Raw genomic sequence first — 56,184 nt, 5'->3', positions numbered from 1 at the left:
ACAGCAACGGGCGGAACAGTCGCCCAGCGATGACGTCAAGTGGGGGATATGGGCAACAAGTTGATGACCGTGAGCGAGGTTGCCGAATACCTGAACAAGCCTCGGTCATGGGTCTACAGCAACTGGCAGCGGGAGAAGATTCCGTTTCGCAAGGTAGGTCAAGCTCTCCGCTGCCGACCGAGTGACCTTGAAAAGTGGTTGGACGAACAGACAGCAGACTGAATCCTTGCATGACTGACATTCCATAGTTTCTTTGTTTGTGAAGCTCCTGAGGTGACTCGGGGGCTTTTCTTTTTCTAGAGGGGATGAATTGGCCTCTATAGCTGCGAAGCCCGTGGAGCTGATCTGCGGATCATGTCGCGAAACGTGGACTTACTTTCGCCCGATAGGGAGGGGTGGACGCAACCCCGCGACCAATCCTGACCATCCTCAATGTGCCCTTAAACGGCAGAACCGTAACCGGGCCATGTCCCGAGAGCGGAAGCGGGAGGGAGTTGTAAGGCAAGTGCGGGAAGATGCTCTCGACGTCGCATGGCGCGCCGGGGCCTATCTAGAGGATGTGCTCAACTTTGTGGCGCCTCCAGAGAACCCTCCGTTCCGGGATGCCGCCAAGAATGTGCATGCCGACATTGCGTATTCGACACCGGAGGACCGGAGGGCCGTGGCCTTGTGGTTCTCCGACACCAGGGAGCCAAGAGGAGGACCGGAAACCGGCCGGACCTCGGGCCGCTCCATGGCAGTGATCGGCTCGGCTCGGCCCTGGTGGACCTCCGAGCCAGCATGTACGCGCGGTCGCATGCGGCCCATGACCTCCTTCGCCATGGGCGCGTAGACGCATGTCACAGGGCCGCGTCCGTTTTTCCTTACTAGTGAGGGAGCTCTTCCCTTGGAGTCATGCTCACTGGGCGGTGAGCCTCTGACGCGGACGTGAGTCCGGGCCGATACCAAGTCCAGGCAGGTTGCGAATCTGCCGAATGGGTCTGTGCGGACACCTCCCTGTGAGCAGCAGGAGGCAATGTGCAGGTCGGCCCCTGCCTCCGAAAGTTAATTGTTCGGGGGTGGGGGCCGATCTGCTGTTACGTTGTCCTCTTGTGAGGTAAAGGGCCGCCTCTAAGCGGCCCCTATAGCTGATTAGTTCGTTTAGTAGATTCTTAGGAGGTGTCGCGATGAGCGACGAACAGATTCTCAATGAGGAACCGACATTGGAATCCCAGGTGGTTTCTGGTGCAGTGCAGGATGGCTCGGCCCAGGAAGGCCCGATTGGCATCGAAGCCATCCGGGCCGAGATTCAGCAGGAATTCAGCGAACGACTCGTGACAGCCGAGCTGCGTGCCAGAGCAGCGGAAGATGGCATCAAGCTTCCGGAAGGAATAACGGACTTCCTGGACTTCTCCAAGATGATGGGAGAGGACGGTCAGCCTCGGGCGGACATCATTGAGAAGATACTTACACCCTTCGCAGGCGAGAAGGAACCGAAGTTTCCGCAGCTTGAGGGTCTGGGCTACCACCGGTCCAGTTACACATCTTCCCCTGTATCTCTTGACGCACGCAAGCGATAAGACCAAGGAGTACGCCTATGGCCTTTGCCTATCAGAACCAGTCTTCTCACACCTTTGTCCCGGAGAGGTGGGACGCTGACCTACTGGTTCAGTTTGATCCGCTGCTTGTCTGGGCTGCCACGCTTGTTTCCAACCGGAAGTACGAGGGCGAAATCAGGCAGAAGGGCGATGTTGTCCACATCAACTCGCTCCTGCGCCCCTCGATTGGCGACTATAAGTTGCCCGAGGGCATGACGGCCCAGCGGCCGGAAACTGTTGATCAGAAGCTTCCGATCACCGAGGCGAAATATCTACAGGTCTTGGTCGAAGACGCGGAGCGCACCCAGCTTGCAGGGGGCCTTGACTCCCCGATCAATCAGCAGATGATCCGCGCTCTCGCCCGAGAGGCCGACACCTTCATGGGTGACATCATCGCGAAGGGCGCCACGGCCCTCCCAGCCATCAAGGTGACAGCGCAGAACGCTGCACAGGCGTTCTACAGTGCGATCCTGGACATGATGCTTGCCCTGGACGACAACGACATCCCTGGCGGCCGGTACGTCGTCGTCTCACCCAAGGTGAAGCGCTACCTCGTGGAACATCCCGCCATCGCCAACGCGGGCGCCTACGGCGAAGGTGGCGTCACAGCCAACGGCGTCGTGGCCCGCCTGGCGGGCTTCACGGTCGCCAGCACCACGGCCATGCCGACCGGCGTGGACATCGTCGCCGGGCACTCCGAGTTCGCCACCTACGCAAGCCAGTTCACTGGCTTCCGCGAAGGCCAGTCGGAGAAGTACCGGGCCGACTACATCGACACCCTCCACCTGTACGGCGGGAAGATTGTGCGGTACCCGGAGCTGGACACCCAGAAGGCGGATTCGACGTTCGATGAGTCCAAGCCGACGAAGGGAATCGTCAAGGCCGCTGTGGAATGGCCTGCTGCCTGACGCACCGCCGATGACTGGGCCCCTGCCGACCGGCAGGGGCCCTTTCTTCGTTCCTGAGAGCCCTTGGCCCAGGTGCGGTAACTCTCACGCTCTGTCGATGCTGGCTCAGGCCGCGGCCATGGGCACTGCGTAGCGGAAACTGTGGTGCTGAGACTCCTATACGTGTCCCATTCGAGTTTCTGGGACACCGAGCCCCCAAAGAGTGACGTACTTAACGGATTTCGCCCCGGAAGGACACACAAACTGCCACTCTCGGCCTCCGAGGGCATCAACGATGGCCTCCATGGCGCCAACAATCGCGATTCCCTGAGAATTAGAAACCCGTACATGATGGAAGGAACCCGCCCCCGGCGGTCCTCATTCAATTCAATGAAGGTATTACCCCCGCTGTCCACACAGGCTCCTGACCTGCACAGATGACTCCATCCATTACTCTTCGTAAACACATTGAGTGCATCGTGAGGGATTCAAAGTAATCGAAACGTTATCTGTTTGGGGTTGATGGTCTTTGCCTTTGCGGCAGGATTAGAGGAGTTTCAGAAGACGCCACCGAGGCGGGATGTATAGCTCCGTGAGAGCTCTCCTCCGGTTGGCTTCCTGCTCACTCCACTAATCCACCGAGGGGGAACCCGTGCTCAAGACGGTTCAGGTCATCACGTTCGAAGAGCGCACCGTATGCGACGCGTGCCACGCGAAGGATGGCGGAGAAACCGAGGCGTGCGACGTGCTGAGCCTCGGTGACCGTTCTTGGGATTTGTGCGCTGCTCATGCTGAGCGTTTCGGGGAGTGGCTGGCTGACGCCATGGACGCCAGCGAGGCGGATGCTGAGAGCGTTCCTGAGCCTGTTGAGCCGGTGGAGGTGGAGGCTGAGTCTCAGTCGTCTGTGCTCATCTCCGGGGAGATCGACGGCTATGACTGGGACGACGCACGAGAGGCAGTGCGGAACCTGGGCTATGGGGTGGTTGGCCGTGCCGATGAGCGCACTGTGTTGATCATCTGTGGCAAGGGTGCGGAGCGGAACAACAGCAAGCTTCGGGACGCGCGGGAACGCGGCCTGCCCTGCATGGACGCCACCGTGCCCGGAGCGTTCAAGGCCGCTGTGCGGGCAGGGGTGTTGAAGGGTGGCGACCCGCTGCCGGAGCCTGCCCGCCAGGACGCTCCGGCCGTCCTCAGCGAGCGGGAGCAGAACCAGTTGATCAGGGCGTGGGCGCGGGCCAACGGCTACACCGTGCCGGACAGGGGCCGCATCCCCATGCAGATCCGCCACGCCTACGAGCTGACCCATCGGGACGCACCGGAAGGGGAAGCGGAAGCGGCCTGAGTGCCGCACCCACGTTGCCGGGCGCACTGGGCGCCCGGCGCCCCCATCCCAGCACCACCCACTCCTTCTTGAGACAGAGGCAGCATGAGCACCCCCATGTTCTACGGTCCGATCGGTCGCGCAGTCCGCAAGGTCGCGCCCTTCGTCGAGACTGACCCCCTCGGCATCTACGTGGCAGCGCTCACCATGTGGTCGGCCGCCATCGGCGGCACGGTCAAGGTGTCGTCCCGAGGCAACGCCCGTCCGGTACTCCTGTGGTCGGCTTTAGTGGCTGGTACGGGGCGAGGGAAGGGCACCGCGCTCCGGGCAGCGCTTCACGTCCTGGACAAGTCCTTGGGTCGCTTCCTGGCCACACACACCACCTCCGGGATCACCTCCGGTGCCAGCATGGTCAATCACCTGTGGGAGCAGCAGGAAGCGACCGCAGAGACAGAGCAGGGGCGGGATGTCCGAGCGCTTGTGTGTGAGGAGGAGTGGAGCGAGGTGCTTCGCAGGGTGAAGCGGGATGCGTCGTTCACAGCCAAGCTCCGGATGGCATTCGATGGGGCCCCGCTACGCAACACAACCAAGGAAGCAGCGCAGGAAGTACGCGACCCTGCCATGGTCTTCCACGCGCACATCACGCCGTCCGATTGGGCCCGGTACGTAGGCCAGTCGGAAGCGGCAGGAGGCTCGTACAACCGCATCTTGCCGTTCCTGCTCGGTGCCGTGCCGATGCTGGACGACGACCGGGTGACTCTGCCGAAGGTGGACAGTGGGGAACTGTCCGACGCCTACGCTTGGGCCACCGCCCGACCCCGCGTGATCACGCTCGGGGAAGACGCCCGGCCGCTGTGGCGGATCATCCGCCGGTACGCCCGCATCCTGGGTGAGACGCTGCCGGAGACTCAGGCCGTCTTCATCGAACGGACCGCAGAGCAGACACTCAGGGTCGCGGCCTGCCTCGCTGCCTCGGAGTGCTCCGAGATCATCACGGAAGAGATGTTGTCCGCAGCCTTCACTCTCGTTCGCCGCTCGGTGCAGGACGCCGTACGGATCACCAAGGGGGCCGACGCTCCGAAGGTGAAGCGCCAGCCGCTCACCCTCGCCGACAAGGTGCGGGCCCGGATCGAGATGCACGGCGGTCGGGCGACGTCGTCTCAGGTCCTCCCGTTCGTGGGGGCAACCGCCGCTGAGGTCAAGGCACTTCCCGAAATCGTCGTCACCGTCGAACGGTCGGGTAAGACGGGCCGACCGGCCACCGTGTTCACACTCCGCAGTGACGACTCCCGCCACTCCGAGCCGCAGCCAGCCAGCGCAGAGCGCGTGGAGAACCGCGCCACGGTCGTGGAGCTCGATACCTACCGCCCGGCACCGAAGCAGGCCCCGGAGGCCGGTCCGGTCAAGCGGTCGCCCGCTCCAGACTCCGGCAACCCCTTCCGCGCTCTCCTCTAACAAACTCAGCAACGGGCCCCCGCCGGATCCCCGGCGGGGGCCACATTTGCTTTGGTCAGGCAGTAGGGAAGTCCCCTGCCTTCACCCCGGCCACGAACGCGGACCAGGCCGACGCCTTGAAGACCAGCGCCGGGCCGTCAGGGTCCTTGGAGTCGCGGACAGGGACGACATGGGCAACCCCTTCCCCGACCTCAAGGCAGTTCCCGCCATTGGTGCTGTAGCTACTCTTGCGCCATGCAACGGGCAGCTTGCTTGCGCTGATCATTTGCCTAGCTCCTCCAAGTGCCTGCCGATCAGTTCGGCGGACGCGTCGGGCGACAGTGCCACCGCCCTGAGCAGATCATAGGCTCGGGCGCCTTCGGCCACTTCATCCGTGTCAAGAGCTGTGCGTCCTTGGGAGAAGCCGTCTACAAAGAGCACGTCCGCACCTTCATTGAAACCCAACACGGTGAAGGGCCCGGACAGTCCGGGATGAGCGGCAACGTCCCGTGAAATGACTTGAATCACGGTTCGGGGTTCTTCGGCCGCCTTTAGTAAGCGCTCAAGCTGAGGGCCCATCACTGCCTTGCCGCCAATGTGGCGAAGCAGAACGTACTCATCCACAACGAACCAGCATCGGGGCGGAGCCTCCCGCTCGAAGACCCCTTGTCGGGTCATGCGCGCGGCGATCAGATCATCCAGGTTGTCCGGACGAACGGCAGTCAGCATCGCTCGCGCATAGTCCTCCGTCTGCAAGAGACCAGGGATGATCTGGCTCTCAAAGACGCGCATGGACGAAGCCTCACGCTCTAGCTCAATGAACGGCAGGAACCATGATGGGTAGGCATAGCGGATGACGAGTGGGTACAACCGTGAGAAGTGCCCGCGAGGGTATCCGTCAGTCTTGAACGCGATGTCGAGATCCCGCGCAAGGTCCTCTGACGGTACGCGCTTGGCCGCCTCAACCTTGCTGATCATCGACTGTGTTGTGTGCGCCCTCTCGGCTGCCTCCTCCTGGGACACGCCAGCCTGGAGCCGGACTCGCCGAAGCTCAGAACCGAAGAACGCGAGCAGCGACGACGACGGATCAGGCGTCGTATCTTCCTCTACTGCCATGCGTCAACCTCACTTTCATGACACGCCCCCTGTCATGGCTTTCTGATCATGACTGATGCCCTGTCATAGCCGTGGGGCTGTGAACGGCCTTATGGGCGGCGATGGTTGAAGTACACCACGTAGGTACCCGCCCATCTGGGTCGCACACAAGACGTGTACGGAGACCGGCCATGACAGCAGACCAGACACCCCCCGCTCGAACAAGGATCCGCGAAGCCGAGGCGGCTCGCGATGAGTTGGCGTCAGCCCTCCGGCTGGCGGGGATCCAGCTTCCTTCGATGGACATCCGCACCCCCGTGCGTGCGGGGGTCTCCGGTCACGCGCTTGTGGAGCTGGGTCTGTGCTCGGCTCCGGTGGCTCGTGCGCTGGCGGACGCCATCAAGAAGGGTGCTGGGCGATGACACCCCGAAGCATGAAGGGGGATGGCGCGGTGATCCCCCAGACGACACCTCCGCCGCAGCACGGTGAACAGGTGCCGGACAGTGAGGATCGCCCGACCCTCACCGAGCTGGGTCAGCGGGCAGACGACCTAGCCGCGCAGATCCATGACCACCTGGCGCGAGGTGAGAAGAAGTGACCCGCGAGACCTACCGTTTCCGCGAATACTTGATCACGTCGGACACCGAGCCCGACGCCGAGCCGTACACCTACGCCATGACCTGCGCTGTATGTGAGGAGATGGGGCCTCGCAGTGAGGAAATGGCGGATGCGCACGAGTGGGCAGAACGGCACCTCAAGGCCAACCCCGAACACCTCACCTACCGGGAGCACATCACCAGGCCCTACCTCGCCAAGCCGGGGAAGTGGCTGTGACGGCGCCCGCAATCAGGAAGGGGGCCAAGTGGGTACTGAGGCCCGAGACCGCTGAGGGCGCGCCGGAGGCGATTTACGGCGTGCAGTGCATGACGTGCGCGGAACGGTCCGGCCTGGTGGACGATGACGCACGGCCGGTTGAAGTGTGGGCGATCGGCCACACGGACAGGGAGCCGACGCATTGTCAGTTCTTGGTCACGGTTCAGCAGCACTGGCGGGTGGACCCCAACCCTGTCAGTGAGGGGGCATCCCCGACTCAGAGGGAACTCCTAGTCACCCTTACCGCGCCTCCTGGTCTCCAGCCGCACCGGCCACGGTCCCACGCCCGACGCACCTGCGCGCAGTCCCGTCTCCATGCCGCCAGGCGTCGCGTCACGGCCCGTGTGGGACGGTTCGCGGGCCCGCTGCTGATCCTGGCGCTCGTGGTGTGCGGCGTTCTCCTGGGGGCCCTGCTCGCTGCGGGTGCCGAGTGACACGGCAGACTCCCGCCCCTGCCGAACTAACCGAAGAGATGTACTCCCACGCTCAAGGAATCCCGGCAGGGGCGGGTCAGAAAGGCGACATGGATCTACTCACACCCCGCGCAGTTCCGGCGGACCCCCTGTCATGTCTGGCATGCGCGTCATTGGCGAAGCAGGAAAGGGAGTACAGGCGGAACGAAGACGCCGAGTCACTCCGTGCGATCACCTTCGCAATCAAACTCCACAAGGAACACGGGCATCCGAAGCCCGAGATCGTTGAGAACCAGGGCGTCTGCATTTACATCGAGGACCTGTCAGACCCCAAAGGTAGCCGGTGCACCAGCATCAAGGCGCCCCTGTCGTTCTATTGTCGCGCACATGGGAAGCTCATAGGCATGGAGGGCTAAAAATGGTTGAACGCACCTACTGGATTTGCCATGAACGGGAAGATGCCGAGGACGCGGGCAGTGATCTCGTTGACGCACTACGGCGTCTGGATATCGAATTCGACAACATCGAAATCGTCAGCCCGTGTAGCGGCTGTCAACGCTCTGATCACCGAATCGACCTCGGACAGATTACGGTGCAGGAAGCGCGAGACGCCGGTTTGAAGATCAAGCAGGTGTTGGACGAACTCGCCAAGTACCGCAAACGCCAGGCTTCGACAACCGGCTAGCCCTACAGTCTCCGCCCCTGCCGGATGGCCCCGCCCGATCTTGGTCCCCCAACCAAGAGCCCGGCGGGGGTGGCGTAACCCGTCCCGGCCCGACCGTGCTCACACCAGGCGGCCACGGCTTCCTCTGAAAGCATGTTCCGCCCTGCCAGGAGCGACACAGCAGGAGCACGCCGACAGTCCGCCCCGACACCATGCCCCCGTCTAACTGGTGAGTGACCGCCCTGCCCGTCTGTCTCCCCGGCAGATAGGCGGGGCGCTGCCATCTCAGAGCGGGTTGGGCACGTGACCCACGCGTGACCCACGGCGGTCCGAAACGGCCCGAAACAGGGGGAACGCACGGCCAACGACGTTGGTCAAATCTGTGGCGTGTCGGGTACGTTCCCGCAGGTCACAGAACTAAGAGGCTGGTGCCCGAGGCGAGAGTTCAAGTCCCCCCTCGGACACCACCAAAAACCCCAGCTGAGCTGGGGTTTTTTCGTTTCCGCGCGGCTGGCGGCGACTCCGCCGCACGCGCGGCGTGAAGTTCTGATCCTTTTGGGCGTTCGGGCCCGGCGAGTGAGCCCTGGTCGCAACAATGTGCACATGGCCGATGACTGGAAGCGACAGCTGGATCGGATCCACGCGGGTCTGGTGCGCCGGGACGACCCCGCCGCCTGGGTGACCGAGGCCGATGCCGTGGACAGATCCTGCCGGTACCCGTACGTCGCGCTCCGCGGACCGGTCTTCGGCCTCGCCGCGCGGGATTCCGGAGCCGGTACGGGGTGGCGGCTGGTGGAGTCGGTGACGAGCGGCACGCCTCAAGAGGCCCGGGACCGGCTGAACTCCATGCTGTGGTTCAGGGCCAAGGACGACACCGACGACATCGGTGTGCGGCGCGACCTGCTGGCGGCGGTGGCGGTGCTCGAACGCGAGCCGGTCAACGAACTGGAGGCCCTCGGCGTGCGGTACCGGGTGGTGCGGGGGGACGCGTTCGCGCGCGGCGGGGAGGACGGCCTGGAGCCGCCGAGGCCGACGGACGTGGAGGCGGCCGACCTGCCCTGGGACGGACATCGTCAGACCCCCTCCCCGGACCCTGGCTTCGTCCTCGATCCCGACCGGGAGAGCGGCCTCATGGCGGGCGCCCTGACGCTGGCGCTGCGGGACTTCTCCTACCCGGGCGCGCTGTTCGCCCCCGACGTGGTCGAGGACTCCAGGCGGGCGGTCGCCGACCATCCCGACGTCGTACTCCTCCCCGTCGGCTTCGGCGTCGCCGAGCGCACGGAAGGAGGGTGGCGGCCGCGCGGGTCCCTTGTGCCCACCCCGCACGAGGCGCGGTGCCTGCTCTACGGCTGCTTGGCCGAGACCTGGCCGATGGTCTACGAGTTGAGCGAATCGGAGCAAGCGGAGTACGCGCGGGCCGCGGAGGAGTTCAAAGCCGCGGGCCGCGCCAATGAAGCGCGTGTGGGGCGCAGCCTGTTCCGGATCTGCCGCATCGAGCGGATGGTCCGCTCCGGGCCCGACGGGCCGGAGCCGCCTCGTCCGTCGGACCGGGATGAGCACGAGCCGATGAAGCTGCACCCGACGATGGACGAGGACGCCACCCTGCACTACGACGACTGACCACCGGGGCCCGCCGGCGGTGGCCACGGTCGTCCCCGGCCCCGCCGGCCCGCGTTGTGCCCAGTGGCCTGACCGGCGTCACACGTAGTAGTTGTACGACGACAGGCTCGCGAGCCGCGGCTTGACCCACATCTCGTAAGCGCAACGGTCCTTGACCAGCTTTTGCAGGGGAGACTCGCAGACGAGTCTCACGGCCGGACCTGGTTCCCCATCTCCCGCGGGGGCCGCGTGAGCCGTGCCTGTGAACCCGGCAAGGCTGCCGACCACCAAGCCGAGCGTGGTGAGGGTGAGGGCGGTTTTGCGGGTAATCATTAGCATTTGACTTTTGTACGTCATATCGCCTTGGCGTGGGGGTTGCGACGCGCTGTCTTGGGCAGCCTGGCCGCCAGGAGCGCGCCGCCGGCGGCCACCGCCGCGAGGGCCGTCAGGGTGGGACCCATCGCGGACGTGAAGGCGTCGCCGGTCCAGCGTGGTCCCTCGCCGGGCGGCCCAGTGGTGGCGGGGGCGGGTGCCGAGAGGTTCATCAGCATCGTCGCCGCGGCGACCCCCAGCGCCGGGCCGACGTTCATCGCGGTCTGCTGGAGTCCGCCGGCCACCCCGGCCGCGTCCGCCGGCGCGTGGCGCACGACGACGGCGGTCGCGGTGACCATCACCGTGCCGAAACCGGCACCCAGGAGGAGGAAGCAACCACCGATCCCGACAGCGGTCGACCCCTGGTCGAGACGGGTCAGCAGCAGGACGCCGAGGGTGAGGAGGGCCATTCCCGCCACCGCCGTCCGGCGGGCACCCTGACGGCGCATCAGCACGGCGGCGGCCGGCGCGCACAGCACCATCATCACGGCCAGGGGCAGCACTCGCAGGCCGCTCTGGAGCGGGTCCAGCGCCATGACGTCCTGGAGGAGGTACGTGCCGAGGAACAGGGCCCCGAACAGCGCCGCCGACGCGGCCACCAGCACGCCGAGCGCGGGGGCGACGGCCGCCGATCGGAACACGCTCGGCGGCACCAGCGGACTCGCGGTGCGCCGCTCGTGCCGGACGAAGGCGCCCCCGGTGGCGGTCGCGGCGACCACTCCCAGTCCGGTCGCCGCCGTCCACCCCGATTCCGGTATGCCGACCAGCGTGTGCACCAGGCAGGCGAGAGCCGCCGCGAGGAGACAGGCGCCGGGCAGGTCGAGCCGCGCGGCGGAGGCGGACTGGGGCTCGGGAGCCGCGGTCGGTCCCGGCTTCGGTTCCCGACCCGGCTCGGGCTTCCGACCCGGCGGCTCCGGCTCCGGCATGCGTACGGCCAGAGCCAGCGCACCCGCGGCCAGCGCCGGTGCGACACCGAGGAAGAAGACCGCTCGCCAGCCCCAGTGCGCGGCCAGCGCGCCGCCGACGACCGGGCCCGCCGCGGCCGCCACGCCGATGGCGCTGGTGCGCAGCGCGATGGGCCTGCCGAGCCGGTCGCGCGGGTACGCGGCGCGCAGCATCCCGAGAGTGGCCGGTTGCAGCAGTGCGCCGAAGACCCCCTGGGCGACGCGCAGCCCGATGACCCAGCCGACGCCGGGCGCCAGGCCGATCGCCGCCGACGCGGCGGCGAAGCCCAGCATCCCGATCCCGAAGATCCGCTGATGGCCGTACCGGTCGCCGAGGCGGCCGGCGAAGACGAGCAGGCTCGCCACGGCGATCAGGTATCCGGTGCTGGTCCACTGGACCTGTGCGAACGAGGCGTCCAGATCCCGCTGCATGGCGGGCTGAGCCATGGTCAGTACGGTCCCGTCCAGCGCGACGATCACGGCCCCGGTGACGCTGCCGGCGAGCGTGAGGCGGCGATGGCGGCTCATCAGGTCGCCGGTCCGAGGGGCGCCGGTCCGAGGTGCGCGTCCAGCGCGGCGCGCAGCAGCGGTTCGACGTCGTCGGCCCCCGCCGCGAGCTGGAGGCTGCCCCATCCCCACAACTGGGCGACGCCGTGCAGGTTCGCCCAGAGCGCGCCCGCCACGACCCGCGGCTCTGCGCCGGGCTCCGTCCGCGCCTCGGCGACCAGGTCCACCAGGAGGCCGAACAGCGGCAGGCTGGTCTCCCGCAGGCTCAGGCGGTTGCTCTCCAGCAGGTCGTGTCGGAACATCAGCTCGTACATGCCGCGGTTGCCCAGCGCGAAGTCGAGATAGACCCGCCCCAGTGCCGTGAGCCGGGCGCGCGGGTCCGCCTGAAGGCCGCTCACCGCCTCGTCGGCCTTCGCGGTCAGCTCGGCGAAGCCCTGACGCGCGATGGCGGACAGCAGATCCACATGCGTCGGGAAGTAGCGGCGGGGCGCCCCGTGTGACACCCCGGCCCTGCGGGCGATCTCCCGCAGGGAGAGGGCCTGCATCCCCTCGCTGGCCACCAGGTCGACGCCGACCTCCACCAAACGGGCTCGCAGCCCCGTGTCGCGCTCGTTCATAGACACTGTCTACCAGGCCGAGTAGACACTGTCTACTGGCTGAGTGGACAGTGTCTACTCGGCGTCTGTTCCCCCCGTCTCGGCGTCTGCTCCCGCCCGTCAGCCGTACAGCGACCGCCACGCCCGCTCGTACGCCTCCCGCACCCGCAGCCCCGCGGTGCCGCCGTCCACCGGCGCGGGGATCTCCACCGCGCCGGACGCGGGCCACGCCGGCGGCTGCGGGGCGCCGCTCAGGGCCCAGGCGGCCTGGCGGGCGGCGCCGAGCGCCACGTACTCGTCCGGGTGGGGGACGGTGACCGCCGCACCGAAGATCCCGGCGGCGACCTCGCCCACCACCGGCGCCTTGGCGGCGCCGCCGATGAGCAGCACCCGGTCCACCCCGACGCCCTCCGCGCGCAGCTTGTCCAGGGCGTCGGCCATGCCGCACAGCATGCCCTCGACCGCGGCGCGCGCCAGGTTGTGCGGGTACATGTTGGCCTTGCGCATCCCCAGCAGGCTGCCCGAGGCGTCCGGGAGGTTGGGGGTGCGCTCCCCGCCCAGGTACGGCAGCAGGACGAGGCCTTCCGCGCCCGGCGCGGCCTTGGCCGCGAGGGTGCCGACCTCCGCCAGGTCGGTATCCAGCATCCGGGCCGTGGAGCTGAGTACCCGCGCGGCGTTGAGGGTGCAGACCAGGGGCAGGAACTGCCCGGTGGCGTCGGCGAATCCCGCGACCGCGCCGGAGGCGTCGGCGGTGGGACGCGGCGAGCACGCGAAGGCCGTGCCGCTGGTGCCGAGGGAGATGACGACATCGCCGGGGCCGATGCCCAGGCCGAGCGCGGCCCCCATGTTGTCGCCGGTGCCCGCGGCGACGAGCACCCCGTCCGGCGTCCGCCCCGCCGCCTCGTACGGCTCCAGTACCCGGGGCAGCCCGGGGGCGCGGCCGCGGAAGGCGAGGTGGAGCAGGTCCTCGCGGTAGCGCCCTTCGGCCGGGGACCAGTAGCCGGTGCCGGAGGCCTCGCCGCGGTCGGTGGTCGGCTCCGCCCAGGCCGCGGCGCCGCCGCGCAGCCGCCAGGTGAGCCAGTCGTGCGGCAGCATCACCGCCTCCGTACGATTGGCGAGGCCGGGCTCGTGGTCGGCCATCCAGCGCAGCTTGGCGGCGGTGATGGCGGCGACCGGTACGGTGCCGACCGCCTTCGCCCACCTTCGGGCCCCGCCGAACTCCTCGACGAGATCCGCGGCGGCCGGTGCGGAGCGGGTGTCGTTCCACAGCAGTGCTTCGCGGACCGGCTCCCCGTCCGCGCCGAGCGCGACCAGGCCGTGCTGCTGCCCGGCGACCGCGATCGCGTCCACGTGCTCCAACAGGCCCTTCCCGGCCGTGAGCAGAGCCTGCCACCAGGCCTCGGGGTGCACCTCGGTGCCCTCGGGATGGGTCGCGCGACCCCGCGCCAGCACCTCGCCCGTCCGGGCGTCGCAGACGACGATCTTGCAGGACTGGGTGGAGCTGTCCACCCCCGCGACGGTGGGCACGGTCTCAGGCTCCCGGGCGGATCTGGATCTTGCGGCCGTGGCCGCCGCGGAAGGTCTGGAGCGCGTCCCCGAAGTCCTCCAGCGCGAAGCTGTGCGTGATCATGGTGGCGGCGTCCAGGACGCCCTTGCCCATGAGCTCGACGGCCCGTCCGAAGCTGTGCACCACCGCCATGGACCCGACGATGGTGATCTCGTCGTTGTAGACGCGGAACGGCGAGAACGCCGCCTTCGCCTCGGACGGGGCGACGCCGAACTGCTGGAACGTCCCACCGCGCCGGACGCGGGACAGCCCGTCCTCGATGGCCGGGACGGCGCCGGTGCAGTCGATGACGACCTCCCAGCCCTGCGGCCGGTCGAACGCGTCGGCGCCGGTCGCCGCCGCGTCCGCGCCGAGCTTGCGCGCCACCTCCAGCCGGTCGGTGTTGAGGTCGACCATCGAGACGGAGGCGGCCCCGGCCCCGACGGCCAGCTGGAGCATCATCAGGCCCATGGTGCCCGCGCCGTAGATCAGGTAGTGCGAGCCGAGGTCGCGGGGGAGTACGTCGAAGCCGTGCACCGCGCAGGAGAGCGGTTCGATCAGCGTCCCCTGCACCAGGTTCACGCTCTCCGGCAGCCGGTGGCAGTTGGCGGCGGGGACGGTGACGTACTCGGCCATCGCGCCGTCCACCGTGTCACCGATGGCGCCCCACCGCTCGCACAGGTTGCCGCGGCCGATGGCGCAGAAGTGGCAGGCGCCGCAGAAGAGCGACGGGTCGACGGCGACCCGGTCGCCGGCGCGGACCCCGGTCACCCCGGCCCCGAGTGCGACGACCTCGCCGGTGAACTCGTGTCCGGGGATGATCGGGTACGGGGTGGGGGCGAACTCCCCGTCGACGATGTGGACGTCGGTGCCGCAGATGCCCACGGCGGCGACCGCCACGACGACCTCACCGGGCCCCGGAGTGGGGTCGTCCACCGTCTCCACGGAGTATCTGCCGGGGGTCTGGATCACTACAGCGCGCATGAAGGTGACTGCCTTTCAGGTGGTGACGAGCTCGACGGGGACCCCGAGTGCCTCGATGGCCGTGATCTCGTCCTCGGGCGTGGCCGCATCCGTGACGATCAGGTCGTAGCCGGTGGCGTCGCCGTATCCGTAGGTGGCCGTACGGCCGAACTTGGTGTGGTCGACGGGGAGCACGCGGCGCTCCGCCGCGCCCTGCATGGCCTCCTTGAGGTCGGCCCACTCCTGGTCCGGGTGGTACAGCCGGCCGCCCTGGAGGGCCGTGGCGGAGGAGAACATCACGTTGGCGCGTATCCGGGAGAGCTGGCGCAGCGTGTCCGTGCCGGCGCACGCCTCGAAGTCGTTGCGGAAGGTGCCGCCCAGCAGCACCACCCGCGTGCCGGGGGCGGCGTCGGCGCCGCCGACGATCCCGGCGACCCGGAGGGAGTTGGTGACCACGGTCAGCTCCTCGATCCGCGTCAGCCTGCGGGCCAGTGGGAACAGCGTGCTGCCGCAGTCCATGAGGACGGTCTGGCCCGGCTCGACCTCCCCGGCCAGCACCTCGGCGAACGCCTCCTTCACCTCGACGTCGAGGTACTCGCGGAACCGGGTGGCGGTCTCCAGGGTGACGTTCGGCAGGGCGACGGCCATGCCGCGGCGCTTGTGCAGCAGCTGCCGGGATTCGAGGTTGGCCAGGTCGCGGTGGACGGTCATGGTGCTGACCCGCAGGTTCTCGGCCAGGGCGTCGATACGCACCGCGCCCTCGGCGATGACGTGTTGCAGCAGCCGGCGCCGGCGCTGCTCGACCTCGACCTCGGTCCCGCGACTCTGCTTCATCAGGCCCGTGCCCTCCTCGGCGACCTTCCGCGATCTTCCGCGGCCTTCGGCCCGGCGCGTGCCGAGCTCGTCAAACATCACACACTTTCTGAGATGTTTTGGCAATCCGTTGACAGGAATTGTTTCCTCCGGCTTTCATCGGGCCACATCGACGCGGCGCTCACCGGGCGCCGAACCAGTACGGAGGAGTGCCCGTGGCGCAGAGCCTCACGCCGACCCGGATCCCGAGCCCCGACGGCGGGCCGCCGCCGTCCCCGGAGCACTCGCCCTTCCGGGGGCTCCTCGACCGGATCGGCATCCCCGCCACGCTGGCCTGGGGGTATCTCGGCCTCGTCCTGTTCATGGTCGGAGACGGGATCGAGGCGGGCTACCTCTCGCCGTACCTGGTCGACCTGGGCTTCTCCGAAAGCGGCGTCGGCGTGGTCTTCACCGTCTACGGCGTCGCCGCGGCGATCGGCGCGTTCCTCGCCGGCGCGCTGTCGGACGCCTGGGGGCCGCGTCGGGTGATGGCGGCCGGAGCGGCCTTCTGGGTGGTCTTCCACGTCCTGCTGCTGGCGGTCGCCGTCCCCGCCAAGAGCTATCCGCTGATCCTCGCGAGCTACGGCGTCCGAGGGCTCGGCTACCCGCTGTTCGCCTACGGCTTCATGGTGTGGATCATGGCGTCCGTGCCCCGGCGGCAGGCCGGGACCGCACTCGGCTGGTTCTGGTTCGCCTTCACCCTCGGGCTGCCCACCCTCGGCTCGCTGCTGGCCGCCTCGCTCATACCGGCCATCGGCGCCTACCGCACCCTGTGGCTCGCCCTCGGCCTGGTCCTCGCCGGCAGCGCCGTCGCCCTGACCCTGCTGCGCGACCGGACCGGTTTCCAGGGACTGCTCCCGCCCGGGCAGCGCGACGTACGCAGCACACTCGCCGGAAGCTTCACCATCCTCACCGAGAAGCCCAAGGTCGCCGTCGGCGCGGTGGTCCGGCTCATCAACACCACCTCGCAGTTCGGCGTCTGGGTCTTCATGCCGCTGTTCTTCACCGACCGGATCGGGTTCGAGCTGTCGGAATGGCTGCACCTGCTGACCGTGATGATGGGCACCAACCTGGCCTTCGTGGTGGTCTTCGGCGCCCTCGGCGACCGGTGGAGCTGGCGCCGGACCGTGGCCTGGCTCGGCGGCGTGCTCTCCGCGATCGGCTGCCTGGCCCTGTACTACCTGCCGGTGGCCGCGGGCCATGACTTCCTCGTCGCCGCGGTGGCGGCCGGTGCGCTCGGCGCCGGGATGGCCGGCTATGTACCGCTGCCGCCGCTGCTGACGGCCCAGGCCCCCGAACGCAAGGGGCAGGTGATGTCCGCGTACAGCCTGGGGGCGGGGGCCAGCGTGGCGCTGGGGCCGCTGATCGGGACCCTGTTCATCGGGCCGTTGGGGGTCCAGGGCGTGATGTGGATCTACGCGGGGCTGCATCTGTTCAGCACGGTCCTTGCGCTGACGCTGCCTGAGCGGCGGTAGGGCGGGGGCGGGTGCGGTGTCGCGGCGCCGTTAGGCTGGCGGGGCTATGCGTCCCCACCGTTCCGCCTCCGCCCGCACGGCGGTCGCCCCCGTCGCTGCGCTGGCCGGCCTCGTCCTGGCGGCGGTGGGCCTGGTGGGCTGTGCGGCCGACACCGGGGCGCGGGACGGGGGCGCGGCGCCCCGGCTGGCGCCGCCGACCAGCGCGTCGCCGCTCTGGCCCCGCTACACGCCCCCCGTGGCGCCCACCAAGCCCGAACCCAGTGCCGACGTCGCGTCGTATCCGCCGGTCAAAGGCGTCACCGTGCCCGCCGGGGGTTTGCGGAAGCTGCCGGTGCGGACGCTGCTGGAACACGACTTCAACGTGCCGGAGTGGGTGCGCGGCGCCGCCCGCGGCGACTGCCCCGCGGACTGCTCCCTGCGCGATCCCGTCTACCGCGACCTGACCGGCGACGGCCGGGACGAACTGGTGGTGGCCATCGACGCGCTGGGGTTCCGGCTGACCGTGCTGGAGGTCTACCAGGCCTCCGGCGACACGGTGCGGCCCGTGCTGATCCACTGGGGCCCGCTCGGGCTCACCGGTGAGACCATCGGCCGCGACCTGGTCATCTCCTCGCGCGGCCAGGAGGGGCAGATCACCACCCACCTGAAGTGGAACGGCCGGGTCCTCGCTCCCGTCCCTCCACCGGAGGGGCCGGCCGGCACACCTCCGGACGCCCAGGGAACGCCGGGCGCGGACAGCGGCGCAGACGCGAGGACGACACCATGACCACCGCCTTCACCCCGCCCGGAGCCGGCGGAGCCGCCGCGGTCGCCGGAGTGGCGGGCGCCGCCGGGCCCGCGACCGAGGCGCATCTGCTGCTCGTCGAGGACGACGAGGTGATCCGCAACACGGTCCGGATGGTCCTCCAGCGCTACGGATTCACCGTCTCCACCGCGGCCGACGGCCTCACCGGCCTGGAGCTCTTCCGCGAGCGGCGGCCCGACCTGCTCCTGCTGGACGTGATGCTGCCCGAGCTGGACGGGATCGGGCTGTGCCGCCGGGTACGGGAGCTGAGCCTGGCCCCGATCCTGATGCTGTCCGCTCGCGGCGACGCCCTCGACGTCGTGTCCGGGCTCGAAGCGGGCGCCGACGACTACGTGGTCAAGCCGTGCGAGAGCGCCGTGCTCGTCGCCCGGATCCGTTCCCTGCTGCGCCGCGCGTCCTTCGCCCCCGTGGAGCGGGCGGCGGGGGAGGGCACCGCCGCGGCCGGGGCACCCGGCGACGACGAGCTGCTCTCCTTCGGCGACCTGACGATCGACCCCAAGGGCATGGAGGTGTGCCGCGCGGGCGAGCCGCTGGCCCTGACCCCGACCGAGCTGCGGGTGCTGCTGGAGTTCGCCGCCTCGCCCGGCGTCGTACTCGAACGCCGCACCCTGCTCAGCCGGGTATGGGACCACGCCTGGCACGGCGACACCCGGGTGGTCGACCTGCACATACAGCGTCTGCGCGCCAAGATCGGTGCCGAACGGATCGAGACGGTCCGCGGGTTCGGCTACAAGCTCAGGCGCTGACGATGGCGCTGAGATGGCGGATCGCCGCCCTCGTGGCCGCCGCGACCTGCGCCGTCGCCGCGGCCGTCGGCGTGCTGGTCCACCACGCCTCCCGGGACCGCGAACTGTCCCAGGCGCGCGACGCCGCCCGCACCACGCTCGACCGCGCCGCCGTCACCTACGCCCGCACCGGGGCGGTCCAGGGCTCCGGCGCCGCCCTGGACGCGCCCGGCCTCCCGGCGGGCCTGCGCGGACTGGTGGCCAAGGGCCACCGGGGCACCGAGTTCGCCTCCGGGCCCGGCGGCCCGGCGATGTGGGCGGCCCGGCCCGCCGGCGACCGGGTGCTGTCGGTACGGGTCGACATGGGTCAGACGATCAGGGACCTCAGCGCCCTCGACACCAACATCGTGCTGGCCGGTCTGGTCACCACCGCCGTCGTCCTGCCGCTGGGGGTGCTGACGGCCGAGCGCATGGGCAGACGGCTGCGTACCGCGGCCGGGACCGCGCGCCGGATCGCGGCCGGGGACCTGGACGCCCGGATCTCCGCGGCCGGCCGACCGCACGACGAGATCGCCGAGATCTCCGGGGCCGTGGATTCCATGGCCGCGGCCTTGCAGGAGCGGCTCCGCCGCGAGCAGCGGTTCACCGCCGACGTGGCCCACGAGTTGCGGACGCCGCTGATGGGGCTGGTCACCGCCGCCGAGCTGCTGCCGCCCGATGACGAGGCGGCCGGTTACGTACGCGACCGGATACGGGTGCTCAGCACCCTGGTCGAGGACCTGCTGGAGATCTCCCGGCTGGACGCCGGGGCGGAACGGGCCGACCTGTCGCCGTGTGCCGTGCTCCCCCTGGTCGAGGAGGCCGTCGCCCGAACCGCGCTGCCGGTGGACGTGGGCGCCGACGCGGACGGCGACGGCGCCGCGAAGGTCTGGACGGACCCTCGGCGCCTGGAGCGCATCGTGGCCAACCTGGTCGTCAACGCACACCGGCACGGCCGCCCGCCGGTGGTGGTGACGGTGGCCGCGGACGGCCGGACGGTGACCGTACGGGACCACGGGGGCGGCTACCCGGACGCGCTGTTGGAGGATGGCCCGCAGCGCTTCCGCACCGGTGCCCGCGAGCGCGGCCGGGGCCATGGGCTGGGGCTGACGATCGCGCTGGGCCAGGCGCATGTTCTGGGCGCCGCGCTGGAGTTCGGCAACGCGCCCGACGGCGGGGCGGTGGCCGTGCTCCGGCTCCCCGACGGCCCCGGACCGGACCCGGACCCCGACCACGGGCCGATACACGACTGATACACCGCCGAGTCGAAGCCGACGCACGGCCTTGGGCATTCCAAGATCTTGGCGGCCGAGGATGGCGCCATGCGCACCCGGAACAGGCCGAAGCCGGACGAGACGTGTGAGGAGAACGGTAAGGACGTCGAGGACGCCACGGACGTCAAGGACGTCACGGATGTCGAGGACGCCACGGACGTCGGGGAAGCAAAGAAGAAAGAGGCGAAGCGGACCGGCATCCGCCGCTTCTTCACCTGGCGGAGGATCCTCGTCTACGTCCTGTCCCTGTGGGCACTGCTGCTCGGCGCCTTCGCCGTCCTCTACTACTGCATCGACATCCCCGAGGCCAACGCGCTGGCCAAGGCGGAGGCCAACGTCTACCTCTACAGCGACGGCACGGTCGCGGCCCGCACCGGGGAGATCAACCGCGAGCGCGTGCCCATCAGCCGTGTCCCCGAGCCCGTGCGGCGCGCCTTCGTCGCGGCCGAGAACAAGTCCTTCTACCAGGACGCGGGCGTCGACCCGATGGGCATCGCCCGCGGCCTGGTCAGCACCGTGACGGGCGGCGGCACCCAGGGCGGATCGACCATCACCCAGCAGTACGTCAAGAACTACTACCTCAGCCAGGAGCAGACCGTCACCCGCAAGGTGAAGGAGCTGGTCATCGCGCTCAAGGTCGACCAGCGCAGCTCCAAGGACGAGATCCTCGCGGGGTATCTGAACACCAGCTACTTCGGACGCGTCGCCTATGGCATCCAGGCCGCGGCCCGCGCGTACTACGACAAGAACGTCGAGGACCTGACCGTCGAGGAGGGCGCGTACCTCGCGGCGCTCGTGCAGGCCCCCAGCCAGTACGACTGGGCCGTCGCGGGCCCCACCGCGAAGCGGCTGGTCACCCGGCGCTGGAACTACGTCCTGGACAACATGGTCGACATGGGCTGGCTGGACCCCGACCGGCGGCGGGACATGCGCTTCCCCGAGCCGGTCGCCCCGAGGCCCGCCCCCGGACTCGGCGGCCAGGCGGGCTATCTGGTCGAGGCCGCCCGGCAGGAGCTCATCGCCGCCGGGGTCAGCGAACAGGAACTCGCGGCCGGCGGCTGGACGATCACCCTCTCCGTCGACCGGGACAAGCAGCGGTCGCTGGAGCGCGCGGTCGCGCGCCAGTCGCGCGGCGGCGCGAAGTCCCGTACGGCGGCGGCCGACACGCAGACCGGAGCCGTCTCGGTGGACCCCCGCACCGGCCGGGTCCTCGCCCTCTACGGCGGCCCGGACTACACCCGGCACTACATCAGCAACGCGACGCGCTCCGACTATCAGGCGGGCACCGCCTTCGAACCGGTCGCGCTCGCCGGGCAGCTGGAGCACGGCCCCGAGACGGCTGTGGGCCCCGACACCGCTGTGGGCCCCGCCGAGATCAGGCAGACCGCCAAGGCCCTCGGCATGGACCCGGACGCCAGCGGCTTCACGGCCCCCAAGGCGACGGCCCTCGGCCTGATGGGGACCAGCCCGCTGGACCTGGCCGGGGTCTACGCCACGCTCGACCACCAGGGCCGAAAGGTCACTCCGACGATCGTGGCCTCCGCGCGGCGCGGCGAGACGGCGGTGAACCTGCCGGACGCGATCGGCGACCAGGCCGTACGGCGTGACACGGCCGACAGGGTCACGGCGTTCCTCGCGGACCCGCGCGAGCACGGCACGAGGGAGCCGGAGTGGCTCCGTACCGTCCATCAGGCGGTCGCGGCGAAGTCCGGCAGGTCCGATGACCGGAACGCGGCGTGGTACGTCGGCTACACGCCTCAGCTCGTCACGGTGGTGGGGCTGTTCGGCGAGGACGCGAAGAGCCAGAAGCAGGTGCGGTTGAAGGGCGCGGGCGACGGCAGGGCCGAGCGGATCTGGACGGCGTACACGGAGGAGGCCCTGCGCGGCGCCGATCCGGTCGGCTTCGACTTCGCCCCCGACACCGAGTTCGCCCCGGTGGGCCCGGACAGCGGCATCGCCGGCGCGGCACGGCCGGGATGACCCGGCCGGGTTGGGCGGCGCACGGCGGCCGCGTCGTCGCGGTCCCGGCATCGGGCCGTCGGAGACGTCCAGGCGGCCATGGCGGCCGCGCGTCGACGGCCGTGCGTCAGCGCCCGCCGTATGTCACTCGAACCACCGCTGCGGACGGGGCGCGGTGTTGTGCCAGATGTGCTTGGCCTCCTGGTACTCGGCCAGCCCGGCGGGCCCCAGCTCCCGCCCGATCCCGGACTGCTTCCTCCCGCCCCACTCGGCCTGCGGGACGTACGGATGGAAGTCGTTGATCCACACGGTCCCTGCGCGCAGCTGGCCCGCCACCCGGTGGGCCCGCTCCATGTCCTGGGTCCACACCGCGCCCGCCAGCCCGTACACGGTGTCGTTGGCGACCGCGACCGCCTCCGCCTCGCCGCGGAACCGCTCGACGGTCAGCACCGGCCCGAACGACTCGTCCCGTACCACCGACATCCCCGGAGTGCAGTCGTCCAGCACGGTCGGCAGGTAGTAGAAACCGTCCCGCAGCTCCGGATCGGTGGGCGGGGTGCCTCCGCAGCGCAGCACCGCGCCCTCGTCCAGCCCGGCCGCGACATACGCCTCCACCTTCGCGCGGTGCGCCTCGGAGATCAGCGGCCCGGTGCGGGCCTGCTCGTCGAACGGGCCGCCGAGCCGGATCCGGCGGGCCCGGTGCACCACCTCGTCGACGAACGCGTCGTGCACCTTGTTCTCCACCAGCAGCCGGGCACCGGCGGAGCACACCTGACCCGAGTTCAGGAACACCGCCGTCAGCGTGTGGTCGACGGCCGAGTCGAAGTCGGCGTCGGCGAAGACGATGTTCGGGTTCTTGCCGCCCAGCTCCAGGGCGAGCCTCTTCACGGTCGGCGCGACCGAGGCCATGATGTGCCGTCCGGTGACGAGCCCGCCCGTGAAGGACACCAGGTCGACCCGCTCGTCCGTGGTGAGCGCCTCGCCGACGACGGGCCCTGCGCCCAGCACCAGATTGGCGGCCCCGTCCGGCAGTCCGGCCTCGGCCAGCAGCCGCATCAGATGGATGGCGGTGTGCGGAGTCAGCTCGCTCGGCTTGAGGACGAAGGTGTTGCCCGCCGCGAGCGCGGGCGCGACCTTCCAAGCGGTCTGCAGTAGCGGGTAGTTCCACGGGGTGATCAGCGCGCAGACGCCGACCGGCTCGTGCACCACCCGGCTGTCGATCTCCGGGCTGCCGATGTTCACCACCCGGTCGGTGCCGCCCGCGGTGGCCAGCGCGCCGAAGTAGCGGAAGCAGCCGACCACGTCGTCCACGTCGTACTCGCTCTCGACGTACCGCTTCCCGGTGTCCATGGACTCCGCCCTGGCCACCGCCGCCTTGTCCCGGGTGAGCAGGTCCGCCACCCGCAGCAGCAGCCGCCCGCGCTCGGCCGCCGGGGTACGGGGCCACGGACCCCGGTCGAAGGCGTCCCGGGCCGCGAGCACACCGGCCAGCGCGTCCTTCGCCCCGCCCTCGTCGACGGTGGCGACCAGCTTGCCGTCCGCCGGGCAGCGGATCTCACGCGACTGCCCGTCGGCGGCTGCGCTCCACTGACCTCCGATGAACAGCTCCGGCATGGGGTGCCTCCGGCTGGGGGAGTGACGGCCGATCCACGCCGAGCCTATGTGTCCCCGGTCACAGCCGCATGGCGTGGTACTCCGCCCCGGCCGCCCGGCGGCCGCTGTCAAGAGCCGCGCGAAGGAGATCGGGCGGGCGCGCCTCCCCCTCCGGGACGGGCCGCCGCCCCGCCGCCGCGATGCGGATGTACGCCCGCAGGCCGTTCTTGCCGCGATCGCACAACGCCCGTGCCGCGCCCGGCCTCTTCCTCCACGCACACCTCAGATCCATCTGCCTTCAGATCCACCTGTCTCACGAAACGAGAAGAACGCATGGTGCGTGTGACTCTTCCGGGACGGACCGTCCTGGCCATCACGCTGGCGGGCGCGGCGCTGGTTCCCGCGGCCCCCGCCTTCGCGGCCGATCCGCCCGCCCGGGCCGATCTCCGCGCGGACGTCAACCGCGACGGCGCGGTGGACGTCACCGGCGACACGGACAACGCCGGTGAGGACGGCTGGACCACCCGGCGAGGGGCGGTCTTCCTCCCCAACATCGACGACGACACCAAGCGGTGCAAGTCGACAGGACCGGACGGCAAGCCGCTCCCGGACGCCAAGCTCGCCCGGTGCAACGACGCCGCCGACACCAAGGTCAACGGCACCGCGGACGCCGCCGACCTGGCCCGGCTGCGCACCGTGCCGATGCCCGAACTGCGCGGCGGCGCCACCGGGACGGTCAAGGTCACCGGCACCGGCGCGAAGTACACCCGGCTCTTCGTCAAGCGCGCCACCGGCTGGACCGCGGTCACGCCGACGACCCGGCTGTCCGCCGCCGAGCTGCGCGCCGGGGTGGAGCTCGGCATCGAGGGCACCGACGTCGTACGCGACCGGGCGGTGTGGGACGGCACCGCGGTCGTCGAACTGAAGGTCAGCCCCGGCGGCGGCGCCGAGGCCAGCACCGACCGGGTCACCCTGCACGCCGCCCCGCTGCTCACCCACCATCACCTCCAGCAGGCGCGGCAGGTCCTGGTCACCGAGCTGCGCGGCGACGACCCGTACGTGCGCGCCCAGCGGAACTTCGTCAAGACGCTGGAGACCGAGGTCAAGCGGGCGGGCGTCACCGCACCGCTGGTGAAGTTCACCAAGGGCGACGACATCTGGGCCCAGGACTTCCTGGAGCCGGGATACGTGACCATGGCGGGCCCCGGCGGCACGCCGCAGGGCATGCGGGTGATGATCCGCTCGGCGCAGCCGGACCGTACGGCGGGCCGCCAGGTGTTCGAGAAGCTGCGCGGGCGTGACGTGGGCGCCGTGCAGGTCGCGCTCGGCCGCGGCGACGAGAGCTCCACCCTCGACTCCATGGGCAACCTGGAGACCATCCCCGCCTACGAGCACGGCGGCCGGTCGTACCCCGCCGGGCGCATCATCATGGGCGAGCAGAAGGACATCGGCTTCAAGCCGGCCAAGGCGATGCGGACGCTGCTGGCGTCGCAGGGGATGCAGGACCCGCTGCTGCTGGACACCTCGTGGCTGCACGTCGGCCACGTGGACGAGTTCGTCCAGTTCCTGCCCGCCGACACCCCGCGCGGCTGGCGGATCGCGATCGCCGACCCGGCGGCGGGGATGCGGCTGCTGAAGGACGCGAAGGCCGCGGGCCACGGCGGGACCAGGATGTTCTCGGTCAAGGGCGGCAAGGACCTGCCCGCGCCGAAGGAGACCATCGACCAGGTGCTCGCCTCCCGCGCGATCCGCGAGGACAACGCCCTCGCCGCGCGGCGCATCGCCGCCAACCTGGAGATCCTCAAGCGGGAGACCGGCGTCACCGACGCCGAGGTGGTCCGGGTGCCCGCGCTGTTCACGCGGGGCTCCGAGGAGGAGCGGGGCGACGGTGCGCGGACGCCGCGGCTGACCAGGCTCGGCGCCTCGGTCGAGGTGCCGGAGGCGGTACGGGAGTACGGCCAGCAGCGGGACCTGAAGGAGCCCGCCGCGGGCACCGTGATGACCAGCGCGTACATACCGGGCGCGGTCAACGGCGTGGTCCTGGGCAAGGACCGCTACCTCGCGCCGAAGCAGTGGGGGCCGGTGATCGGCGGCAAGGACATCTTCACCGAGGCGGTCAACGCCGCGTACCGCGAGGCGGGGATGCGGGTGTCCTACATCGACGACTACGAGACGTACCACCTGGGCATGGGCGAGGTGCACTGCGGCACGAACACCCTGCGGGACATCTCGGCGCCCTGGTGGAAGCGGTAGCCGGGCCTTCACCACGTCCGCATACGGGTCGCGGCCCGGGGGTGACGCCCCCGGGGCCGCGGCCCCTCGCGATCAGGCGGCGTCGATGCGCAGGCGCGGTCGGTCAGCGAGTAACCGTATTCCGGGCGGCCCTTGGTGCCGCTGGTCCGGAACGGCTCACCGCCGTCATTGACCCGGATCGTCCCCCGCCGGTCTCCGCTCGTCCAGTCCAGCTCCAGATACCAGCTGCAGTCGCACCCGGCCGTACGGGCGTTGACCAGCAGCACCTCCGGATCGGACGCGGAGACCTGGGGGCACCTCCCGGACGGAGTCTGGGGGAGGGAGGCGGACCAAGCGTCCGCTCGCCGTCGAAGCCGTCGGTCGGTCGGGCCAGCGGACGGCCGGCGTCGAGGTCGACGGAGAAGGCGCGCGGGGTCAGCGCCCCGCCGCAGCCGTCGTCCATCGCGAAGGACGACCACGGCAGCGGGGCGCGCCGCCCCACGACCCGTACATGCAGGGCCTGGAGCACCACCGCCGACGCGCTCCGGCCCTGGACCGTCACCTCCACGTTGGTGGTGCCGCCGTGGACGGCACCGTGGGCCGCGGCCCATGACGGCGCGTCCTGTTCGACGGGCGGCGGGGCGACGGCGGACGGCGGCCGATTGATGAGGTAGCGGTGATCGCAGCCGCTCTCCCACACATGGGAGCGGGTGCTCAGGGCGAGCGGAGTGCCGGTTCCGGTGCCGTCGCCGCCCTTGCCGCGGTCCGGGCTGCCCGTGGGCCCGGCACCGGTCTGCCGCCCGGATCCGGAGCCGGTCGGCCCCGCGCCGCGCCGCCCCTGCGCCTGCTCGTCGGACGCTCCCGGCCTGCCGTCGCCGTCCTTCTCGGCTCTTTCGTCCTTCTCGTCCTTCCCGGTCTTCTCAGCGCCGCGGGAGGCGACGGGCGCCCGGCGCGGGGCCGAGGCCGGGCGCGGGGCCGAGGCCGGTGGCGCGGCCGCGCGTGCGGCCGTGCGCCGTGCCGCGTTCGCGACGATCCAGCGGCGGTGCAGTTCGACCAGTTCCTCCGGGCTCGCCCCGCACAGCCGTGCCAGCCGTTCCACCGGCGCGTAGTCCGCGGGCACGGCGTCGCCGTTGCAGTAGCGGTGCAGCGTCGACGTACTCACATGCAGCCGTCCGGCCAGCGCTCCGTAGCTGCGGCCCGAACGTTCCTTCAGCCCGCGCAGACACGCCGCGAACCGCTCCACCTCTTCGCCCCCCACGGAGCCACCCCCATGTCCCTCGCCCCCATGGCCTGTTCCCCACAGCGTCCCGCGTCCCGCGGGCGCGTTCCAGGCCGTTGCCGTCCTCCCAAGTCAGCGTACGTGCAAGCGTTCCAGCGTCCCGGATCCCGCGCCGGCCGTTGCCGCCGCGTCCGGCGGCCGCACACGCTGGTGACGTACCGCCGCGACCGCTGCGGCGGACCCGAGAGACGGGGAACACCACATGCATCTGCGTAAGAACTCCCTTCGCGCCGCCGCCGTGGCGGGCGCGGTCGCCATGGCCACCGGAGCGGCCCTCGCGGTGACCGGCACCGCCCACGCCCAGGACCAGGCGCGGGCCGGGGGCCCGGCCGGAGACCGGGCCGGGCGCACGGCCCAGAGCCTCCCGGCGTTCCTGGTGCCCAAGGAGCTGCCGCCGCACCCCGGTTCCGACTGGTACGCGAGCGAGGTCACCAAGGGCCTGCTGGAGACCGCGCCGTTCTGCCTCGACAAGGCGCTGCCGAGCGCCGGTTCGTCGCACCGCACGTTCTGGACCGAGTACGACACCGGTGCCGCCCAGCTCGTGGTCAGGACCGGCAGCGCGGACGCGGCCAGGAAGCTGGCCGCCGCCGTCGAGAAGAAGGTCCGCGCCTGCGCGGCCGACTGGGAGCGGCAGCACCCGCAGGGCACGGCCGCGATGGGGGTACCGCCCATGCCCTTAAGGCTATGGGGGAGCGACTACGGCACACTCCCGGCCGAGGACGGCGCCCACGTGTACGGCGTCCACACCTCGTACCCGGACTCGGAGCCGGGCATCCACCTGTACGGGATCGGGCTGGACGGCCGCACCGTGACCGTCGTCAAGTGGGGCCAGATGGGTGACTTCGCCCACGCGCCGGTGGCCGACTTCAAGCACACGACGACCACCGCCGTGGTCAAGCTCCACGGCTGACCCACCCGCGCCGGACGGGGACCGGCGCCCTCGCCGGGCGGCCCCGTCCAACTCGCCTACCTCGTACGGGCCGGGGCGCTGATCGCCCCGGCCGCCGGGGGCGAACTGCGCGCCGCCGTCAGACGTCCCGCAGCAGCGTGGCCAGATCGTCGTCCAGGTGCATGTACCCGCCCTCGTCCCCCTCGGGGACGACGTCGTACGTGCGCTCCAGGAAGCGCCGCAGATCGGCGGTGTGGAACTGGACCAGCGCGATGCCCTCGGGAGCGTGGAACTCCAGAATCGTCCGCTCCTCGTCGCACGGCCACACGTGCACGTCACCGTTGCCCGCCGGGCCGCGCAGCCCGGCGGCGAGCAGCTCGCGGCCGAACGTCCACTGGACCTCCGAACCGTCCAGGGAGGCGGCCGGGGGGAAACCCACGTGGACGGCGAACGGATCCGTACGTGTGTAGCGAAGAGTCGCGGGGATGGCGCGGGCCTCCGGCGTGGACGCGATGAGGCGTGCCTGGACGGCTTGGTCGATGACGGTGGACATCGCCGGGCTCCCTAGCGATCGATGCGGACGATGCGGATCCTTGACCCTCTTGACCGGATAGACGTCCAGACGGTGGTAGCAGTGCATCCGAGGGTGACGTGACGTGCGTCACGGCCCTTTGATTCGGTGGATATGTGCGGCTTATGCCTATGAAATCCACACCGTTAGTCGGTGACCCGGCTGCGGTTCTTGTACGAAAGGCTCAGATAGTCGGGGTGACGGGCCATCCAGCCCGAGATGAAGGGGCACGCGGCCAGCACCTCCAGCCCCTCCGCCCGCGCCACGTCGAGCCCCGAGCGGGCGAGCGCCGAGCCGATGCCCTGGCCCTCGTACGCCGGGTACACCTCGGTGTGGACGAACGCGATCAGCCGAGGCGTGCGGATGTACTCGGCGAAGCCCGCGAGTTCGCCGCCGAGGCGGGCCTCGAAGCGCTGCGCCCGGGGCGCGTCGCTGACCGTGACTGTCATGCGGTACGTCTCCTCGCTCCCCCTGCCCACGATAGGAAGGGCGCCGAGCTCCCGCGATTCGGGGTGTGGCGGCACCGGGCGGCGCCGGGCGGCGCCGCCGACGGGCCCATGGACGGGGTCCGGCCGATGGGCTAGCTTCCAGCCCCATGAGGGGCATGGGGAACCTGATACGAGTGGTGTCCATTGGGCTGTTCGGGGCGGCGTTGATGGCGGCCGTCGGCGTACCGGCACACGCCGGACCCGCGCCGACCGGACCATCGATGCCTGGCAGCGCCGAGTCCGGCTCCGCGCGGGCGGGCTCCGCTCCTGGGGCTGCCGCGGCGGACGCCGAGGCCGCCGGATCCGGCCAGGCCGAGTCCGTACGGCAGCGGCCGGCACACGCCGGATGGCGGCTCAAGGACACCGGAACCGATGCCCGCTTCCGCGGGCTGGCCGCCGTCAGCCGGGACACGGCCTGGCTCGCGGGCTCCAAGGGCACCGTCCTGCGCACCACCGACGGCGGCCGCAGCTGGCGGGACGTCTCACCGCCGGGCGCGGGCGAGCTGGAGTTCCGCGACGTCGAGGCCTTCGGCGCCCGGCGGGCCGTCGTCCTGGCCATCGGCGAGGGCGAGGCCTCCCGGGTGCTCCGTACGGAAGACGGCGGCGCCACTTGGACGGAGAGCTTCCGCAACACCGATCCGCGTGCCTTCTACGACTGCGTGACCTTCTTCGACTCCCGGCACGGCATCGCGCTCAGCGACCCCGTGGACGGGAAGTACCGCATCCTGTCCACGGGCGACGGCGGCCGCAGCTGGCGGGTGCTGCCCTCGGACGGGATGCCCGCCGCCCAGCCGGGCGAGGCCGCGTTCGCCGCCAGCGGCCAGTGCCTGGTCAGCTCGGGCGGGCGGCACGCGTGGCTCGCCACCGGCGGTGCGGCCACCTCCCGGGTGCTGCACTCCGCCGACCGGGGCCGCACCTGGTCCGCGACGGACACGCCCGTACCAGCCGGCGACCCGGCGCGCGGCGTCTTCGCGCTCGCCTTCCGCGACTCCCGGCACGGCATCGCGGTCGGCGGCGACTACCGCGCCGGACAGTCCTCGCCGAACGCCGCCGCCGTCAGCGGCGACCGCGGCGCCACCTGGTCGGCGGCCGGACGCCCGCCGACCGCCTACCGGTCGGGCGTGGCCTGGCTGCCGCACACCGACTCGGTCGCGCTCGCCGTCGGCCCCACCGGCACCGACCTCACGACGGACGGCGGCCGCAGCTGGCGCACGGTCGACGACGGCTCGTACGACACGGTCGACTGCGCGCCGGACCTGGGCTGCTGGGCAGCGGGCGAGCGCGGCCGCGCGGCCCGCCTGGAGCCGTAGGGCGCGTACGGCGGGCCACGACGCCCGGGGCACCGAGGCCCGCCCCCGCCCGGGACACCGGACACGCCGGAGGCCCGCCCCGCCCGGGACACACCGGACCCGCCGGAGGCTCGTCCCCCCCGGCGGGGGCTACGCCTGCAGCTGCTCCCGGTAGTCGGCCAGCCCGGGCGCCGTCTTGGTCGCGATGAACTCCGTGATGCGGTACGCGCAGACGCCCGCCACCGTGAACGGGTCCGCCGCCGCGATCTTCTCGATCGCGGCGCGGCTCTCGGCGACCGCGAGGATCACCCCGCCGTCGCGCGGCTGCTTGCGGCCGGAGGCCAGGAAGACGCCCGCGGCGTACTGCTCGTCCAGCCAGGCGACGTGCTCTTCGAGCAGAGCGTCGACGCGCTCCATCGGGGCGGTGTAGGTCAGCTCAAGTACGAACATGGTTTCACCCTACGCGGGGGCCGTTCGAGTACCGTGAGCCCCATCATGACCATGCGTCCCACGAGAACCGAGCTGCTGCGCGACTGGCCCACCACCGAAGCGGAGGCGACCGCCGTCCAACTGCGGCTGCGGGCGCTCGTGGAGCGCGGCGAGGACGGGCCCGCCCCGGGCACGGGCGTCGTCGTCGGCGTGGATGTCGCCTACGACGACGAGCGCGACACCGTCGCGGCCGCCGCCGTCGCCCTGGACGGCCGCACCCTGGAGGTGCTGGAGGAGGCCACGGCCGTCGGCCGGGTCTCCTTCCCCTACGTGCCGGGGCTGCTGGCGTTCCGTGAGATCCCCACCGTCCTCGACGCGCTGGACCGGCTCACCCGCACCCCGGACCTCGTGGTGTGCGACGGCTACGGGCTGGCCCACCCGCGCCGCTTCGGGCTCGCCAGCCACCTGGGCGTCCTCACCGGCCTGCCCACCGCGGGCGTCGCGAAGAACCCCTTCACCTTCGGCTTCACGGACCCCGGCGCCCGGCGCGGTGACTGGTCGCCGCTGCTGGACGGCGCCGAGGAGGTCGGCCGGGCGCTGCGCACCCGGGACGGCGTCAAGCCGGTGTTCGTCTCCGTCGGGCACCGCGTGGGCCTGCCGGCCGCCTGCGCGTGGACGCTGCACCTGGCGCCCGCGTACCGGCTGCCGGAGACCACCCGGCGCGCCGACGCGCTCTGCCGCGAGGCGCTGGCGCGCCAGCCGAGGTGACGGGGCGGGGCGGCGGTGCCTCGCGGCGACGGCAGGTCAAGGGCCGTCGGACCGACCGCCCTTGACCTTGATCAGCTGTCACCTGGACGTCACCCGATGCGGCGCGACTCCAGCAGGAAGCAGCCGAACTCGACGAACCGTACGTGCACCGCCGCCACCTGCGGATCCGCGTACATCTCGGCAAGCGTCTCGTCGACGGTCACCGTGTCACCGTCGAGCAGCCGCCCGCCGAGGATCCTCCCCTCCGCGGAGTACGCGCGGAGCACCCTCCGGTCGCCGTGCATCACCTCGGGAAAGCGGTCGCCCGCCCAGCCGTCGCAGCCGGCGGGGTGGATGAAGACCGGGCCGACCTCGACGTACGGCCCCGGTCGGGCACCGGTCTCGCGCGCCCAGCGGCGCAGCGGGGCGTAGGAGACCAGTGCGATCTTCTCGCCCGGAGTGCCGCGGCGCAGGCAGCAGCGCAGCGGGGCGCCGCCCTCCTCGTCCACGTACGGCTGCGGCGCGTTGCCCGCGTCGTCCCGTTCGCGCAACTGCTCCAGCACGGCGGGCGCGATGGCCCGGATCTCGTAGTCGTTGTCGCTCATGTGCCCATCGTGGGGGCGGGGGCGGCCCGATGCTGGCGGCATTCGGACGACGATCTTTCCCCACCTCGTTCGAGCGCCAAGGGGGGCAGCGCACGGACGGGGCCGTGCAGCCACTCCGTCAGAAGGAGCGGACGTAGATCTTGGCGCCCGAGTGGAAACGAGCGGTCAGCCCGTGATGACCGGGTCGAGCATCGTCGCGGCGTGACCACAGTTCGAGGGAGCACAGCTCCCGGTTCCCACTGGACGACAGCAGCGACGCCAGCCACAGTTCCGCGTCTGCGGCCGACGGGCTACCGGAGATCTGAGGACACTCGATCGGCGCCATGGGGTCACCTTCGACAGGTGTTTCCGGCACGCTGTGCTTATCCCCGGGCGCCAACTCCGCGATGACCTGCCACCGGACCTCGGTACCGCCGAGCTTCACCGACAGGCCGAACGGATGCTTGGTGTCACCCGCCTCGGCGAGCGTCGACACCACGCCTGCGGCTGGGGCGTTCTTCGCAAGGTCCAGGGCGAAGTCCTGGAAGCGCTGCGGTCGCACTGATGGTTGTTCCTTCCTTGGATGCCAGGCCCCTGGCGCAGCGGCTGGTACAGAGCATGTGGAAACCCCGCCCGGGGTGTGGCCGGGCGGGCGGTTGCGGGATCAGCGCAGGCGGTTGCGTTCGCGCGTGCAGTGATCGCAGACGTACCGGGAGCGGAGCACCAGCCGCATGGCCGCCGAGTCCTTGTGGACCGGGCAGAGCCAGGAAAGCTCCGTGGCCTCCGGCAAGTCGTGCTTGAGGAACCGCCGGAGCGTGGCGCGTACGCCGCCGTCTTCGGGGGTGTTGCTACTCGTCATCTCCTCAAGGGATCCGTCCGGGACGTCTGGAACCTTCTGATCCTCACCTCCGGCCAGCGTAAGAACTACGCCGAAGCCGTCGCCGGAGCAGAGGTGATGAAGCGCTCCTCCATCGCCCGGAGAGACCCGTTGTACGCGTCTTTCGGGCACATCCGGAACGCCATCGGACTTGCGCGCCTCCGGCATCGCTCAGAAGCTCTGCGAGCCCTCGGTGACGCGGAGCGGGCCTTCGCGCGTAGCGCCGACGCGCAAGGTCCAGAGTGGGTCAAGTTCAACGACGCCAGCGAGATGCACGCTCTGTCCTCGTTCGTGTGGTCGGCACTGGGTGATCACAGACAGGCGGAGTGCTGCCTACATCGCACGCTCGCTGCCATCCCTGCCGCCATGGTCCGCAACAGGGCTCTGTACACCGCGCATCTGTCGCTGGCCCAAGCCAGGCAAGGAGACCTGGAGTTGGCCTCTGCGGCAGGCAGACAGGCTCACGCATTACTGCCGCCCTCTTCCGGTTCGAGGAGACTCGCCCACACTCTGGCCGCGACACGAAAGGTGATCGTAGCCTCAGGCACAAAGAGCCCCGAAGCCGTCGAGTGGATCGAGGAATCCCGTCAATGGATCTGAAGCGCTACACATATGCCGATGCGCGGAACGTCAGGTCCCTGCTGCTGGACATCCACGACGAGGTGTACGCGAACGATCCGAACCCGTTTCACTCGCGCGAACGCTTCTCATACTTCGTCGAGCTGTGGTCCTCGCGTGAGAACTGGCAGTGTGTAACGGGTTGGGAAGAGGGCGGCCCCGTCGGGTATGCATACGGCTCCATGCTCAAGCCGGGTGGGTGGTGGAAGGGGCACCAGCGACCAGCCAGCACCAAGGGCTCCGTCTTCGCGCTGTCAGAATTGATGGTGGTTCCTCAATGGCGCGGTACAGGTCGGGCAAAGCAGATTCATGACGCACTGCTCGAATCAGTCGAATCCGATGTCGTAACGCTCCAAGTGGAGTCCACCAACCCAAAGGCTCAATCTCTATATGAAAGTTGGAAGTACTACAAGGTGGGCGAAGCGAAGCCGTCAGACGACTCGCCGCTATACGCCGTCATGGCCAAGAAGCTGAAGCACGGCTGAGCACCTGGGTCCGGGCGACCGGGCGACCGGGGAAACGGACGAGACGCCCCGGGTCACGGGGACGGGCGAGGCGGGGAGACCGTGCGGAAGACCAGCCCCGCCCGCATCAGCCGTTCCGTCAACGCCTCGCCCATCGCCGCCGCCGTCGTGACCTGGCCCGCCGTCTCCGGCAGGTCGTCGAACGCCAGGCAGAGCGCGGACTCGGCGATCATCTTCGCCGTCTCCTCGTAGCCCGGATCGCCGCCGGACACCTCGGTGACCACCCGGTGGCCGCCGCCCTCGCCCGCGAAGCGGACCGCGAACCAGCTCTTCGCGCGCCGTTCGGCGTCCGGGCCCTCGCCGGGCTGGAGCCGCCCGGACAGCCAGCGGCGGGCCGGTGGGAGCTGGGCGGCGGCGAACAGCGCGCCGAAACCGGCGGCGCCCCCGACGAGGACGGGCAGCCGGTCGACCACCATGTGGGCCCGGTAGCGGAAGTCCGGGCCGTAGCGGTCCAGGGCGGCGGCGGACCGGCCCACGGTCTGCGGGTCTATGGTCGGCATCGGCGCGGCCCAGGCGCCCAGGTCCCGGCGCCGGTGCAATCGTCCCGGGCCCGCCGAGATCGTCCGGTCGGTGGGGCGGGGTTCGGCCCGCCGCCTCGCCGCGGCGGTGCGGACCATGCCGACCGGGCGGGAGAGGGCCGTCATGGCGGAGGCCAGGGTGCCGCCGGATATGGTGCCGCTGCCGCGTACGAAGCCCTCGACGCGCAGCGGCACTCCCTCGGGCAGCCGCGCCACCGTGTAGTGGACGCCGAGGTCCTGGGGGATCGCGTCGAAGCCGCAGGAGTGCACGATCCGGGCGCCCGTCGACCGGGCGAGCGCGTGGTGCCGCAGATACATCAGATCGACGAACTCCGGCTCACCCGTGAGATCCGCGTAGTCCGTCCCGGCCTCGGCGCAGGCGGCCACCAGCGGCTCGCCGTAGGTCAGGTAGGGGCCGACGGTGGTGGCCACGACATGCGTGTCGGCGGCGATCGCGCGCAGCGACGCCGGATCGGTGCTGTCGGCGTGCAGCAGCGCGAGACCGGAGAGCTTCGGGTCGACCGCCGCCAGCCGGTCCCGCAGCCGCCTCAGCTTCTCCTGGTCGCGGCCCGCCAGCGCCCAGCGAGCTTCGGCGGGGGCGTGCGCCGCCAGATACGCCGCCGTGAGCTCGCCCGCGAACCCCGTCGCGCCGAACAGCACGACGTCGTACGCCCGTTGTGTCCTGGTCTCCCGCCGCCGCATCCCGGGTTCCTCTCGTCCGTTCGCCCTGCCCCCGAGGACTCGACCCTACGAAGCCGCCGATTTTCGGGTCAACACGTCGATCGGCACGCCCCACCGGCGCGCTGTGAGGGCTTGACAGCCTGTGTCGCCTCGGACACATTGCGGACACATAGGATGTCCCATGTCCGGTTTGATCTCGTCGCAAGCCAGAAAGCTGGACTCCGATGCGCCTTCCGGTTCCGCTCACGGGCGTCGTCCCGCCGCTGTGCACTCCGCTGACCCCCGCGGGTGACGTCGACACCCGATCGCTGACGGTCCTGGTGGAACGGCTCGTCGCGGCCGGGGTGAGCGGGCTGTTCGCCCTCGGCTCCAGCGGTGAGGCCGCCTATCTGACCGACGGCCGGCGGCGCACCGTGCTGACGACGGTGTGCGCAGCAGCGGGCGGGCGGGTGCCGGTGCTCGCCGGGGCGATCGACATGTCGACAGCGCGGGTGCTGGACCATGCCAGGGCCGCGGCACAGGCGGGCGCGGACGCGCTGGTGGCCACCGCCCCCTTCTACACCCGCACCCACCCGGCGGAGATCGCCGACCACTTCCGGCGGGTCCGGGACGGGGCGGGCCTGCCGCTCTTCGCGTACGACATGCCCGCCTCGGTGCACACCAAGCTGACCCCCGGCGTACTGCTGCCACTGGCCGAGGACGGCACGCTCGCCGGGCTCAAGGACAGCAGCGGTGACGACGGGGCGCTGCGCCGGCTGCTGGTGGAGCTGCGCCGCCGCGGCCTGCACCGGTCCTTCTCGGTGCTGACCGGCTCCGAACTCGCCGTGGACGGCGCGCTGCTGGCGGGCGCGCACGGCGTCGTCCCGGGGCTGGGCAACGTCGATCCCGAGGGCTATGTGCGGCTGTACGAGCACGCCCGCGCGGGCCGCTGGCGCGAGGCCGCCGCCGAACAGGACCGGCTCGCCGCCCTGTTCGCGCTCACCGAGACCGGCGACCCGGCGCGCATGGGTGGCAGCTCCTCGGCCCTGGGCGGGTTCAAGGCCGCGCTGCGCCTGCTCGGCGTGATCGACTGCCCGGCCACCGCCGCCCCTCAACTCCCGCTCGGCGACGCCGAGCACGCGATCGTACGCCGACTCCTCCGGGACGGGGGGCTGTTGCGATGACGGGAGCCGACGCGGCGGCGCCCCCGCCCGCCGCGCCGCGGCCGCGCCCGGCGCGCTGGTACCGCGAGGTGTCCGGCGGCCAGTGGAAGGCGATGTTCGCCGCCTGGGTCGGCTATCTGCTGGACGGCTTCGACTTCGTCCTCATCACGCTCGTCCTCACCGAGATCGCCGACGAGTTCCACCTCAGCGCGGCGGCCGCGGCGAGCCTGGTCTCCGGGGCCTTCGTCACCCGCTGGCTGGGCGGCGCGCTGCTCGGCGCGATGGGCGACCGCCACGGCCGCAAGCCCGCCATGATCGCCAGCATCCTGCTCTACTCGCTCGGCACCTTCGCCTGCGGCTTCGCCTGGGACTACACCAGCCTCTTCGCCGCCCGGCTGCTGATCGGCATGGGCATGGCCGGGGAGTACAGCGCCAGCGTCACCTATGTCCTGGAGAGCTGGCCGGCCCGGCTGCGCAACCGCGCCTCCGGGTTTCTGATCTCGGGCTACGCGGGCGGCACGATCCTGGCCGCCGAGCTGTACAAGTGGGTCGTACCGGCCTGGGGCTGGCGGTGGATGTTCTGGATCGGCGTCGCTCCGGTGCTCGTCGCCCTGTGGGTGCGGCGCGCCCTGCCGGAGGCGACGGACTGGAGCGCGGAGGTGGCCGGGCGCGGGGCGCCCCCGAATCCCTTCCGGCCGCTGTTCCGCGGGCGGGTGCGCGGCTGCGTCAACACCGTGCTCGCCGCGGCCGCGACCGTCGCGCTGTTCTGCGTCTTCACCCCGGTGGGGGAGGGGCTGGTGTGGCCGCTGGCGTTGCTGGCGGCGGCCTGTCTGGTGGGCTTCGCCGTACAGCTGGGCGGCCGCCGCTGGGTGCTGCATGTCGCGCTGACGTGCACCGTCTTCTGTGCTTTTCTCGCCAGCTGGCCGATCCAGGCGCTGCTGCCCACGTATCTCAAGACCGAGCTGGGCTACGCACCCTCCGAGGTCACCGACGTGATGTTCTACGCCGGGTTCGGAACGATGGCCGGCTGCTGGCTCGCCGGGTTCGTCGGCGACTGGATCGGCACCCGGCGGGCGTACGCCTGCACCCTGCTGGCCTCGCTCGCCTTCGTCTTCCCCGTCTTCGCCGTCCAGGACTCGCTGGTGGGCCTCGGTGTCCTGCTGTTCTTCCTGCTCGCGCTGGGCCAGGGCATCTCCGGCATCCTGCCCAAGTACATCGCGGGCCACTTCCCGATCGAGAACCGGGCCGCGTCGCTGGGTTTCGTCTACAACACCGGGGCGCTGGGCGGCGCGGTCGCGCCCGTGCTCGGCGCCCATATGGCCGAGAGCATGCCGCTGGGCCGGGCGCTGGCGGTGCTCACCTTCGGACTGACCCTGGTGGTGATCGTGCTCGTCGGCGGGGACGTACCGCGGCGACTCGCCCGGCTCACCGGCCGGGACGCCATGGCTTCGTCAGCAACCCTTGTGGAAACTGGAACACGTTCTTAGCATCAACGGTGTTACAGCAACGGTGTCACAATGGCTGGGGGCCGGATGACGGAGGCGGAAGCGGAGGCGACGCCGACACCGCGCGGCCCGCTGGCCGGAGTGCGCGTGGTGGAACTGGCGGGGATCGGCCCGGGACCGTTCGCCGCCATGCTCCTGGCCGACCTCGGCGCGGACGTCGTACGGATCGACCGGCCCGGCGGCGCGGGACTGCGGATCGACCCGGACCACGACATCACCAACCGCAACAAACGCTCGGTGCTGCTGGACCTGAAGGCCCCCGGCGGCGTGGCGGCCGTCCTCGACCTGGCCGAGCGGGCCGACGTCCTCATCGAGGGCAACCGGCCCGGCGTCGCCGAGCGGCTCGGGATCGGCCCGGACGCCTGCCTGGCGCGCAATCCGCGGCTGGTCTACGGCCGGATGACCGGCTGGGGCCAGGACGGGCCGCTCGCCGGCACCGCCGGGCACGACATCGGCTACATCGCCATCACCGGCGCCCTGTCCATGATCGGCGCGGCCGCCGACCAGCCGCCCGCCGTCCCCGCCAACCTGCTCGGCGACTACGCGGGCGGCTCGCTCTACCTGGTCATCGGCGTCCTCGCCGCGCTCCAGCACGCCCGTACCACCGGCACGGGACAGGTCGTCGACGCGGCGATCGTCGACGGCACCGCCCACCTGACCGCCATGATCCACGGGATGATGGCGGCCGGCGGCTGGCAGGACCGGCGCGGCGCCAACCTGCTCGACGGCGGCGCCCCGTTCTACGGCACGTACGAGACCGCCGACGGCGGCTACATGGCGGTCGGCGCGCTGGAGCGCAAGTTCTACGCCGAGTTCATCGACCTGCTGGGGATCGCGGACCAGGTGCCCGCCCGCGACGACTTCGCGCGCTGGGGCGAGCTGCGCGCCGCCGTCGCCGCCCGCTTCCGGACCCGTACCCGCGCCGAGTGGGCGGAGGTCTTCGAGGGCTCGGACGCCTGCGTCGCGCCCGTACTCTCGCTGCGCGAGGCCCCCGGCCACCCGCACCTCGCCGCCCGCGGCACCTTCGTGGCGCACGCGGGGATCACCCAGCCCGCCCCCGCACCGCGCTTCTCCGCCACGCCCGGCGCGGTGCACCGGCCTCCCGCCCGGCCCGGCGCGGACGCCGCGGAGGTGGCCGCCGACTGGGGCGTGCCGGGCCTGCCCCCGTACGAGCCTGCCAAGGAGAGCGAGCAATGAAGCGCGACATCTTCACCGCGGAGCACGACGCCTTCCGTGAGACCGTCCGCACCTTCCTGGCCAAGGAGGTGCTGCCGCACCACGAGCGGTGGGAGAAGGACGGCATCGTGGACCGCGAGGCGTGGCGCGCCGCCGGCCGCCAGGGTCTGCTGGGCACCGCCGTCCCCGAGGAGTTCGGCGGCGGCGGGAGCGACGACTTCCGCTACGCCGCCGTGCTCTCCGAGGAGTTCGCGCGCGCCGGGGCCAGCGGGCTGGCCCTCGCGCTGCACAACGACATCATCGGCCCATACTTCATCTCGCTCGCCACCGAGGAGCAGAAGCGGCGCTGGCTGCCCGGCTTCTGCTCGGGCGAGATCGTCACCGCGATCGCCATGACCGAGCCCGGCGCGGGCTCCGACCTCCAGGGGATCCGCACCACCGCCGAGGACCGCGGCGACCACTGGCTGCTCAACGGCTCCAAGACCTTCATCTCCAACGGCATCCACGCCGACCTGGTGATCGTCGTGGCCAAGACCACCCCGGAGGGCGGCGCCAAGGGCCTGAGCCTGCTCGTTGTGGAGCGCGGCACAGCCGGGTTCGAGCGCGGCCGCAACCTCGACAAGATCGGCCAGAAGGCGCAGGACACCGCCGAGCTCTTCTTCAACGACGTCCGCGTCCCCAAGGAGAACCTGCTCGGCGAGCTCAACGGCGGCTTCGTCCATCTGATGAACAACCTCGCCCAGGAACGGCTGTCGATCGCGGTCAGCGCCATCGCCGGGGCCGAGCGGCTGCTGGAGATCACCACCGCGTACGTCAAGGAGCGCGAGGCGTTCGGCAGGCCGCTGGCCAAGCTCCAGCACATCAGGTTCCAGATCGCGGAGATGGCCACCGAGTGCGCCGTCACCCGCACCTTCCTGGACCGGTGCATCGTGGAGCACTCGGCGGGCGCGCTGGACGCCGTACACGCCTCGATGGCCAAGTGGTGGGCCACCGAACTGCACAACCGGGTCGCGGACCGCTGCCTGCAACTGCACGGCGGCTACGGCTACATGGCGGAGTACCCCGTCGCCCGAGCCTTCACCGACGGCCGGATCCAGACCATCTACGGCGGCACCACCGAGATCATGAAGGAGATCATCGGCCGCTCGCTGCTGTCCTGACCTCCTCCTTCCCCGGACCTGTGTGTCGAAAGGCTGACCGTGACCCCCGAAGCGTACGTATACGACGCCATCCGCACCCCGCGCGGGCGCGGCAAGGCCAATGGCTCCCTGCACGGAACCAAACCCATCGACCTGGTCGTGGGCCTGATCCACGAGATCGGGCGGCGGCTCCCGGACCTCGACCCGGCCGCCATCGACGACATCGTGCTCGGCGTCGTCAGCCCCCTCGGCGACCAGGGCTCGGACATCGCCAAGGTCGCGGCCATCGCCGCGGGGCTCCCCGACACCGTCGCGGGCGTCCAGGAGAACCGCTTCTGCGCCTCCGGTCTCGAGGCGGTCAACCTGGCCGCGGCCAAGGTGCGTTCCGGCTGGGAGGACCTGATCCTGGCGGGCGGCGTCGAGTCGATGTCGCGGGTGCGGATGGGCTCCGACGGCGGCGCCTGGTTCGCCGACCCGATGACCGCCTACGAGACCGGATTCGTCCCCCAGGGCATCGGCGCCGACCTGATCGCCACCGTCGAGGGGTTCTCCCGGACGGACGTCGACACCTTCGCCGCGCTGTCCCAGGAGCGGGCCGCCGAGGCGTGGAAGGACGGGCGGTTCGAACGGTCCGTCGTACCCGTCCGCGACCGCAACGGCCTGGTCGTCCTCGACCGCGACGAGCACATCCGGCCCGGCACCACCGCCGAGACCCTGGCCTCCCTCAAGCCGTCGTTCGCCGCGATCGGCGAGGCCGGTGGCTTCGACGCCGTCGCGCTCCAGAAGTACCACTGGGTCGAGGCCATCGACCACGTCCACCACGCCGGCAACTCCTCCGGCATGGTCGACGGCGCGGCACTGGTCGCCATCGGCAGCGCAGAGGCCGGGGCCCGCTTCGGGCTCACCCCCCGCGCCCGGATCGTCTCCGCCGCCGTCTCCGGGGCCGACCCCACGATCATGCTGACCGGACCCGCCCCCGCCTGCCGCAAAGCCCTGGCCAAGGCCGGGCTGACCATCGACGACATCGACCTGGTCGAGATCAACGAGGCGTTCGCCGCCGTCGTGCTGCGCTTCGTCAAGGACATGGGGCTGAGCCTGGACAAGGTCAACGTCAACGGCGGAGCGATCGCCATGGGCCACCCGCTGGGCGCCACCGGCGCGATGCTCGTGGGCACGCTCGTCGACGAACTGGAGCGCCAGGACAAGCGGTTCGGCCTGGTGACCCTGTGCGTCGGCGGCGGCATGGGCATCGCGACCGTCATCGAACGTCTCTGACCGTCCCTTCCTTTACGGAGCACCAGAACATGAGCGAAGCACCGGCCATCCGCTGGGAACAGGACGAGACCGGCGTCGTCACCCTCGTCCTGGACGACCCCGGCCAGTCGGCCAACACCATGAACGCCGCGTTCAAGGCCTCCCTCGCCGCCGTCGCCGACCGCGCCGAGGCGGAGCGCGAGACCATCCGCGGCATCATCGTCACCTCCGCCAAGAAGACGTTCTTCGCGGGCGGCGACCTCAAGGACATGATCAGGATCGGGCCCGCCGACGCCCAGCAGGCGTTCGACACGGGCATGGACATCAAGCGCGACCTGCGCCGCATCGAGACGCTCGGCAAGCCGGTGGTGGCCGCCATCAACGGCGCCGCGCTCGGCGGCGGTTACGAGATCGCCCTCGCCTGCCACCACCGCGTCGCCCTGGACGCGCCCGGCTCGAAGCTCGGCCTGCCCGAGGTCACCCTCGGACTGCTCCCCGCCGGGGGCGGCGTGACCCGTGCCGTACGGCTGCTCGGCATCACCGACGCGCTGCTCAAGGTGCTGCTCCAGGGCACCCAGTACCCGCCGCGCCGCGCCCTCGCCGAAGGGCTGGTGCACGAGGTCGCCGAGTCGCGGGAGGAGATGCTCGCCAAGGCGCGCGCCTTCATCGACGCGCACCCGGAGTCCCGGCAGCCGTGGGACGAGAAGGGCTACAAGATCCCCGGCGGCACCCCGGCGCACCCGAAGTTCGCGGCCAACCTGCCGGCCTTCCCCGCCACCTTGCGCAAGCAGCTGGCCGGGGCGCCCTACCCGGCGCCCCGCAACATCCTGGCGGCCGCTGTCGAGGGCTCCCAGGTGGACTTCGAGACCGCGCAGGTCATCGAGGCCCGCTACTTCACCGAGCTGGTGACCGGCCAGATCGCCAAGAACATGATCCAGGCGTTCTTCTTCGACCTCCAGGCGGTCAACGCCGGCCGCAGCAGGCCGCGCGGTGTCGAGCCGCGCGAGGTGCGCAGGGTCGCCGTGCTGGGCGCCGGCATGATGGGCGCCGGCATCGCCTACTCCTGCGCCAAGGCCGGTATCGAGGTGGTCCTGAAGGACGTCTCCGCCGAGGCGGCCGCCAAGGGCAAGGCGTACTCCGAGGGGCTGCTGGCCAAGGCGCTCGCCAAGGGCCGCACCACCGAGGCGAAGCGCGACGAGCTGCTGGCCCGGATCACCCCGACCGCCGACGTGGCCGACCTGGCGGGCTGCGACGCCGTCATCGAGGCGGTCTTCGAGGACCCCGCGCTCAAGCACAAGGTGTTCCAGGAGATCGAGGGGGTCGTCGCGCCGGACGCCCTGCTGTGCTCCAACACCTCCACCCTGCCGATCACCGCGCTCGCCGAAGGCGTCGAGCGGCAGGCCGACTTCATCGGGCTGCACTTCTTCTCGCCCGTCGACAAGATGCCGCTGGTGGAGATCATCAAGGGCGAGCGGACCGGCGAGGAGGCGCTGGCCCGCGCCTTCGACCTGGTGCGGCGGATCCGCAAGACCCCGATCGTCGTCAACGACTCGCGCGGCTTCTTCACCTCCCGCGTCATCGGCCAGTTCATCAACGAGGGCGTGGCGATGGTGGGGGAGGGCCTCGACCCCGTCTCCGTGGAGCAGGCCGCCGCCCAGGCCGGCTACCCCGCCAAGGTGCTGTCCCTGATGGACGAGCTGACCCTCACCCTGCCGCGCAGGATCCGCGACGAGACGCGGCGCGCCGTGGCGGAGGCGGGCGGCAGCTGGTCGCAGCACCCGGCGGACGCCGTGATCGACCGGATGGTCGACGAGTTCGGGCGGCCGGGCCGCGCCGGCGGCGCGGGCTTCTACGAGTACGGCGCGGACGGCCGGCGGACCCGGCTGTGGCCGGGACTGCGCGAGCACTTCACCACGACCGGCGCGGCGATCCCGTTCCCGGACATGGTGGACCGGATGCTCTTCGCCGAGGCCCTCGACTCGGTACGGTGCCTGGAGGAGGGCGTGCTCACCTCCGTCGCCGACGCCAACATCGGCTCCATCCTGGGCATCGGCTTCCCCGGTTGGACCGGCGGTGTGCTCCAGTACATCAATGGTTACGACGGCGGGCTGCCGGGCTTCGTGGCCCGCGCCCGCGAACTCCAGGCGGCGTACGGAGACCGGTTCGCGCCGCCGGCGCTGCTGCTGGAGAAGGCCGAGCGGGGCGAGACGTTCCACGACTGAGCCGCCGCAGTCAGCACGCAGGTGGCCGCGGGCCTGGTTCAGCCCTCGCCGAACCAGGCCCGCAGCTCCTCCTTCATCGACCGCTGGAAGGCGATCACCAGCGCCTGCACGACCAGCGGGTGCATATGGGCGGAGAGCGCCTTGATGGCCTCCACCTCCTCGCCCGACACCTCGTCGCGGAAGAGCCGGCTCAGCTCGCGCGCCGCCGACCGGGTGTGCTCCTGCACCACCGCGTGCGCGGCCAGGATCGACTCCAGCGCGATCGGCACGTCCAGCAACCGGACCCCCAGGTGCAGGGTCGCCGGGTCGATGCGGAAGACGTCCGGGGCGTCGGTGCGCTCCAGCATGCCCATCGCCGCCAGCCGGTCGACGTCCTCGTCCGCCAGCTCCCGCCCGGCCCGCCGCGCGAGCTGCTCGCGGGTCGCCTCCTGCGGCGTCTGCGGCGCCCACGAGGCGACCAGCGCCCGGTGGATGGCCAGGTCGTCGGCGCTCAGATCCGCGGGCAGCCGGTTCAGATAGCGCTCGATGGCGGCCAGGGTCATCCCGTGGTGCTGGAGCTCCTCGATCAGCGCCAGCCGGGACAGGTGCTCGGGCCCGTACCGGCCCACGCGGCGGGGGCCGATCTCGGGCGGCGGCAGCAGCCCCCGGGTGCTGTAGAAGCGCACCGTGCGGACGGTCACCCCGGCCCGGGCGGCCAGCTCGTCGACGGTGAGGGGCGTCGGTTCCCCGGTCTCCGCGCTCATCGGCCGCGCCTCACTCTCCGCTCTGCTCCCGATGGTCCAACAGTATTGCTGTCTCACCGGCGCTGCGAAAGTCCTGGTCAACGAGATACCTGCCGCGACGGGCCGCCGGCGATAGCCTCGGTCGGCATGGCGGAACCCCTCTACTACGTCGACCGCTCCGACATTCGCGAGGGCAGGCTCGCGGAGGTCAGGAACGGGATGCGCGACCTGGCCGCGTTCGTCGAGTCGCGCGAGCCGCGGCTGATCGCGTATCACTTCTTCATCGACGAGTCGGGGGCCACGATGACCGTGGTGGCCGTCCATCCCGACTCAGCGTCGATGGAGCTCCACCTGGAGCTCGGCGGACCGAGGTTCCGCGCGTTCGCCGCGCTGATCCGCATGAGAGCCATCGACGTCTACGGCCGGCCGAGCCCGGCGGTCGTGGACCGGCTCCGGCAGAAGGCCGAGATGCTCGGCGGGGGCACCGTCACCCTCCACACGCCGCAGGCGGGCTTCAGCCGATGGCAGGCGCGCCGGGACACCGCCTGAGGAACGGGAAGCGGGACAATGCGGCTATGGGGTACCACACGCCCGGCGGGCCCGTATGGCGCTACTTCGGGGACCTTCGCTGCATGCTCGTCGCCTCCGAGCTGCTGGTCATGCAGGTCGCCCACCCCGTCGTCGGCGCCGGGGTGGAGCAGTACTCCGCCTTCCGTACCCAGCCCTGGCGGCGGCTGTGGGAGACGCTGCTGTCGCTGAACACGGTGATCTACGGCGGGCCGCGGGCCGCCGAGGCCGAGACGGCACGGCTGCGCGCCCTGCACGCGGGCTTCACCGGCACCGACGCCCGCGGCCGGCCCTACCGCGCGCTCGACCCCGAGGCGTACCACTGGGTGCACGCCACCCTCGTCATGGGAGCGGTCGAGGCCCACGAGCGCTTCGGCAGACCGTTCGGGCCCGCGCTCACCGAGGCGTACTACCGGGAGATGCGGGCGGTCGGGCGGCTGTGGGGGCTGGCCGAGCGGGACATGCCGGCGGACTGGGCCGCGTTCCGCGCGTACTACGACGACATGGTGGACCGGCGACTGGAGCTGAACCGCTCCGTCCAGGACCTGCTGGAAGTGCTCCGGCACCCCGCGAAGCCACCCGTGCGGTGGGTCCCGGCCGCGCTGTGGAGGCCCGTGGCCGACGCCATGGGCCGCGGCACGCTGCTGGTCACCATCGGGCTGCTGCCCGCACCGCTGCGCGAGCGCTTCGGGCTGGCCTGGACGCCGCGCCAGGAGCGGGCGCTGCGGCGGTTCGCGCGGGCGGTCCGGGTGGGCATGGCGGCGGTGCCGCCGCCCCTGCGGATCGCGCACGCGCGGGGGCTGGCGAGGTGGAACACGCGGCGGCGCGCGCCACGGTGCGGTGACGGGACGGGGAAAACCCGTCGGTGACCGGCAGACGGCGACCGGTCACCGGCGGGCTCAGGGGCGGCGGCTCAGGGCCGAGCCGCCGCTCCGCCCGGGCTCGTGCCCGTGGTCGGACTAGTGCCCGTGGTCGTGCTCGTGCCCGTGGTCGTGAACGGTGTTCGTGGCCTGGATCTTCTGCCACGACTTCGGGGCGGCGGGCTTGCCCTTCTGAGCGATGGCCGCCTGCCGGGCGGCGGGCGCGGCCGGCTTCGACGGGGTGAACAGCCAGGTGTCGAAGAGCGCCGACAGCTCCTTGCCGGTGGCCTTCTCGGCGAACGCCACGAAGTCCTGGACGGAGCCGTTGCCGTACCGGTTCGCGGTCGGCCAGTCCTTGAGCAGCGCGAAGAAGGCCTTGTCCCCTATCTCGTTGCGCAGCGCCTGGAGCGCGAGCGCGCCACGGTCGTACACGGCGATGTGGAACTGGTTGTCCGCGCCCGGGTCGCCCGGCTTGACCGTCCAGAAGGGGTCGTCGGCCGCGTACTTGGCGTACGTGAAGTCGGCCACCTCCTGCGCGGTGCCCTCACCCTCCTTCTCCGACCACAGCCACTGGGCGTAGCGGGCGAAGCCCTCGTTCACCCAGATGTCGCGCCAGTCCTTGACGGAGACGCTGTCGCCGTACCACTGGTGGGCCAGCTCATGGACGACGAGGGAGGCGTTCGCGCCGCTGCTGAACCCCTTCGGGCTGTAGAACACCCGGGTCTGGGTCTCCAGCGCGAAGCTGGTCGGCACGTTCGGCACATAGCCGCCGAGCGCGGTGAACGGATACGGGCCGAACACCTCGCTCAGCCAGTCGGCGATCTCGCCCGTCCGCTCCACGCTGGCCCGCGCCGCGCCCGCGTTGTCGCCGAGGTCCTTGCTGTAGGCGTTGATGACGGGCAGCCCGTTGGCGGTGGTGTCGGTGGTGATGTCGAACTTGCCCACCGCGAGCGTCGCCAGATAGCTGGCCTGCGGCTTGCTGGACCGCCAGTTGTACCGGGTCCAGCCGCCCGCCTGCGGAGACGTCGACTGCAACGTGCCGTTGCTGATCGCCTGGGTGCCCTCGGGCACCAGGACCGAGACGTCGTACGTGGCCTTGTCCAGCGGGTGGTCGTTGCTCGGGAACCACCAGGCGGCCCCTTCCGGCTCCTGGGCCGCCACGGCCCCGTCCGGAGTGCGCTGCCAGGCGGTGAACCCGTCGATCAGCACCGTCGACGGCGTTCCGCTGTAGCGGACGACCACGGTGAACGGTTTGCCCGCGTCCAACTGGGTGGCCGGGGTGATCTCCAGCTCATGGCTGCCGGTCTTCTTGAAGTTCGCCTTCTTGCCGCCCACCAGCACCGAGCTCACACCGAGCGCGAAGTCCAGGTTGAAGCGCGACAGGTCCTGCGTGGCGGAAGCCACGATCGTCGCGGTGCCCTCCAACCGGTCGGTCTTCGGCTGGTACTTCAGCCGCAGGTTGTAGTGGGAGACGTCGTAGCCGCCGTTTCCGGAGGCCGGGTAATAGGAGTCCCCGATGCCCGGTGCACCCGGGCCCGGCTCGGCCGCCGATGCCGGGATCACCAGCAGCAGGCTGGCCACGGCCGCCGTCGGGACGATGAGTCTGTGACGCACGAGTCCTCCAACTCGTAGGGGAGAACGATCACTCGGACTCTATGTACCCATTGGGGGCCATGGTGTCCATGGGGCGAGGCTGTCATGTGTTCGACATCGTGTCGACATCATTCGACATCAACCGGCATCAGCCGCCGTCCCGCGTCCGGCTCCACCCGCTTGACGATTCGCGAGACCTGCCGGTGCAACTCCCGTAGTGTGACCCGCACTTCCCCCCCCTCTTCTCATCCGCTCACCGCGCTCGCCCGACGAAAGGAACGACTCCTCCCTTGGACGAGAACACCCCTGCACCTGGCCAGCAGCCACCCGTCCCCGCCTGGTCGCCCACCGTCTCCGTCCCCGTCCCCGCGGTGCCCGGGCACCCGGCTCCCGACCCCTCGGGCACGCCGCCCCGCCGCCTGCCGGGCTCGCGCCGTACCCGCCTGATCGCCCTCGCCGCCGCCGTCGTCCTCGCGGGCGGAGCGGGGATCGGCTGGTACGTCCTCGTCGACGACGACGAAGACCTCATGAGCCACGTCGAGATCAGCGGCGGAAAGCAGGTGACCGGCGACGACACCGCCGACGAGGACTGCGACGACTACGACGAGTACACCTACAACGACTGCGACAGCGAGGACGACTCCGACGACGACACCTACGAGTTCATCTACAAGGTCACCAACAAGGGCGACGGACCCGCCAACTACAGCGCGATCGTCAACGCCTTCGACAAGGACGGCGACTACATAGGTCAGACGTACATTGTCGTCGGACACCTCAAGCCCGGAAAGTCGGAAGCCGACACCGAGGAGCTCAGCTCCTACAGCATGGAAGACGACAGCGAGGTGGCGGATATCGCGACCGTCAAGCTCGCCCACGTCGAACGCACCGCTCTCGCGAACTGACCGTTCGCCACCGATCCCTCACTCTCCGGAATCGCGTCCGCGACCGGTCACTCCGGCCCCTGCCGTCCTCCCTGGCGGGGGCATCTCATTTACCGATAGCCCCCTTCTGCCGGGGAGTTGACCCGCGCTAACGTCCGGCCGTGCTGCTACGTACGCGGAAACCCCGCATCCCCCGAGCCACATTGCCCGCGGCGGCGATCGCCGCGTTGCTGGCCGTGTTCCTGATCCCGCCGGCCGCGCAGGCCGATCCCGCCGGGCACCGCGCCCCGCGGGAGAGCAGACCCGTGTACTCCTACAAGGACGCGATACGTGAATCCGTCTGGGTCGACACCAAGCTCGACGGCGACGGCGACGGCAGGACCGACCGCGTCGCCGTCGACATCGTGCGGCCGCGCGAACCGGCCCAGCAGGGTCGGCGAATACCCGTGATCATGGACGCCAGCCCCTACTACTCCTGCTGCGGGCGCGGCAACGAGAGCCAGAAGAAGACCTATGACGCGGACGGCAAGCCCGTCCAGTTCCCGCTGTTCTACGACAACTACTTCGTCCCGCGCGGCTATGCCACCGTCCTGGTCGACCTCGCCGGAACCAACCGCTCCGACGGTTGTGTCGACGTCGGCGGCGCCTCCGACGTCCAGTCCGCCAAGGCCGTCGTCGACTGGCTGAACGGCCGCGGCCGCGGCTACAGCACCCGCACCGGCAGCCGGTCCGTCAAGGCCACGTGGTCCAACGGCGCTACCGGCATGATCGGCAAGAGCTACGACGGCACCGTCGCCAACGGCGTGGCCGCCACCGGCGTCAAGGGCCTGAAGACCATCGTGCCCATCGGCGCCATCAGCTCCTGGTACGACTACTACTTCGCCAAGGGTGCCCCGCTCTACGACGGCGGCCCCGACGGGCTGTCCGACGCCATCGAGAGCCCCGAGGCCCGCGCCCGCTGCGGCGCCGTACAGCGGCAACTGGTCGAGGGCGCCCCGCGCTCCGGCGACTGGACCCCGCTGTGGACCGCCCGCGACTACACCGCGGACGTGGGCAGGGTGCGCGCCAGCGTCTTCGCCGTCCACGGCATGCAGGACCTCAACGTGCGGATGAAGCACCTCGGGCAGTGGTGGGACGGGCTCGCCGACGCCGGGGTGGAGCGCAAGATCTGGCTCTCCCAGACCGGTCACGTCGACCCGTTCGACTTCCGCCGCGCGGAATGGGTCCGCACCCTGCACCGGTGGTTCGACCACTACCTGCTCGGCATCGACAACGGCATCGAGCGGGAGCCCATGGCCGACATCGAGCGCGCCCCCGACCGGTGGTCCACCGACAAGGTCTGGCCGGCGGAGTCCACCCGGACCACCACCCTGCGGCCGCGTCCCGGCACCACGTCCGGCGTCGGCGTCCTCGGCACCGACCCGGCCGCGCCCGGCAGCACCGCCGCCTTCACCGACGACCCGGCGCACAGCGAGGCGGACTGGGCCGGGCGGATCGACACCGCCACCCCGGACAAGGCCGGATTCAGCACCCCGGTGCTGAAGGAGGACCTGCGGCTGTCCGGATCGAGTCGGGTCACCGTCACGGCCACCCCGTCCACGGCCAGTGCCCACCTGACCGCGGTCCTGGTCGACCTCGGCCCGGACACCATCCGCAACTACACGGCGGATGGGGAGGGCATCCGCACCCGCGCCGACCGCACCTGCTGGGGCCGCTCCACGACCGGGGACAGCGCCTGCTACAAGGTGACCGAGGCCGACACGGCGGAGGTCGACTACACGGTCGTCAGCCGCGGCTGGGCCGACCTCGGCAACCACGCCGACGACGGCGCGGGCGGCCCGCTGACGCCGGGGAAGCCGTACACCATCACCCTCGACCTGGCCGCCACCGACCACGTCGTACCGGCAGGCCACCGGCTCGCGCTGATCATCGGCGGTACGGACGCGGGGCTGATCGAGCCACCGGCCTCCAAGCCGCGGCTGACCATCGACCTCGCGCGCACGTCCGCCGACCTGCCGCTGGTGGGCGGCGTGCCGGTCTTCGCGGCGCCCTCGCCGCCGGCGGCCGACGGCCCGCTGAAGGGCGTGGGGGCGCCACGCCGGTCGGTACTTCTCCCCTGACCCTCCCCTTCCCGAAACTGGGGCTCCGCCCCAGACCCCGGTCCTCAATCGCCGGACGGGCTGAAATCAGCCCGTCCGGCGATTGAGGGCACCCCTGCGCTGCTGGCGTAGGGCCCAGCGGACGTCCGGAGCCCCGGTTCGGGAAGGGGCGGGATCGGGAACAAAGCCCCCCGCCCCGGCTGCGAGCAGCCCGCAGCCGGCACCCGCAGACAAGGAGAAGCACCCGTGCCCGCACGCACACACCTCCGCCGCGCCGCCCTCTGCGCGGCGATCGGCGTGTTACTGACCGCGTCGGCCCTCACCGCGCCAGCGCGGGCCGACACACCGCCGCCCCGTACCGGGTTCGAGACCAGCCACGGCGCCCGCTGGACCACCCAGCCCGAGGAGCTGGCGTTCCTCGCCGACATCGACGAGGCGAGCGACCTGGTCGGCGTCGACCGCGTCGGCACCACCGGGCAGGGCCGCCCCCTCCAGCTCGTACGGATCGGCGCCCCAGCCCACGGCGCCCACGGCAACACCGTCCTCCTCGTCTGCTCCCAGCACGGTGACGAGCCGTCCGGGCGCGAGGCGTGCCTGACCACCGTCCGCGACCTGGCCTACGCCACGGACGCGGAGACGCGCCGCTTCCTGGCGCGGACGAGCGTCCTGGTGATCCCGACCGCCAACCCGGACGGCCGCGCCGCGGACACCAGGGAGAACGCCGACGGCGTCGACATCAACCGCGACCACATCGCGCTGCGCACGGCGGAGGCGCGGGCCATCGCGCGCGTACTCCGGGACCACCGCCCCGACACCGTCTACGACCTGCACGAGTACGGCGCCACCGCCCCGTACTACGTCAAGGACCTGCTGACCCTGTGGCCGCGCAACCTCAACACCGCCGACCCGGTGCACGACGAGGCGCACACGCTGTCCGAGTCCTACGTCCGACCGGCCGCCCAACGCTCGGGTCACAGCACCGGCACCTACGGCATCTGGACCGACCCGGAGACCGGCGACCCCGTCAAGCAGGTCGCGGGCGACGGGCAGGAGCGCATCCTGCGGAACACCGCCGGGGTCAAGCACGCCGTCGGGCTGCTGGTGGAGACCCGCGTCGACGCCCTCACCGAAGCCGAGCAGGCCGACCCCGCCGTCAACAACCGGCGCCGCGTGGGCTCCCAACAGGCCGCTCTGGACGGGCTCTTCGCCTTCGCCGACGAGCGGCGGAACCGCATCGGGCAGGCCACGGCGCGCGCCCGGCTGGCGGGCTACGCCGACACCGGACCGGTCTACCTCGGCGGCGCGGACAACGACCCGGCGACCGAGGAGCAGGTGCTCGCCGATCCGCCGTGCGGGTACCGGCTGGACGCCGCACAGTACGCGTCGGTGCGGGACGAGCTGGCGCTGCACGGCGTCGTGGCGCGCCGGGACGGCGGCGGCTTCCTGGTGCCGCTGCGGCAGCCGCTGCGCGCGTTGGTCCCCCTGCTCCTCGACGGGCGCGCGAACCATCACCTGACGGTGGGTCACCCGGCATCCGGCTGCTGACCTGCGGCCGCGCCTGGCCGCCTGGCCGTACGCCGTGTGGTAGGGGGTACTGAGCAGCCGGAACTGATTCGGCGTCACCTCAGCGAAAGGCCGTCGCGTGCCGGAGACCCACTCGCCCGCGGGGGACGACAGCAGCGAGCCCCCTGACGACCACCCGATCATCTCGGACATGCTGCCCGGCAGCCCGCACCAGACGCATGCCCCCCGGACCGACCGCGTGGTGTTCGGCGTCACCGCCGCGCTCACCCTCGCGTTCGTCCTCTGGGGGGCCATCGCCACCGACGAGCTCAAGGACGTCTCCAGCGACCTCCTGTCCGAGCTGATCCACAACGGTGGCTGGGCCTTCATGCTGGCCGCCACCGGGTTCGTGGTCTTCGCGCTGTGGCTGGCCGTCAGCCGGTACGGCCGGATCACGCTCGGCAAGGCGGGCGAGGAGCCCGAGTTCCGCACCGTGTCGTGGGTCGCGATGATGTTCAGCGCGGGCATGGGCATCGGCCTGATGTTCTACGGCGTGAGCGAGCCGCTGGCACACTTCGTGGACCCGCCGCCCGGCACCCGCCCCGCGGACGCCGCCGAGCGGACCGAGGAGGCGATGGCCACCACGCTGTTCCACTGGGCGCTCCACCCGTGGGCGATCTACGCCGTCGTCGGGCTCGCCATCGCGTACGGCAGCTTCCGGCGCGGCCGCCGCCAGACCATCAGCGCGGTCTTCACCCCGCTGCTCGGGGAGAAGCGCGCCCACGGCTGGGTCGGGCAGGTCATCGACATCCTCGCCATCTTCGCCACCCTCTTCGGCTCGGCCGCCTCGCTGGGCCTGGGCGCCCTGCAGATCGGCAGCGGCATGGAGGAGCTGGACTGGCTGGACAACGTCGGTACCGGGCTGCTGGTGGTCGTGATCGCGGTCCTCACCATCGCGTTCGTCGCCTCCGCCGTCTCCGGCGTGGAGAAGGGCATCCAGTGGCTGTCCAACACCAACATGGTGCTGGCGCTGCTCCTGGCCGTCTTCGTCTTCGCCGTCGGGCCCACCGTCGTCATCCTCGACCTGCTGCCCACCACCCTCGGCGCGTACTTCGGCGACCTGCCGCAACTGGTCGGCCGCACCGAGGCCTCCAGCGGCCCGCGGGTCGCCGAATGGCTGGGCAACTGGACCGTCTTCTACTGGGCGTGGTGGATCTCCTGGACGCCGTTCGTCGGCATGTTCATCGCCCGCATCAGCCGCGGGCGCACCATCCGGCAGTTCATCGGCGGCGTCATCCTGGTGCCCAGCACGGTCAGCCTGGTGTGGTTCTCGATCTTCGGCGGTTCGGCGATCAGGCTCCGGGCGGGCGGCGACCTCACCGGTGACATCGTCCCGGACACGGAGCTGTTCCGCGTCCTGGCGGAGTACCCCATCACCACGGTGACCAGCGTGCTGGTGATGATGCTCGTCGGCATCTTCTTCGTCTCCGGCGCGGACGCCGCCTCCATCGTGATGGGCTCCCTGTCCCAGCACGGCTCCATGGAACCGAGCCGGCCCGTCGTCGTCTTCTGGGGCGTGGTCACCGGCGCGGTCGCGGCCGTCATGCTGCTGATCGGCGGCGGCGGGGGCGACGCCCTGACCGGTCTGCAGAACCTGACGATCATCGCGGCGGCGCCGTTCGCCGTGGTGATGGTGGCGATGTGCGTCGCCCTCGTACGCGACCTGCGGCAGGACCCGTTGATCGTGCGGGGCGAGAAGGGCGAGGAGGCCGTGAACATGGCGGTCATCGCGGGGCACCGGGAGTACGCGGGCGACTTCGAGATCCGCATCGGGCCGGGACGGACGTCGCCGGAGGAGACCAAGCCGGTGTGACGGGCCCGGCGCGGATCGGGGGGCGACCTGGCCGGGGACCCCGGTGAGACATTCCGGCACGGCTCCCGCGGGCGGAGCCCCGTGTCAGTGGGCGGCGGGCGGAGTCCCGTGTCAGTGGGCGGGGCGGGCCGCCAGGTCCGCCGCCTCGCGGGCGCAGCCCCAGGCCACGGTCACGCCGGCCCCGCCGTGCCCGTAGTTGTGTACGCACCACGCCCCACCGGGCAGCCGTTCCCCCTCCAGGCGCACCCGGGAGCGCGCGGGGCGCAGGCCGACCCGGTGCGCGATGACGCGGGCGTCGGCCAGCGCGGGATGGACACGGGCGCAGCGGGCCACGATGGCCTCGGCCGTCGCCGGGTCGGGCGCCGTGTCCCAGACGCCCTCGCGCGCCGTGCCGCCGAGCACCAGTCCGTACGGCTGCGGCAGCGCGTACACCGTGTCCGTGGAGGCGGGGTCGGCGGCCACGAACCACTCCTCGACGCCCGGGTTCTCCACGATCACCAGCTGCCCCTGCACCGGCCGTACATCGGTGTCGGGGACCAGCTCGCGGGCCCCGAGCCCGGTGCAGTTCACCACCAGCGGCGCCGCGTCCCCCGCCTCGTCCAGTGACGCGATGCCGCGCCGTACGACCGAACCACCCGCCGCCTGGAGCCGGTTCCGCAGATACGTCAGGTACGCGGGCATGTCGACCAGCGGCACCCGGGCCCGCAGACCGGCCGCGACGCCTCCCGGCAGCTCGTCGGGCCCGGTCGCCGGACGCAGTCCCGGCACCTCGGCCGCCCACGGCCCCAGGTCCGCCGGGGTGATCCCGGCCTGGGTGCCCGCGACGATCCGTACGCCCGCGTCCGGCGCGGCCCCGGCGAGCTCCGTCAGCACCCGCAGGGTCTCCAGCGACCACGCGCCGACCTTCTCCCGCGGCTCGATGCGGTACGGCCACCACAGCCCACCGGCCACCGCCGAGGTGGTGTCGGGCGCCGGGTCGCGGCTCCACACGGTCACCCTCCCCCAGCTACCGCTGGGGGTGCCCCCACCCGCGCCCTCGGCCAGCACCACAGCTGTGGTCAGCCCGATGACCCCGCCCCCGACCACGACCACGTCATGCGCCATGCCCGGAGGGTAACGGCCCGGCGGAGAAAACCGGGAGGGACCGGGAGACGGAGGAACTAGGATCGACGGCCTGATGACTGCAACCCTCGTCGCCAAGGATCTCGCCGCCGGCCACGGCGACCGCACCCTGTTCTCCGGCCTGGACCTGGTCGTCGCTCCCGGCGAGGTGATCGGACTCGTCGGCGCCAACGGCGCGGGGAAGTCGACGCTGCTGCGCATGTTCGCGGGACTGGCCGACCCCGAGCAGGGGGCCGTCGCCCTCAGCCCGCCGCACGCGACCGTCGGCCATCTGCCGCAGGAGCCCGACCGGCGGCCCGGCGAGACCGTACGCGCCTTCCTGGCCCGGCGCACCGGCGTCGCCGCCGCGCAGGCGGAGCTGGACGCCACCACCCAGGCGCTCGCCGACGGCGCGCCCGGCGCCGACGACGCGTACGCCGTCGCGCTGGAGCGCTGGCTTTCGCTGGGGGCCGCCGACCTGGACGAGCGCGCCGAGGAGGTCGCGGCCTCGCTCGGCCTCGGCATCGGTCTGGACCGGGCCATGACCGAGCTCTCCGGCGGCCAGGCGGCCCGCGCGTCGCTGGCTTCCCTCCTGCTCAGCCGCTACGACGTCTTCCTGCTGGACGAGCCCACCAACGACCTGGACCTGGACGGGCTGCGGCGGCTGGAGGAGTTCGTCACCGGGCTGCGCGCGGGCACCGTGCTGGTCAGCCACGACCGCGAGTTCCTGGCCCGCACCGTCCACAAGGTCCTCGAACTCGACCTCGCGCAGCAGCGGGTGACGCTCTTCGGCGGCGGCTACACCGCGTACCTGGAGGAGCGCGAGACGGCCCGGCGGCACGCGCGCGATCGGTACGAGGAGTACGCGGACACCCGCGCGGGCCTGGAGGCGCGGGCCCGCACCCAGCGCGCGTGGATGGAGAAGGGCGTCAAGAACGCCCGGCGCAAGGCGAGCGACAACGACAAGATCGGACGGAACGCCCGCGTCGAGGCCACCGAGAAGCAGGCGGCCAAGGCACGTCAGACCGACCGGCTCATCGAGCGGCTGGAGGTGGTCGAGGAGCCGCGCAAGGAGTGGGAGCTGCGGATGGAGATCGCCGCCGCGCCCCGCTCGGGCGCGGTGGTGGCGACGCTGCGCGGCGCAGAGGTACGTCGCGGGGACTTCCACTTCGGCCCGGTCGACCTCCAGATCGACTGGGCCGACCGGGTGGCGATCACGGGGGCCAACGGCTCCGGCAAGTCCACCCTGCTGGCGGCCCTGCTCGGACGGCTCCCGCTGGACCGGGGCGCCGCGTCCCTCGGCTC

52 protein-coding genes (1 of these 52 cut by a window edge) are annotated in these 56,184 nt (G+C 71.2%); 31 read left to right on the top strand and 21 right to left on the bottom strand.

Features of this window, described 5'->3' with window-relative positions; all coding sequences use genetic code 11:
• Positions 1-48 precede the first annotated feature (48 nt).
• The 5 genes from ACQUSR_RS05620 (at position 49) to ACQUSR_RS05600 (ending at position 5,240) form a co-directional block, all read left to right on the top strand.
• On the top strand, positions 49-222 hold the full coding sequence (locus ACQUSR_RS05620) for a helix-turn-helix domain-containing protein (RefSeq protein ID WP_431041416.1): 174 nt from the start codon (positions 49-51) through the stop codon (positions 220-222).
• Positions 223-1,166: 944 nt separating this feature from the next.
• Positions 1,167-1,559, top strand: coding sequence for a hypothetical protein (locus ACQUSR_RS05615; protein WP_431041415.1), 393 nt, complete (start codon positions 1,167-1,169; stop codon positions 1,557-1,559).
• Positions 1,560-1,576: 17 nt separating this feature from the next.
• The gene (locus ACQUSR_RS05610; protein ID WP_431041414.1) at positions 1,577-2,485 is read left to right on the top strand and encodes a hypothetical protein; all 909 of its coding nucleotides are present in this window, start codon (positions 1,577-1,579) and stop codon (positions 2,483-2,485) included.
• A gap of 631 nt (positions 2,486-3,116) precedes the next feature.
• Positions 3,117-3,806, top strand: a complete 690-nt coding sequence (locus ACQUSR_RS05605) for an Lsr2 family DNA-binding protein (RefSeq protein WP_431041413.1) — start codon at positions 3,117-3,119, stop codon at positions 3,804-3,806.
• 84 nt (positions 3,807-3,890) lie between these two features.
• Positions 3,891-5,240 (top strand): DUF3987 domain-containing protein, encoded by a 1,350-nt coding sequence (locus ACQUSR_RS05600; RefSeq protein WP_431041412.1) that lies wholly within the window; start codon positions 3,891-3,893, stop codon positions 5,238-5,240.
• A gap of 55 nt (positions 5,241-5,295) precedes the next feature.
• Here the strand turns inward: ACQUSR_RS05600 and ACQUSR_RS05595 are convergent, their stop codons facing one another.
• Together ACQUSR_RS05595 and ACQUSR_RS05590 are read right to left on the bottom strand one after the other, a co-directional pair.
• Complete coding sequence (locus ACQUSR_RS05595; protein ID WP_431041411.1) at positions 5,296-5,505, bottom strand: DUF397 domain-containing protein; 210 nt, start codon at positions 5,503-5,505, stop codon at positions 5,296-5,298.
• Positions 5,502-6,335 carry a helix-turn-helix domain-containing protein gene (locus ACQUSR_RS05590; protein WP_431041410.1) on the bottom strand — a complete coding sequence of 278 codons (834 nt, stop codon included), beginning with the start codon at positions 6,333-6,335 and terminating at the stop codon, positions 5,502-5,504. Before ACQUSR_RS05590 ends, ACQUSR_RS05595 begins: the two co-directional genes overlap by 4 nt.
• Before the next feature lie 573 nt (positions 6,336-6,908).
• On the opposite strand from ACQUSR_RS05590, the gene ACQUSR_RS05585 reads away from it, so the two are divergent.
• Positions 6,909-7,148 (top strand): hypothetical protein, encoded by a 240-nt coding sequence (locus ACQUSR_RS05585; RefSeq protein ID WP_431041409.1) that lies wholly within the window; start codon positions 6,909-6,911, stop codon positions 7,146-7,148.
• Between the two features lie 269 nt (positions 7,149-7,417).
• Here the strand turns inward: ACQUSR_RS05585 and ACQUSR_RS05580 are convergent, their stop codons facing one another.
• Positions 7,418-7,624 (bottom strand): hypothetical protein, encoded by a 207-nt coding sequence (locus ACQUSR_RS05580; protein WP_431041408.1) that lies wholly within the window; start codon positions 7,622-7,624, stop codon positions 7,418-7,420.
• Positions 7,625-8,018: 394 nt separating this feature from the next.
• Here ACQUSR_RS05580 and ACQUSR_RS05575 point away from each other — a divergent pair, with 394 nt between their 5' ends.
• On the top strand, positions 8,019-8,285 hold the full coding sequence (locus ACQUSR_RS05575; RefSeq protein ID WP_431041406.1) for a hypothetical protein: 267 nt from the start codon (positions 8,019-8,021) through the stop codon (positions 8,283-8,285).
• A 582-nt stretch (positions 8,286-8,867) separates the two neighbouring features.
• Positions 8,868-9,884, top strand: coding sequence for a DUF5954 family protein (locus tag ACQUSR_RS05570; RefSeq protein WP_431041405.1), 1,017 nt, complete (start codon positions 8,868-8,870; stop codon positions 9,882-9,884).
• 332 nt (positions 9,885-10,216) lie between these two features.
• On the opposite strand, the gene ACQUSR_RS05565 is transcribed toward ACQUSR_RS05570, so the two are convergent.
• The 5 genes from ACQUSR_RS05565 to ACQUSR_RS05545 all read right to left on the bottom strand — a co-directional run bounded on the left by ACQUSR_RS05565 (position 10,217) and on the right by ACQUSR_RS05545 (position 15,703).
• Entirely contained in the window at positions 10,217-11,707 is a 1,491-nt protein-coding gene (locus ACQUSR_RS05565) for an MFS transporter (protein ID WP_431041404.1), read from the bottom strand.
• The gene (locus tag ACQUSR_RS05560; RefSeq protein ID WP_431041403.1) at positions 11,707-12,303 is read right to left on the bottom strand and encodes a TetR/AcrR family transcriptional regulator; all 597 of its coding nucleotides are present in this window, start codon (positions 12,301-12,303) and stop codon (positions 11,707-11,709) included. Before ACQUSR_RS05560 ends, ACQUSR_RS05565 begins: the two co-directional genes overlap by 1 nt.
• A 99-nt stretch (positions 12,304-12,402) precedes the next feature.
• Positions 12,403-13,809 carry a xylulokinase gene (gene xylB / locus ACQUSR_RS05555; RefSeq protein WP_431041402.1) on the bottom strand — a complete coding sequence of 469 codons (1,407 nt, stop codon included), beginning with the start codon at positions 13,807-13,809 and terminating at the stop codon, positions 12,403-12,405.
• Between the two features lie 4 nt (positions 13,810-13,813).
• The gene (locus ACQUSR_RS05550) at positions 13,814-14,812 is read right to left on the bottom strand and encodes a zinc-dependent alcohol dehydrogenase family protein (protein WP_431041401.1); all 999 of its coding nucleotides are present in this window, start codon (positions 14,810-14,812) and stop codon (positions 13,814-13,816) included.
• A 15-nt stretch (positions 14,813-14,827) separates the two neighbouring features.
• Complete coding sequence (locus ACQUSR_RS05545) at positions 14,828-15,703, bottom strand: DeoR/GlpR family DNA-binding transcription regulator (RefSeq protein ID WP_431041400.1); 876 nt, start codon at positions 15,701-15,703, stop codon at positions 14,828-14,830.
• A 116-nt stretch (positions 15,704-15,819) separates the two neighbouring features.
• On the opposite strand from ACQUSR_RS05545, the gene ACQUSR_RS05540 reads away from it, so the two are divergent.
• The 5 genes from ACQUSR_RS05540 (at position 15,820) to ACQUSR_RS05520 (ending at position 21,941) form a co-directional block, all read left to right on the top strand.
• Positions 15,820-17,118 carry an MFS transporter gene (locus tag ACQUSR_RS05540; RefSeq protein ID WP_431041399.1) on the top strand — a complete coding sequence of 433 codons (1,299 nt, stop codon included), beginning with the start codon at positions 15,820-15,822 and terminating at the stop codon, positions 17,116-17,118.
• A gap of 46 nt (positions 17,119-17,164) precedes the next feature.
• Entirely contained in the window at positions 17,165-17,884 is a 720-nt protein-coding gene (locus tag ACQUSR_RS05535) for a hypothetical protein (protein WP_431041398.1), read from the top strand.
• A complete protein-coding gene (gene cseB / locus ACQUSR_RS05530; RefSeq protein ID WP_431041397.1) occupies positions 17,881-18,669 on the top strand; it encodes a two-component system response regulator CseB in 789 nt (262 codons plus the stop codon). The genes ACQUSR_RS05535 and cseB overlap by 4 nt, the downstream gene beginning before the upstream one ends.
• A 2-nt stretch (positions 18,670-18,671) precedes the next feature.
• Complete coding sequence (locus ACQUSR_RS05525) at positions 18,672-19,940, top strand: ATP-binding protein (RefSeq protein ID WP_431041396.1); 1,269 nt, start codon at positions 18,672-18,674, stop codon at positions 19,938-19,940.
• Positions 19,941-20,009: 69 nt separating this feature from the next.
• Positions 20,010-21,941, top strand: coding sequence for a transglycosylase domain-containing protein (locus ACQUSR_RS05520; protein ID WP_431041395.1), 1,932 nt, complete (start codon positions 20,010-20,012; stop codon positions 21,939-21,941).
• Positions 21,942-22,064: 123 nt separating this feature from the next.
• Here ACQUSR_RS05520 and ACQUSR_RS05515 read toward each other — a convergent pair whose 3' ends face one another.
• Positions 22,065-23,534, bottom strand: a complete 1,470-nt coding sequence (locus ACQUSR_RS05515) for an aldehyde dehydrogenase family protein (RefSeq protein WP_431041394.1) — start codon at positions 23,532-23,534, stop codon at positions 22,065-22,067.
• 58 nt (positions 23,535-23,592) lie between these two features.
• On the bottom strand, positions 23,593-23,805 hold the full coding sequence (locus tag ACQUSR_RS05510) for a hypothetical protein (RefSeq protein WP_431041393.1): 213 nt from the start codon (positions 23,803-23,805) through the stop codon (positions 23,593-23,595).
• A gap of 41 nt (positions 23,806-23,846) precedes the next feature.
• Between ACQUSR_RS05510 and ACQUSR_RS05505 the strand changes: the two genes are divergently transcribed.
• Positions 23,847-25,766, top strand: a complete 1,920-nt coding sequence (locus tag ACQUSR_RS05505) for a protein-arginine deiminase domain-containing protein (RefSeq protein WP_431041392.1) — start codon at positions 23,847-23,849, stop codon at positions 25,764-25,766.
• 103 nt (positions 25,767-25,869) lie between these two features.
• Here the strand turns inward: ACQUSR_RS05505 and ACQUSR_RS05500 are convergent, their stop codons facing one another.
• On the bottom strand, positions 25,870-27,003 hold the full coding sequence (locus tag ACQUSR_RS05500) for a helix-turn-helix domain-containing protein (RefSeq protein WP_431041391.1): 1,134 nt from the start codon (positions 27,001-27,003) through the stop codon (positions 25,870-25,872).
• A gap of 223 nt (positions 27,004-27,226) precedes the next feature.
• On the opposite strand from ACQUSR_RS05500, the gene ACQUSR_RS05495 reads away from it, so the two are divergent.
• Positions 27,227-27,934 carry a hypothetical protein gene (locus ACQUSR_RS05495; protein ID WP_431041390.1) on the top strand — a complete coding sequence of 236 codons (708 nt, stop codon included), beginning with the start codon at positions 27,227-27,229 and terminating at the stop codon, positions 27,932-27,934.
• Between the two features lie 118 nt (positions 27,935-28,052).
• Here the strand turns inward: ACQUSR_RS05495 and ACQUSR_RS05490 are convergent, their stop codons facing one another.
• Both ACQUSR_RS05490 and ACQUSR_RS05485 read right to left on the bottom strand, forming a co-directional pair.
• Positions 28,053-28,466, bottom strand: coding sequence for an SsgA family sporulation/cell division regulator (locus tag ACQUSR_RS05490; RefSeq protein ID WP_431041389.1), 414 nt, complete (start codon positions 28,464-28,466; stop codon positions 28,053-28,055).
• 164 nt (positions 28,467-28,630) lie between these two features.
• Complete coding sequence (locus tag ACQUSR_RS05485) at positions 28,631-28,933, bottom strand: GNAT family N-acetyltransferase (RefSeq protein ID WP_431041388.1); 303 nt, start codon at positions 28,931-28,933, stop codon at positions 28,631-28,633.
• A 260-nt stretch (positions 28,934-29,193) separates the two neighbouring features.
• On the opposite strand from ACQUSR_RS05485, the gene ACQUSR_RS05480 reads away from it, so the two are divergent.
• Positions 29,194-30,282: a WD40/YVTN/BNR-like repeat-containing protein gene (locus tag ACQUSR_RS05480; RefSeq protein ID WP_431047404.1), complete on the top strand. Its 1,089-nt coding sequence runs from the start codon at positions 29,194-29,196 to the stop codon at positions 30,280-30,282.
• A 129-nt stretch (positions 30,283-30,411) separates the two neighbouring features.
• On the opposite strand, the gene ACQUSR_RS05475 is transcribed toward ACQUSR_RS05480, so the two are convergent.
• Positions 30,412-30,711 (bottom strand): YciI family protein, encoded by a 300-nt coding sequence (locus tag ACQUSR_RS05475; RefSeq protein ID WP_431041387.1) that lies wholly within the window; start codon positions 30,709-30,711, stop codon positions 30,412-30,414.
• Between the two features lie 51 nt (positions 30,712-30,762).
• On the opposite strand from ACQUSR_RS05475, the gene ACQUSR_RS05470 reads away from it, so the two are divergent.
• Entirely contained in the window at positions 30,763-31,458 is a 696-nt protein-coding gene (locus tag ACQUSR_RS05470; protein WP_431041386.1) for an endonuclease V, read from the top strand.
• Positions 31,459-31,547: 89 nt separating this feature from the next.
• Here the strand turns inward: ACQUSR_RS05470 and ACQUSR_RS05465 are convergent, their stop codons facing one another.
• From ACQUSR_RS05465 to ACQUSR_RS05455, 3 genes are all read right to left on the bottom strand, one after another.
• The gene (locus tag ACQUSR_RS05465) at positions 31,548-32,042 is read right to left on the bottom strand and encodes a DUF1203 domain-containing protein (RefSeq protein ID WP_431041385.1); all 495 of its coding nucleotides are present in this window, start codon (positions 32,040-32,042) and stop codon (positions 31,548-31,550) included.
• Between the two features lie 118 nt (positions 32,043-32,160).
• Positions 32,161-32,583: a hypothetical protein gene (locus tag ACQUSR_RS05460; protein WP_431041384.1), complete on the bottom strand. Its 423-nt coding sequence runs from the start codon at positions 32,581-32,583 to the stop codon at positions 32,161-32,163.
• Between the two features lie 102 nt (positions 32,584-32,685).
• Positions 32,686-32,880, bottom strand: coding sequence for a hypothetical protein (locus tag ACQUSR_RS05455; protein WP_431041383.1), 195 nt, complete (start codon positions 32,878-32,880; stop codon positions 32,686-32,688).
• Positions 32,881-33,488: 608 nt separating this feature from the next.
• On the opposite strand from ACQUSR_RS05455, the gene ACQUSR_RS05450 reads away from it, so the two are divergent.
• Positions 33,489-34,001: a GNAT family N-acetyltransferase gene (locus ACQUSR_RS05450; RefSeq protein WP_431041382.1), complete on the top strand. Its 513-nt coding sequence runs from the start codon at positions 33,489-33,491 to the stop codon at positions 33,999-34,001.
• Between the two features lie 53 nt (positions 34,002-34,054).
• Here ACQUSR_RS05450 and ACQUSR_RS05445 read toward each other — a convergent pair whose 3' ends face one another.
• On the bottom strand, positions 34,055-35,260 hold the full coding sequence (locus ACQUSR_RS05445; protein WP_431041381.1) for a saccharopine dehydrogenase family protein: 1,206 nt from the start codon (positions 35,258-35,260) through the stop codon (positions 34,055-34,057).
• A 203-nt stretch (positions 35,261-35,463) separates the two neighbouring features.
• Here ACQUSR_RS05445 and ACQUSR_RS05440 point away from each other — a divergent pair, with 203 nt between their 5' ends.
• The 6 genes from ACQUSR_RS05440 to ACQUSR_RS05415 are packed head-to-tail and all read left to right on the top strand — an operon-like array spanning position 35,464 to position 43,677.
• On the top strand, positions 35,464-36,402 hold the full coding sequence (locus ACQUSR_RS05440) for a dihydrodipicolinate synthase family protein (protein ID WP_431041380.1): 939 nt from the start codon (positions 35,464-35,466) through the stop codon (positions 36,400-36,402).
• Positions 36,399-37,868, top strand: coding sequence for a sialate:H+ symport family MFS transporter (locus tag ACQUSR_RS05435; RefSeq protein WP_431041379.1), 1,470 nt, complete (start codon positions 36,399-36,401; stop codon positions 37,866-37,868). Before ACQUSR_RS05440 ends, ACQUSR_RS05435 begins: the two co-directional genes overlap by 4 nt.
• Before the next feature lie 45 nt (positions 37,869-37,913).
• Positions 37,914-39,083 (top strand): CaiB/BaiF CoA transferase family protein, encoded by a 1,170-nt coding sequence (locus ACQUSR_RS05430; RefSeq protein WP_431041378.1) that lies wholly within the window; start codon positions 37,914-37,916, stop codon positions 39,081-39,083.
• Positions 39,080-40,222 (top strand): acyl-CoA dehydrogenase family protein, encoded by a 1,143-nt coding sequence (locus ACQUSR_RS05425; protein WP_431041377.1) that lies wholly within the window; start codon positions 39,080-39,082, stop codon positions 40,220-40,222. The genes ACQUSR_RS05430 and ACQUSR_RS05425 overlap by 4 nt, the downstream gene beginning before the upstream one ends.
• 39 nt (positions 40,223-40,261) lie before the next feature.
• Complete coding sequence (locus ACQUSR_RS05420) at positions 40,262-41,476, top strand: acetyl-CoA C-acetyltransferase (protein ID WP_431041376.1); 1,215 nt, start codon at positions 40,262-40,264, stop codon at positions 41,474-41,476.
• A gap of 29 nt (positions 41,477-41,505) precedes the next feature.
• Complete coding sequence (locus ACQUSR_RS05415) at positions 41,506-43,677, top strand: 3-hydroxyacyl-CoA dehydrogenase NAD-binding domain-containing protein (protein WP_431041375.1); 2,172 nt, start codon at positions 41,506-41,508, stop codon at positions 43,675-43,677.
• Positions 43,678-43,715: 38 nt separating this feature from the next.
• On the opposite strand, the gene ACQUSR_RS05410 is transcribed toward ACQUSR_RS05415, so the two are convergent.
• Entirely contained in the window at positions 43,716-44,420 is a 705-nt protein-coding gene (locus tag ACQUSR_RS05410) for a MerR family transcriptional regulator (protein WP_431041374.1), read from the bottom strand.
• 126 nt (positions 44,421-44,546) lie between these two features.
• Between ACQUSR_RS05410 and ACQUSR_RS05405 the strand changes: the two genes are divergently transcribed.
• Together ACQUSR_RS05405 and ACQUSR_RS05400 are read left to right on the top strand one after the other, a co-directional pair.
• The gene (locus tag ACQUSR_RS05405) at positions 44,547-44,948 is read left to right on the top strand and encodes a hypothetical protein (protein WP_431041373.1); all 402 of its coding nucleotides are present in this window, start codon (positions 44,547-44,549) and stop codon (positions 44,946-44,948) included.
• Between the two features lie 26 nt (positions 44,949-44,974).
• Positions 44,975-45,835 carry an oxygenase MpaB family protein gene (locus ACQUSR_RS05400; protein ID WP_431041372.1) on the top strand — a complete coding sequence of 287 codons (861 nt, stop codon included), beginning with the start codon at positions 44,975-44,977 and terminating at the stop codon, positions 45,833-45,835.
• Between the two features lie 90 nt (positions 45,836-45,925).
• Here the strand turns inward: ACQUSR_RS05400 and ACQUSR_RS05395 are convergent, their stop codons facing one another.
• Positions 45,926-47,440: a M1 family metallopeptidase gene (locus ACQUSR_RS05395; RefSeq protein WP_431041371.1), complete on the bottom strand. Its 1,515-nt coding sequence runs from the start codon at positions 47,438-47,440 to the stop codon at positions 45,926-45,928.
• Positions 47,441-47,709: 269 nt separating this feature from the next.
• Between ACQUSR_RS05395 and ACQUSR_RS05390 the strand changes: the two genes are divergently transcribed.
• The 4 genes from ACQUSR_RS05390 to ACQUSR_RS05375 all read left to right on the top strand — a co-directional run bounded on the left by ACQUSR_RS05390 (position 47,710) and on the right by ACQUSR_RS05375 (position 53,778).
• On the top strand, positions 47,710-48,324 hold the full coding sequence (locus tag ACQUSR_RS05390; RefSeq protein ID WP_431041370.1) for a hypothetical protein: 615 nt from the start codon (positions 47,710-47,712) through the stop codon (positions 48,322-48,324).
• Between the two features lie 140 nt (positions 48,325-48,464).
• A complete protein-coding gene (locus ACQUSR_RS05385; RefSeq protein WP_431041369.1) occupies positions 48,465-50,423 on the top strand; it encodes a Xaa-Pro dipeptidyl-peptidase in 1,959 nt (652 codons plus the stop codon).
• A 225-nt stretch (positions 50,424-50,648) separates the two neighbouring features.
• Positions 50,649-51,947, top strand: coding sequence for a M14 family metallopeptidase (locus ACQUSR_RS05380; RefSeq protein ID WP_431041368.1), 1,299 nt, complete (start codon positions 50,649-50,651; stop codon positions 51,945-51,947).
• Between the two features lie 169 nt (positions 51,948-52,116).
• Entirely contained in the window at positions 52,117-53,778 is a 1,662-nt protein-coding gene (locus ACQUSR_RS05375; RefSeq protein ID WP_431047402.1) for a BCCT family transporter, read from the top strand.
• Between the two features lie 111 nt (positions 53,779-53,889).
• On the opposite strand, the gene ACQUSR_RS05370 is transcribed toward ACQUSR_RS05375, so the two are convergent.
• On the bottom strand, positions 53,890-54,882 hold the full coding sequence (locus ACQUSR_RS05370; RefSeq protein WP_431041367.1) for an FAD-dependent oxidoreductase: 993 nt from the start codon (positions 54,880-54,882) through the stop codon (positions 53,890-53,892).
• Positions 54,883-54,955: 73 nt separating this feature from the next.
• Between ACQUSR_RS05370 and ACQUSR_RS05365 the strand changes: the two genes are divergently transcribed.
• Positions 54,956-56,184, top strand: partial view of an ABC-F family ATP-binding cassette domain-containing protein gene (locus ACQUSR_RS05365; RefSeq protein ID WP_431041366.1) — the 5' portion only. It continues 409 nt past the right edge of the window; only the first 1,229 of its 1,638 coding nucleotides appear in the window; it begins with the start codon at positions 54,956-54,958; the stop codon falls past the right edge of the window.

Source organism: Streptomyces sp. P1-3, from assembly GCF_050613155.1.
Classification (GTDB): Bacteria; Actinomycetota; Actinomycetes; order Streptomycetales; family Streptomycetaceae; genus Streptomyces.
This window is presented reverse-complemented; position numbering and strand designations above follow the sequence as displayed.

Coding starts and splice junctions, on each gene's coding strand:
- ACQUSR_RS05515 (WP_431041394.1), bottom strand. CDS start 23,534: ATGCCGGAGCTGTTCATCGGAGGTCAGTGGAGCGCAGCCGCCGACGGG.
- ACQUSR_RS05435 (WP_431041379.1), top strand. CDS start 36,399: ATGACGGGAGCCGACGCGGCGGCGCCCCCGCCCGCCGCGCCGCGGCCG.
- ACQUSR_RS05570 (WP_431041405.1), top strand. CDS start 8,868: ATGGCCGATGACTGGAAGCGACAGCTGGATCGGATCCACGCGGGTCTG.
- ACQUSR_RS05480 (WP_431047404.1), top strand. CDS start 29,194: ATGCCTGGCAGCGCCGAGTCCGGCTCCGCGCGGGCGGGCTCCGCTCCT.
- ACQUSR_RS05590 (WP_431041410.1), bottom strand. CDS start 6,335: ATGGCAGTAGAGGAAGATACGACGCCTGATCCGTCGTCGTCGCTGCTC.
- ACQUSR_RS05510 (WP_431041393.1), bottom strand. CDS start 23,805: ATGGATCTGAGGTGTGCGTGGAGGAAGAGGCCGGGCGCGGCACGGGCG.
- ACQUSR_RS05565 (WP_431041404.1), bottom strand. CDS start 11,707: ATGAGCCGCCATCGCCGCCTCACGCTCGCCGGCAGCGTCACCGGGGCC.
- ACQUSR_RS05595 (WP_431041411.1), bottom strand. CDS start 5,505: ATGATCAGCGCAAGCAAGCTGCCCGTTGCATGGCGCAAGAGTAGCTAC.
- ACQUSR_RS05440 (WP_431041380.1), top strand. CDS start 35,464: ATGCGCCTTCCGGTTCCGCTCACGGGCGTCGTCCCGCCGCTGTGCACT.
- ACQUSR_RS05375 (WP_431047402.1), top strand. CDS start 52,117: ATGCTGCCCGGCAGCCCGCACCAGACGCATGCCCCCCGGACCGACCGC.
- ACQUSR_RS05415 (WP_431041375.1), top strand. CDS start 41,506: ATGAGCGAAGCACCGGCCATCCGCTGGGAACAGGACGAGACCGGCGTC.
- ACQUSR_RS05470 (WP_431041386.1), top strand. CDS start 30,763: ATGCGTCCCACGAGAACCGAGCTGCTGCGCGACTGGCCCACCACCGAA.
- ACQUSR_RS05430 (WP_431041378.1), top strand. CDS start 37,914: ATGACGGAGGCGGAAGCGGAGGCGACGCCGACACCGCGCGGCCCGCTG.
- ACQUSR_RS05455 (WP_431041383.1), bottom strand. CDS start 32,880: ATGACGAGTAGCAACACCCCCGAAGACGGCGGCGTACGCGCCACGCTC.
- ACQUSR_RS05425 (WP_431041377.1), top strand. CDS start 39,080: ATGAAGCGCGACATCTTCACCGCGGAGCACGACGCCTTCCGTGAGACC.
- ACQUSR_RS05370 (WP_431041367.1), bottom strand. CDS start 54,882: ATGGCGCATGACGTGGTCGTGGTCGGGGGCGGGGTCATCGGGCTGACC.
- ACQUSR_RS05445 (WP_431041381.1), bottom strand. CDS start 35,260: ATGCGGCGGCGGGAGACCAGGACACAACGGGCGTACGACGTCGTGCTG.
- ACQUSR_RS05620 (WP_431041416.1), top strand. CDS start 49: ATGGGCAACAAGTTGATGACCGTGAGCGAGGTTGCCGAATACCTGAAC.
- ACQUSR_RS05535 (WP_431041398.1), top strand. CDS start 17,165: ATGCGTCCCCACCGTTCCGCCTCCGCCCGCACGGCGGTCGCCCCCGTC.
- ACQUSR_RS05485 (WP_431041388.1), bottom strand. CDS start 28,933: ATGACAGTCACGGTCAGCGACGCGCCCCGGGCGCAGCGCTTCGAGGCC.
- ACQUSR_RS05450 (WP_431041382.1), top strand. CDS start 33,489: ATGGATCTGAAGCGCTACACATATGCCGATGCGCGGAACGTCAGGTCC.
- ACQUSR_RS05600 (WP_431041412.1), top strand. CDS start 3,891: ATGAGCACCCCCATGTTCTACGGTCCGATCGGTCGCGCAGTCCGCAAG.
- ACQUSR_RS05615 (WP_431041415.1), top strand. CDS start 1,167: ATGAGCGACGAACAGATTCTCAATGAGGAACCGACATTGGAATCCCAG.
- ACQUSR_RS05610 (WP_431041414.1), top strand. CDS start 1,577: ATGGCCTTTGCCTATCAGAACCAGTCTTCTCACACCTTTGTCCCGGAG.
- ACQUSR_RS05495 (WP_431041390.1), top strand. CDS start 27,227: ATGCATCTGCGTAAGAACTCCCTTCGCGCCGCCGCCGTGGCGGGCGCG.
- ACQUSR_RS05465 (WP_431041385.1), bottom strand. CDS start 32,042: ATGAGCGACAACGACTACGAGATCCGGGCCATCGCGCCCGCCGTGCTG.
- ACQUSR_RS05490 (WP_431041389.1), bottom strand. CDS start 28,466: ATGTCCACCGTCATCGACCAAGCCGTCCAGGCACGCCTCATCGCGTCC.
- ACQUSR_RS05550 (WP_431041401.1), bottom strand. CDS start 14,812: ATGCGCGCTGTAGTGATCCAGACCCCCGGCAGATACTCCGTGGAGACG.
- ACQUSR_RS05405 (WP_431041373.1), top strand. CDS start 44,547: ATGGCGGAACCCCTCTACTACGTCGACCGCTCCGACATTCGCGAGGGC.
- ACQUSR_RS05475 (WP_431041387.1), bottom strand. CDS start 30,711: ATGTTCGTACTTGAGCTGACCTACACCGCCCCGATGGAGCGCGTCGAC.
- ACQUSR_RS05410 (WP_431041374.1), bottom strand. CDS start 44,420: ATGAGCGCGGAGACCGGGGAACCGACGCCCCTCACCGTCGACGAGCTG.
- ACQUSR_RS05525 (WP_431041396.1), top strand. CDS start 18,672: ATGGCGCTGAGATGGCGGATCGCCGCCCTCGTGGCCGCCGCGACCTGC.
- ACQUSR_RS05575 (WP_431041406.1), top strand. CDS start 8,019: ATGGTTGAACGCACCTACTGGATTTGCCATGAACGGGAAGATGCCGAG.
- ACQUSR_RS05505 (WP_431041392.1), top strand. CDS start 23,847: ATGGTGCGTGTGACTCTTCCGGGACGGACCGTCCTGGCCATCACGCTG.
- cseB (WP_431041397.1), top strand. CDS start 17,881: ATGACCACCGCCTTCACCCCGCCCGGAGCCGGCGGAGCCGCCGCGGTC.
- ACQUSR_RS05400 (WP_431041372.1), top strand. CDS start 44,975: ATGGGGTACCACACGCCCGGCGGGCCCGTATGGCGCTACTTCGGGGAC.
- ACQUSR_RS05560 (WP_431041403.1), bottom strand. CDS start 12,303: ATGAACGAGCGCGACACGGGGCTGCGAGCCCGTTTGGTGGAGGTCGGC.
- ACQUSR_RS05545 (WP_431041400.1), bottom strand. CDS start 15,703: ATGTTTGACGAGCTCGGCACGCGCCGGGCCGAAGGCCGCGGAAGATCG.
- ACQUSR_RS05520 (WP_431041395.1), top strand. CDS start 20,010: ATGCGCACCCGGAACAGGCCGAAGCCGGACGAGACGTGTGAGGAGAAC.